This window comes from Xanthomonas bonasiae (assembly GCF_014836395.1).
Lineage (GTDB): Bacteria > Pseudomonadota > Gammaproteobacteria > Xanthomonadales > Xanthomonadaceae > Xanthomonas_A > Xanthomonas_A bonasiae.
On sequence record NZ_JACSQX010000004.1, the window covers coordinates 398,204 to 443,108 of the forward strand.

Genomic DNA, 44,905 nt, shown 5'->3' on the forward strand with positions numbered 1-44,905 from the left:
CGGTTGCCCAGCACGCGCTGTGCTTCGCCGCATTGGTCGCCAGCGCGCAGGTTGCGCTGGCGGCCGGCATCGCCGTGATCGGACTGCTGCTGGGCGCGGTGGACTACCGCGAGAGCCATTGCCTGCTGTTGCGCTGGGCGATGGCCGCCGGTCCGCTGGCCTGCGGCGCGCTGTGCCTGCTGTTGGCGCTGCTGTCGGGGCGCCGCCCGCTCAGGCGAAGAAGGCTCGCTGCAATGGCATGAGCGCCGCGCCCAGGGTCACCGCGTCGCCAGCGGTACGCGCGATGCGCAGTTCCGGCAGCGGCGGCGCCAGCCCATGCCGGTTGGGCGCACGAGGAATACGGATGCGTTCGATGAGGCGCTCGCCGATCGGCGCCGGCAGGCGCCCGCCGATGACGATCGCCTGCGGATCCAGGGTGTAGGCCAGATACGCGCACAGCTGCGAGAACGGCGCTTCGGCCAGCGCCAGCCAGGCGTCCACGCCCGGGCTGTGCGGGCCGATGTCGCCCAGCATCTGCTCCACGCCGGCGTAGTCCTGCCCGGCCGCGCGCGCCAGCGCCAGCAATGCATCCAGGTTCGGGTAGGCCATGCCGCCGACGGTCCAGATGCCGCCGAACTCGCCGGCGTTGCCGCGATGGCCGCGGAACAGACGGCCGTCGGCGATAATGCCGCCGCCGAAGCCGTTGGTCAGGTGCAGGTAGGCGAAGTCGCGACAGTCGCGGCCGACCCCGTACAGGCTCTCGGCCACCGCCGCCGCCGCGCCGTCGTTCTCCACCGTGACCGCGCAGCCCAGCGCGTCTTCCAGGATCGGCCCCAGCTCGACCTGGGTCCAGTCCTCCAGCGCCGGCGGCCCGGCCATCTGCTGGCCCTGTCCGGTGAAGAAGGCCGAGACCGCCATGCCCGTGCCGACCACCCGCGCCGGATCCACACCGGTTTCGGCGAACAGTTCCTCGCGGAACCGCAGCAGCTGCGCCAGCACCGGGGCGCGCCGCATGTCGGCCAGGCCGATGCGACGCTGGCCGCGCACCGCGCCGGCGAAATCGACCAGGGCCAGCGCCACTACGTCGCCCATCAGGCCGATGCCGAACGCGTAGGCGTAGTCCGGGGCCAGACGCACATCGACGCTGGGGTTGCCACGGCCTTCGGCGGCGCGCGCGCCGAGCTGCACCATCCTGTCCTGGACGAAGCCCTGCAGCAGGCGTGCAACCGTGGGCTGCGACAGGCCCAGGTCGCGACTCAGCGCCGCCTGGGTCTGCACCCCTGCCTTGAACACACGGTCGAGCAACTGGCGGCCGCCGGCGCTGACGCGCGGCGGAAAATCGGCATGGAGCATGGGACGACGCGGACCCCGCAGTGGATGTGCGGCAACGCTAGCATGTGGACACGAAAGTTTCATACATGGTAAATACTATTACCCCCACATACTTTTAATGGGGGAGTTCCACATGCGCACCAACCATCCACACCTGAGCCTGCTCGCGCTGGCGCTGGCTTCCGTTTTCGCCGCCGGCGCCCATGCCGAGGAGCCGCCGCAGGCGCCCGCCGCCGACGCCACCACCACCCTGGATCAGATCGTCGTCACCGGCACCCCGCAGGGCCAGTCGCAGAAGGACGCGCCGTTCGCGATCAGCGTGGTGTCGAAGCAACGCCTGGATCGCGCGGCGCCGAGCAGCAGCGTCGACATGCTGCGCGCCGTGCCCGGCTTCTCGGCCGAACCCTCCGGCGGCCAGGGCGGCGGCCAGAACCTGTACGTGCGCGGCCTGCCCGCCGGCGGCTGGTACTACGTGCAGTATCAGGAAGACGGCATGACCCTGTTCGACGAACCGCAGGAAAGCTTCTTCAACGTCGATACGCTGTTTTCGCTGGACATGATGACCGAGCGCCTGGAAGTGGTGCGCGGCGGCACCTCGCCGCTGTTCGCGACCAACGCGCCGGGCGGCACGGTCAACGCCATCACCCGCCACGGCACCGCCACGCCCGAGGGCGCGGTGCGCATGACCGTCGGCAGCGACGGCCTGCGCCGCGAGGACGCCTACAGCTCCGGCCCGCTGAGCGAGAACGTGCTGTACAGCATCGGCGGCTACCACCGCCGCGACGACGGCCTGCGCGAGACCGGCTACACCGCCGACAAGGGCGGCCAGTTGCGCGGCAACCTGACCTTCCTGATGGGCGATGCGATCCTCGACGTGGACGCCAAGTACCTCGACGACCGCACCGCGTTCTACAACCCGATCCCGCTGGACGATCCGCGCACGCCCTCGCAGTCGCTGTCGGCGCTGCTCGACCCGCTGGACGGCACCCTGCTGTCCAACGACCTGCGCCACACCACGGTGCCGACCTTCGACGGCAACCGCCTCGTGTCCCGCAACCTGGACCTGGCCGACGGCATCCACAACAAGGTCAAGCAACTCGGCACCCACCTGGAGTGGAACCTGGACGACGGCCTGACCCTGAACAATCGCATGCGCTTCGTCGATGCCGAGGTGGACTACACCGCGCTGTTCTCCGGCGCCGCGCCATCCGACGCCGCCGCCTATCTGTCCACCCAGCTCGGCCGCGCGCGCACCGGCTTCGGCAACCGCGTGGCCCGCGTCGGCTACGTCAGCAGCGGCGACGGCGCCGTCTACGACCCGGCCGGCGCCGACGGCCTGGTGCTGGAAAGCGGCCTGTGGAACGCACGCACCCACCTGCGCACGCTGTCCGACGATCTGCGCCTGAGCAAGGCATTCGGCGAATCGGCGCTCGGCCAGCACACGCTCACCGCCGGCGTGAACGTGCAGCACTTCGAATACGCCCAGGACCGCCTGCAGAACACCGTGCTGACCACGCTGCAGAACAATGCGCAGCGCCTGGACGTGCTGGCCTACGACGCGGCCGGCAACGTGGTCGGCGCGGTCACCCAGAACGGCTTCGTGCGCTACGGCAACGGCGTCACCCGCGGTTTCGCCAACGGCACCTACCTGTCGCCGTACCTGTGGGACTCGGTGCGCTTCGGCCGCTTCGGCGTGGATGCCGGCGTGCGCTACACCCGCTACAGCGCCGACGGCGGCGTGTACGCCAACACCACGCGCAACCTCGGCGATTCCACCACCCTGGCCGACGACAACGCCGGCGGCCTCAGCGGCGCGTTCAGCGCGCGCGAGGATCGTCGCCATGCCACGCAGTGGACGCTAGGCGCCGAGTTCGCGCTGACCCCGCAGTTGCAGACCTTCGCCCGCTACACCACCTCGCAGCGCCTGCCGCGGCTGCAGAACGTCTACCAGACGCAGAACGCGGCAGTCACCGACATCGACCAGGCCGAGGCCGGCCTGCGCGGCGCCTTCGGCGATACCTTCTCGTTCTCCACCGTCGGTTTCTGGAGCCGCTTCAACGATCTGTCGATCAGCGCGATCGTGCTCGACGCGACCGGTGCGGTGCAGACCCTGGCCCTGGTCGGCCAGACCCAGACCTTCGGCCTGGAGTCGGAGTTCACCTGGCGCCCGTCGGCCTATTTCGGTGTGACCGGCTCGGCGACGCTGCAGGATCCGCAAACCCGCAGCCTGAGCAACGCCACCACCGGCGCCAGCTACGGCGACCTGGACGGCAAGCAGATCTCGCGCATCCCCAAGTTCATCGCCTCGCTCAGCCCGACCCTGTACTTCGACATCGCCGGGCGTCCGCTCGAACTCTCGGCCACCGCCTACCGCATGGGCCAGCGCTACGTCGACTACACCAACGCCACCGCCCTGCCCGCCTACACCACCTACGACCTGGGCCTGTTCGCCCACCTCAGCGACAACCTGGAACTGCAGCTGCATGCGGCCAACGTCGACAACAGCATCGGCCTGACCGAAGGCAACGCGCGGGTGGATACGCTGTCCGGGCAAGGCACCGCAGAGGCGATCTACGCGCGTCCGATCTTCGGCCGCAACTACAACGCATCGCTGACCTGGCGGTGGTGAGCATGCGCTGCCGCAAACTGCTGATGGGCGCGGCGATCTGGCTGCCGCTGATGACGGCGACGGCGACGGACTTGCCGGAGCGCCTGCGCGATCCGCACGGCGATGCGCTGGTGGTGTCGCACCGCGCATGCTGGAAGTTCGCCTCGGAGAACACCCTCGACGGCATCGCCGCGTGCATCGCGCACGGCGTGGACATGGTCGAAGTGGATGTGCGCACCACGCGCGACGGGACGCTGGTGTTGATGCACGACGAGACCGTGGACCGCACCACCGACGGACATGGCGCGGTAGCCGACCTGGACGCGGCGCAGATCGCCGCGTTGCGCGTGCGCAGCCGCGGCGGCGGCCGCACCAGCACCCTGACCGAGCGCCCCCCCCCGACGCTGGCGCAGGCGCTGGCAACGGCGCGCGGCAAGGTGCTGGTGAACCTGGACGTCAAGGCCGCCGCGCTCGACCAGATCATGGACGTGGTCGAGGCGGCCGGTGCGCAACGCGACGTGCTGTTGAACATCCCGCTGGACGTGCCGCAGGCGGCGCTGCAGCGCGCGCACGCGGCCGGCATCGCGTTGCAGGTGCTGTACCTGCAACGCGACACCGCGCTTTCGCCGCAACAGGCGCTGCGCCGCGCCGCCGCGTTGCGTCCGGCGGTGGTGCAGGTGATGTTCGACGACCCGGCGGTGCTGGATATCGCCCAACGCGAACTGGCGCCACGCACGCGCCTGTTCGTCAACACGATGACCAACGACATCGCCAGCGGCCGGCCGATGCGGCTGTCGGCGGACTACACCGACCAGCGCGCGCTGCGCGATCCGGCCAGCGTCTGGGGCGCGCTGCGCGCGCATGGGGTGAGCATGATCCAGACCGACGAACCAGCGGCATTGCAACGCTATTTGCGCGCATCGGACATGCGCCGGTAGCCGTCGTCGATCTCAATCCTCGCGACGCGGCGACAGTCGCGACGCGTCGCGGGGAGCCAAGCCCCAGACGGTCGGCATGGAGCCAGATCGCGCCCATGGATGGCGCAGCCGTCGTTCCGAGCGATTCGCCGCGACGGTCGCGCCAACACGGTCGGCCGCCATCGGCGTCATTGCGCCTGTGTCACGTCCATCCATCCACTCCCAACAGGAGAGCACATGAAATCGTCCAAGAAACGCTTCAAACGCCTATCGCTGGTACTGGCCTGCGCCTCGCTGACCGTGTTGTCCGGCCTCGCCTCGGCGGCCAACAACTGGAATCCGCAGCACATCCTCAACGCCATGAAAAGCCCCTACCAGGGCAGCCGCGCCAGCGTCGCGGTGATCGCGCATCGCGGCCTGGTCGGCAACGGCTGCCCGGAAAATTCCACCTGCTCCATCCTCAACACCTACAACAACAACATCGAAGCGATCGAACTGGACGTCAAGCAGTCCTCCGACGGGCAGCCGTGGCTGTTCCACGACCAGAACGCCGGCCGCGTGATCGCCCATTCGCCGAGCTTCAACATCTTCGAGCCGGGCAACGGCTGGAATCCGGACATCCGCACCATGACCAGCCACGAGCTGGTCAATTCGTTCCTGCGCGACAAGAACTTCGCCAAGACCAACTACCGCCCGGTGCCGCTGGCCAACGCGTTGGATGCCGTGCACCGCAACGCCAATCACATGGTCGTGGTGCTGGACCTGAAGACCCTGGATGCGGTGTCGCGCGCCGCCGACCTGGCCCTCTACCTGGGCATGCAGAACCAGGTGGTACTGAAGTTCAGCGCCTCGCTGCTGCCGCGCACGCCAAGCGACATCACCCGTTACACCAAGGGCGTCGCGTTCGCACCGACCGTCTACGCTGGCGACATGGACAGGCTCGCCGACGGCGGCTACACCGGCCTGTGCGGAACGATCAGCCCCAACACGCCGTTCTGCCGCGTCAATGCGTGGATCGAACAGGCGCGCGGCGAGAAAGGCTTCGCCTGGCTGGAAATCGGCAACAAACAACCGCGCCGCAGCGATCCGACCGGCGAACTGCTGGCCGGCGAGCAGGCCAATCACCGCGCGCTCGGTGCGTTCTCGCCGGTGCCCGAGTACCGCCTCGGCAGCCACGACGGCCAGCACTTCGTGCGCAGCAACGGCACCTGCTGCGCGGCGCTGAGCGACTACCTGACGCGCACCAAGTACTTCGGCAACGAAGTCGCCGACGACCGCTCCGACTTCGGCGTGCAGGCGTTGGCCGGCTTCACCAGCATCATCAGCGACGACCCGCTCAGCATTACCCGTTCGCGCATTTTCCGGAATACCTCGCGCTACGAGTGATCGCGGCATGATCCGGCCGGGGAGTTCGCTCCCCGGCTTCCCGCTGCACTCTCCACCCAGGAAGCATCCGCTATGCGTCCCGTTCCCCGTCCACGTCCCCGTCACCTGCTTGTCCTGCTTCTCGTCGCCGGCGTGAGCTGGCTCCTGTTGCAACGCGCAGCGACTGCGCAAGGCGCACGCGCCGCCACGGCGCCAGTCGCCGCGCCGGCATCCGCGCATCGCGCTGTCGCCGCGACCGACATGCCGTCCGCATCACCGTCTTCCACCGACACCGTGCCCGGCCCATCGGCGCGCGAGGTCATCGCCGCGGCGCAGGCGCTACCGGCCGATTTCCAGGCCGACGCGCTGCTGCGCATCGCCGACGCCAAAGACCTGCCGTCGCCGGCCGGCAGCGATCGCCGCGACGCCGCGCTGCGCCTGGCGCAACAGGCGTCGGTCCTGGCGGAACGCGCGATGCGGCGCATGCCCGGCCTGGCCAGCGCCGGCTATGTCAGCGAAGAGCACGGCGACGAATTGCGCGATACCCGCACCGCCGGCCTGGACCGGCTGTCGCTGCAAACGCGCGCTGCGCGCATCCTGGCGACGTCTCCCGCACAGGCGGCCGCACTGTTCGCAGCGCTGCCGACGCCGCAGGCCGCCGGCTGCGATGCCGAGCTGATCGACGATCCCAGCCCGACCTACGCGTTGGCGACCGCACTGCAGCCGGCCCAGGCCGCGCCGCAGGCGGCGGCGCTCGCCGAGCGCGTGGACAAGGCGCAACAGGAAACCGACGTGGCGCCGGCGCTGAAGATGGTGCTCGCCAGCACGGCGCTGGAGCGCAACGGCCAGGCCCAGGTCGCCGACAGCCTGGTGCGCATGTTCGCGCGCATCCGCGGCAACGATCCGAGCTTCACCGCCACCGAGCTGAGCGTCGCCGCGGACATGCCGCTGCTGCTGCAATGGCTGCAGGACGCGGCACTGCGCGAGCGGCTGCATGCGGCGTACCGCACCTATGTCGCGGCGCATCTGGCGCAGGCGCGTTGCCCGGCGAGCCTGCTCGGCAACCACTGGCTGCTCGAGCAGCGTTTCGTCGCCGAACTGCCGAACGAACGCATCCCGCCGGCACCGCCGGTGGCGCAGGAATCGATCGACGACGAGGCGGTTTCGCTGATCCGCGAAGCCGGCTACAACGTGCGCACGCAACTGCTGCTGCCCGACGCCTCCGCCGCCGACCCGGCGCTGGAAAAAGCCTCCGCCGAATTCCTCGACCAGCTCGACCATGGCGTTCTGCAGCAGACCGCGGCAGGCGATGGCAGCGGCCGCGTGCAGCGTGCACGGCTGCGCGAACTGCTGCGCTATCTGGAATATGCGCCGAGCGGCGCGTCGCGCGATCGCGGCGTCGCGCTGATGGCGTCGTTGCTGTCCGGCCCCTACTACGCGCAGGACCACGACACCTGGTTCGGCGATCTGCGCGTAGTCGCCGGGCAGATGCAGCGCTGGCCCGACCACGCGCAACGGCTCGCGCAGTTGGCCGAGCATCGCGATCCGGTGGTGAAGGTCTACGCGATGCTGATGCAACGCGGTCAGTTTCCCTGACCCTGGTTGCAGCGGATACACCACGCTTCGATACCTCCGCGCGCGGGGTCACGCGCCGCGCGCACCACACGGATAGTGAACCCTGTCAACAACCGGGGTTCAGTTGCGATTGGGGAAGCGGCGCCTATTGTGCGCGCCACTTCCGATCCGCCCATCTTGGTGGATCCGCCGGCCTCCAGATTGCGCCGGCACCCGGGCGACCCGTGACAGGCCGCCTCCCCATGACGCCAAGCCGCATCGCCTTGCCGCGCCACCCGGTGCAGCCCCGATGACGGCCCATACGGAGCAAGGAGTTATATGAAACTGGCCTGGATACTCTGGCTGTCGCAACTGTTGCCGCAACCCGCCGCCGATTCGCTGTGTCTGAGCACCACCGTCTATCTGGAAGCGCGCGACCAGACGCTGCGCGGCCAGCAGGCGGTCGCCGAGGTGGCGCTGCGGCGCCTGGACAGCGGGCTGTGGGGCAACTCGATGTGCCAGGTGGTCACCGCGCGCAAACAGTTCGCGCCGGGCCTGGTGAAACCCGGCACCGAACTGAAGAACGACGACGCCTGGGCCGATGCGGTCAACGTCGCCTTCGCCGCCGAGCGCAACTGGGCGCTGCCGCAGGGCCAGCGCAAGGAGATCGTGCCCGGCGCCAGCCACTTCGCCGCGCATGCGATCGCCAGCCCGAGCTGGCGCAACGCCTACCAGGTGGCGACGATCGGCGACCACACGTTCTACCGCGTGCAGAAGCTGCGGCCGCGCAACGCGTCCTGACCGGCCAGCGCGGCGCTATCGCCAACCGCACGCAGGGCCGGGTACGCTTCCCGGCCCTTTGTTCGTGCGGAGTCTGCAATGAAACTGTATGCCAAGCCCGGCGCCTGCTCGCTGGCCGACCACATCGCGCTGCGCTGGGCGGGATTGCCGTTCGAACTGGAAGTGCTCGACGCCGCGTCGATGAAGGCACCGGCCTATCTCGCGCTCAATCCCGCCGGCGCGGTGCCCGCGCTGCAGGTGGACGAGTGGGTGCTGACCCAGAACTCGGCGATCCTCAACTACATCGCCGATAGCGCACCCGCGGCACAGCTGACGGGCGACGGCAGCGCGCGCAGTCGCGCCGAAGTGCAGCGCTGGCTCGCCTTCCTCAACGCCGACCTGCATCCGGCCTTCCATCCGTTGTTCGGCAGCACGCGCTACCTCGAGGACGCGGCGGTGATCGCGCGCACCCAGGAACATGCGCGCGAACGCCTGCGTACGCTGTACGCGCGCGTGGACGCGCAGCTGGCGACGCAGCAATGGCTCGCCGGCACGCAGCGTTCGATCGCCGATGCGTATCTGTTCGTCACCCTGCGGTGGGCGCAGGCGCTGAAGATCGAACTCGGCGCCAACCTGCAGGACTTCTTCGCGCGCATGGCAGCCGATCCGCAGGTGCAGGCGGCGCTGCAGGCCGAAGGCTTGAATTGAGCAAGCGCAGTCAGAGCGCATCCTGATCTGTCTGCAGACAGACGAAACCTGCAGGAGCGGCTTCAGCCGCGACAGGCGGCACCGGGACATCCTGTCGCGGCTGAAGCCGCTCCTACAACAGCGGACCTTGCTTCCTCGCCATCACATGCCGGCGTTTGCGTGCGCACGCCATCGGCGCTCGATCGCAGCTAACGCCGCTCGTCGTCAAGCGTGTCCTGCAGCCAACGCGCAGCCAGCGCTGGCGACTTGGCCTTGCCGAGCGCGGCGGTGAACTCCGGCAGCAGCGCTTCGAGCGCGGCGGCGTCGCTGCAGCGCTCGATCCGCAACTGCATGAAATAACCCTTCAGCCCCAGATACTTGCGCACCGCTTCGCTCATCGCGTCGTAAAGGCGCGAATAGCGTTGCGCCGCTTCGTGCGATACCGGCGCATCGCCCGGACTGGCCAGCGGATCGATGGCGCCGGCCGACGTCGCCGCTGCCGGCGGCGTGCCCGATGGCGATATCGATGACGATGCTGCAGGCGCAGGCGAGGCCGACGCATCGCCGCCGCGGGCGATCAGGCCCATCTGCTGCAGCTGCGCCAAGGCGTCTTCCGGCGCATGCAGGCCGGCGACGATCTGCTGCAGCGCGCTGTCGTCCTTGTGCCCATCCACCACCAGCAGGATCGAGCGCAACTGCGCCGGCAACCGGCGTGCGCGGTCCGCGATCTCCTGCCGTCCGGCGTCGGTCTTGGCATAGCGCTCGCTCATTCGCCACCCTCCCCTGTGATTGCGCGTCAGCGGCAGCCGGCGCGCTTGTTGCGCGATGCAGTGGCGCCTCAGCGCGCCAACGCGCGGCGAATCTCGTCGAGCGCGCCCGGATCGTCCAGCGTCGACAGGTCGCCGGGATCGCGCTGCTCGGCCAGCGCCTGCAGCGATCGCCGCAGCAGTTTGCCCGATCGCGTCTTCGGCAATGCCTGCACCAGATACACCTGCGCCGGCCGCGCCACCGCACCGAGCCGCTCCACCACGCATTGCCGCAGTTGTTCGGCAATGGCGGCGGCGGCATCGGGCGATGCCTGTTGTTTCAGCGTCGCGAAGACCACCGGCACCTGCCCCTTCAGTTCGTCGTGCATGCCGATCACCGCCACCTCGGCCACGTCCGCATGGCCGGCGATGGCTTCTTCGATCTCGCGCGTGCCGAGGCGATGGCCGGCGACGTTGATCACGTCGTCGGTGCGGCCGAGGATGAAGGTATAGCCGTCGTCGTCGCGAATCGCCCAGTCCAGCGAGCTGTACAGCAGCTCGTCGAAATGGCTGAAATAGCTGCGCAGGAAGCGCGCGTCGTCGTTCCACACCGTGGTCATGCAGCCCGGCGGCAGCGGCGGCTCGATCACCAGCACGCCCTTGCGCCCGGCCGGCACCTCGATGCCCTGCGGGTCGACGATCTTCATCTTGTAGCCGAGATTGGGAAAGCCCGGCGAACCCGGCTTGACCGGCCGCATTTCCAGTCCTGGCAGCAAGGTCAGCGCCGGCCAGCCGGTCTCGGTCTGCCAGTAGTTGTCGATGATCGGCTTGCCCAGCGCCTCGCCGATCCACAGCGCGGTCGGCTCGTCCAGCGGCTCACCGGCAAGGAACAGGTACTGCAACGCGCTCAGGTCGTGGTCGCGGATGTGGCGCACCGGGTGCTTCTTCAGCACGCGGATCGCGGTCGGCGAGGAGAACATGGTGCGCACCCGGTATTTCTCGCACAGCGCCCACCACACGCCGGGATCCGGATTGACCGGCAAGCCCTCGTACAGCAGCGAGGTGCAGCCGGCGATCAGCGGACCGTACACGTTGTACGAATGGCCGACCGCCCAGCCGACATCGGACGTGGAGAACATCACCTGGCCCGGCGCGCAATCGAACACCGTGCGCATCGACAGCGCCAGCGCCACCGCGTATCCGCCGACGTCGCGCTGTACGCCCTTGGGCTTGCCGGTGGTGCCGGAGGTGTACAGCAGATAGCTGGGTTCGTTGGATTCCAGCCAGGTCACCGGCACCTGCGCGTCGCCGACCTGCGCGCGCAACTCGGCGTAGTCCACGTCGCGCCCGTCGCTGCGCGGCTGCGCCGGATCCAGCCCGCGCGAGACGATCAGCACCTTCGGCGGCGGCGCGCTGGCTTCCGCGCAGGCGGCATCGACCAGCGGCTTGTAGGGGATGATCTTGCCGCCGCGGCTGCCGGCATCGGCGGCGATCAGCAGCTTCGGCGCCGCATCGTCGATGCGCAGCGCCAGGTTGTGCGCGGCGAAACCGCCGAACACCACCGAGTGCACCGCGCCGATGCGCGCGCAGGCCAGCATCGCGAACACCGCCTCGGCCATGTTCGGCATGTAGATGACCACGCGGTCGCCGCGCTGCACGTCCAGACGCAGCAGCACCGCGGCGAAGGCATTGACCTCGGCGTGCAGCTGCGCATAGGTGAATTCGCGGGTCTGCCCGGTCTCGCTGGACACCGCGACCAGCGCCAGCTGCGCGGCGCGCTCGGGCAGGTGCCGGTCGACCGCGTTGTGGCACAGGTTGGTCAGGCCGCCGCCGAACCAGCGCCGGAACGGCGGGTGGTCGTACTCCAGGATGGTCTGCGGCGGCCGCTGCCAGTCGATGGTCCTGGCCTGCTCGGCCCAGAACTCCTGCGGCTGCTCGATCGAGCGCCGGTACAGCGTCGCGTAGTCCATACCGCCCCTCCCAAGGCCGGTGCACCGGCTCCGAGCATAGTCCTTCGGCGGCGCGGGCGTCGTTCAGACCTTGGTCGAACGCGCCTGGATGGACGACACGGATCGGGCCGCAGTGCAGCACGCGCCATCGCCACCGTTAAACGAAGCTGCCGCTACGGCGTGTCAGTTCGTGGTGTCCTTGGCGAGCCAAGCCTGCACCGGCGCCACCGTCTCAGCGAAGCTCTGGAAAAGTTCTTCGCGAATGAAGTCGTCGTCGGGATACCCGAACCAGTATTCCACTGCCACTTGCTGCCCACGACGCCGCACGTCCACCGAGTGCGCCTTCTTTTCGCCGAGAGCGAACAAGAACGGCACAGCGCCGTCCCACCTGCAATATGCGAAGTACCCTTCTGCGACCAACACGTTCACAAGTCGCTCGATCTCAACCGCGTCATCAGCGCGATGCATGCAGAGCTCCTTCGCGATTATCCATCAACGCTGCGAAACGTCATCGGCTCGGACGAGCTTCGTCAGGCGTGCGCATCGACCGCACGCAGCAGTACCAGGTTCAAGCAGTCTTCCGACTCGAGCACCCAACCAGCGGTCGGTGTGTCGATCATGATGCCTTCGCCGAACTCCGACCGAAACCACTCTCTTGATGCTACGTCTTCTTCGGGTGGAAAGTCGCCAGTGCTGATGACAAAGAGCACCTGCGATGGGCGTTCGTCGTTGTGCCACTTGACCAGGTCCCCACGACGAACGGGAGTCGTTGTCCCGGAGTAGCAGGGCTTGGCCATGGCTCTTCTCGCGCCTGAATCAAGCCGCGCCGCAACGCGGCGTCGGCTGGACGAATCGACGGATGCGGGACTACTTCCCCGGCACCGTAAACGTCACCACCACGTTCCCCGGCGCCTGCTGGAAGCGCATGGCCACCGAGACCTTGCTGAGTTGCACGATCTGCTCCAGCGGCTTGCGCGGCACGCCCTGGAAGTTGACCGTGACCTGGACCAGCGAGCCGTTGGCCCAGTTGAAGCCGACCATCGGCTTGTTGCCCACCGACTTCTCCAGCTCGGCGGCCACTTCCTGCGAATGCGCATACGCATTCTTCATCGTGTCGACCGCACCGCAGGACGTGAGCGCCAGCAGCAGCGTTGCACACAGGAAGGTCATCCGCATCGTTGTCTCCCGCCCAGTCAGCTAGTGCTTCTTCGCCGCCGCGTTCGCCGCCGCCGCACGCGGCGGCGCATTCTTCACGTAGCGGTCGAACCACTCCAGCATCTCGGCCACCACGTCCTCGTTGGACTCGCGCGCGGTGTACCAGTGCGGTTCGAACGGCAGCAGCACCAGCCGCGCGGTGCCGCCGTTGCCGCGGATCGCCTGGAACAACCGCGGCGCCTGGGTGGTTTCGGTGCCGGGATTGGCGTCGTCCATGCCGTGCACGATCAGCAGCGGCTCGTTGATCTTGTCGGCGTGGAAGAATGCCGAGGCCTGCGCGTAGACCTCCGGCGCGGCCCAGAACGAGCGCCGCTCGTTCTGGAAGCCGAACGGGGTCAGGGTCTTGTTGTAGCTGCCGCTGGTCGCCACGCCGGCGCGGAACAGGTCGGTATGCGCCAGCAGGTTGGCCGCCATCAGCGCGCCGTGGCTGTGGCCGGTGACGCCGATCCGCTGCCGGTCGACCACGCCCAGTTCCACCGCCTTGTCCACCGCGGCGGTGGCGTTGTCCACCAGTTGCTGCAGATAGGTGTCGTAGGCGGTCTTGGGATCGCCGACGATCGGGAAGGCGGTGTCGTCGATGATCGCGTAGCCTGCCAGCAACAGCAGCTGGTAGGAACTCAGCCGGGTGAAATCGCGCTCGTTGGCGCCGCTGACCTGGCCGGCCTTGGACGGGTCGGCATAGTCCAGCGGATAGGCGTACAGGATCGCCGGCACCCGCGTGCCTTCCTTGTAGCCGGGCGGCGTGTACAGGGTGAACGACAGTTCCACCCCGTCCTTGCGCTTGTAGGTCACCAGCCGCTTCTTGATCTGCCGCACCAGCGGCGTCGGATCGGGGAAGCGGGTGACCGGCGCGATGCTCGAGGCGTAGACCGCTTCGCCCGCCGCCGCATCCGTCTGCGCCTGGCCCAGCGCGCGCAGGTACACGTTCGGCGGATCGGTCGGCGACTGGCGCCAGGTCAGCAGCTTGGTCGTATCGTCGCCGGCGAACCCGGCGAACACCTCGTCGACGCTGGCATCGCTGCGGAACAGGCGCTCGGTCTTGCCGCTGGCCAGTTCGTAGCGGTCCAGGAACGCGCGGTCGCCGGCCGGCGTGGCGCCCTGCCCGCTCAGGAACAGCGCGCCGCGGTCCTCGTGCAGCACCGCTTCGCCGTTGGCCAGCACGCGCAGTTCCGGGGTGCCGGGATCGGCGTACAGATCGTCGGTGGACAGGTCGAACAGCACGCGCCCCGGCGTGCCGGGACGATCGGCGTCCAGCAGCGTGGTGCGCCGCCAGTGACGGTTCTCGTCGTATTCGTCCAGCAGCGCCTGCCCGCCCTGGGCGAACCAGGACAGTCCGGCGTAGCGCTGGGTCACCCGCGCCAGTTCGCGCGGCTTGGCGGTGAACGGCGCCGCCAGGGTCAGCAGCTTGTCGCGTGCGGGCACGGTGGCCTTCCAGTCGCCGCCGTCCAGCGCCTCGGCCCAGACCAGCGTGGCCGGCTGGTTGGCCCGCCAGGAATACGCACGCGGGCCGGTCGGCACGCCCTGCACCGGCACCCGGTCGGCGACCGGCAGATCGGCCAGCACGCGCTCGCCGCCAGTGGACAGATCGAGCACCGCCACATCGTGGGCGAAACGCGCATAGGTGGTGACGTAGGAATACGGCCGCTTGAGCCGCTCCGCGCGCACATGGCGGCCGTCGGGCGCGCCGTCCACCGCGGTATAGACCGCCGGCGCGCCGACCTTGGCCTGCTTGCCGCTGGCGGCATCGACGGTGAGCAGTTGCGAGGTGGCGTAGTAGGTGAACAGCGCCTCGTCCTCGGGGCTGGACAGCGTGTCGCGCGCCTCGTAGGTGCTGCTCTCGCCCTTGCCCTGGATGGTTTCCTTGACCTCCGGCCCCGGCGGCACCGCCGCCTTGCGCGGCGCCGCACCCAGGTCCTGCGGCACGGTCTTCAGCAGCAGCGTGTCGCTGCCGCCCAGCCACTGGATCTCGCCGCCCAGCACCGGGTTGAGCTGCACGCCGTCGATGCGGCGCACATTGCCGGTGGCGACGTCGCCCAACCACAGCTCGACGCGGTCGGCGGCGGTGTTGTTGAAGGCGAAACGGCGCCCGTCCGGCGACCACACCGGCAGCGCCGGACAGGCGCCGGCCGGCAGGGTCACCGCGGTCTGCTTGCCGCTGGCCACATCGACCAGGCTGAAACCTTCCAGGCAGGCGCGGATGCCGTAACCGTTGGACATGTCGTGGCGGCTGTGGCTGCGCGGCTCCACACGCACCCCGGCCAGCTTCAGGTACGGCTCGGCCACGCGCGCGATCGGCGGATACTGGGTGCGCTGCACCAGCAGCAGGGTCTTGCCGGTGGGATCCAGCCGCGGCGACGGATTCAGCGGCGCGCGCATCACCCCCAGCAGCGGCTCCGGCGGTTGCCGATAGCCGCTGTCCGCGGCGTTGGCGGCGAGCGGCAACAGGCTGGCCAGCGCCAGCCCTCCGATCCAGCGGTACGGAGCGCGCGTCATGCTATGTCCCCAAATGAATGGCCGAGGAAACCTAGCACACCCGCAAACCGGCGCGCGCGGGCGCAACGTCATGGCCGGCCGAACGGCGAAGGCATACCGCAGAGGCTGGCTGTCGCGCGCAGTCGTGGCATGGCGATGCAGCGGCGACCATCGCCGCCGCGCGAGCGTGGCGCCCCCGACCTAGCTGGGGGCGCGCCAGCCGCTTGTCCGGCGCGGGCCAGCCCGAACGCTAGGAAGCGGCCTTGCTGGTCTCGGCCACGATCTCGCACTTGGCCTTCTTGCCCTGCTCGCCAGAGCAGTACTTTTTTGCCGCACGCCGCGCCTGCCAGGCGCTATTGCCCTCGGCTGCGTACAGCTTGCCGTCGTCGCCCAGCGCCATCGCCGCATGCGGCTGCTGATGCACGTAGGCGAAGCATGCCGCCTCGCCACCGCAGGCCTGCAACACGGCCTGGCGGGCCTCGCCGCGACGCACGCCGCCGCTGACCGCATAGGCTTTCTGCTGGGTACCGTTGTAGCCCAGTGCATTGAATTGCCAATACACGGCGCGGCCGCCGCTGCCGGCCGAGACGACCACGTCGCAGTGGACGCCCGGCTTGGCGAGCTCGCATTGCCGCAGCGCCGCTTCCGCCGTCGAGGCGTAACCGATGACATCTTCGTCCGAGGCAGCAAAATAGAAGTAGTCGTCGTAGAAGCTCACCACCAGGCATGACGGACCGCAGTCGCGCGCGGCGGCCGCCTTGGCTTGGTCGGCATCGCTGTAATTCCATACCGAGCCCATCGCGCGGGTCGCCGGATCCAGCGCGACCGCGCCGGCCAGCCAGGCGCACTGGCTCTGCATCACCGGCTGGTTGTTGTACATGCCGACAACCACGTCCTGGCAGGACTGCCAGGCCTTGGCCGAGCCGGACCACGCCACTCCAGCCGCCAACAACAGCAGCAAGCCCCATATCCGTTGATGCATCGTGCGCTCCATGCTCGTTCCAGGCCGCGCAGTCTAGCGCTGTTGTCGCGCGCATACCCGCAAAAGAAAAACGCCGGGCGAGCCCGGCGTCTTCCGTACCTCGATCGCAGCGATCAGCCAAGCAGGTGCGCCACGCCGCTGCGCTCTTCTTCCAGCTCGGCCAGGGTCTTGTCGATGTACTTCTGGCTGAAGTCGTCGATCGGCAGATCCTTGACCAGGGTGTACTCGCCGTTTTCGGTGGTCACCGCGAAGCCGAACATCACGCCTTCCGGAATGCCGTAGGAACCGTCGGACGGCACGCCCATGGTCACCCACTTGCCGTTGCTGCCCAGCACCCAGTCGCGCACGTGGTCGATGGCGGCGTTGGCGGCCGAGGCGGCCGAGGACGAACCGCGCGCCTCGATGATCGCCGCGCCGCGCTTGCCCACGGTCGGGATGAAGGTGCCGGCGTTCCACTCCTGGTCGTTGATCGCCTCGGCGATGGACGCGCCCTCGACGGTGGCGAAGCGGTAGTCCGGATACATGGTCGGGCTGTGGTTGCCCCACACCACCAGCTTCTCGATGCCGCCGACCGGCTTGCCGAGCTTGCCGGCCAGCTGGCTCAGCGCGCGGTTGTGGTCCAGGCGCAGCATGGCGGTGAAGTTCTTCGGGTTCAGGTCCGGCGCCGACTTCATCGCGATGTAGGCGTTGGTGTTGGCCGGGTTGCCGACCACCAGCACCTTGACGTTGCGGCTGGCGACCTTGTTCAGCGCCGCGCCCTGCGCGGTGAAGATCTTGGCGTTCTCCAGCAGCAGGTCCTTGCGCTCCATGCCCGGGCCGCGCGGACGCGCGCCGACCAGCAGGGCCACGTCGGCGTCCTTGAACGCCACTTCGGCGTCGTCGGTGCCGACCATGCCGGCCAGCAGCGGGAACGCGCAGTCTTCCAGTTCCATCATCACGCCCTTCAGCGCGGCCTGGGCCTTCTCCATCGGCAGCTCGAGCAGCTGCAGGATCACCGGCTGGTCCTTGCCCAGCATTTCGCCGGAGGCGATACGGAACAGCAGGGCATAGCCGATCTGGCCGGCAGCGCCGGTCACAGCAACACGTACGGGTGTCTTCATGGGGGGTTCCTCTGCTAAAAAAGGGATTAAGGGGGTCAGTAGACGCGGTAGCCGAGCGGCTGCAGATGCGCGTCCAGGGCGGCGGTGTCGTAGCCGTCGATCACGTGCTGGCCGATCACCGTGATCGGCACGCCTTCGCGGCCCAGCGCGGCGGCGGCCAGGCGGCCTTCCTCCTGCTCCACGTCGAGCACGCGGTAGCGGACCTGGGCGCGTTCGAAATCGGCCTGTTGCCGGCGGCAGTAGCCGCACCAGTCGGCGGCCAGCATGACGATGCCGTCTTCGCCGGTGAGCCGCCGCGGATCGCCGGCCGCCAGCGTTGCCGGCGCCGATGCGGCCCCCGAACTGCGCCACCACGCGTGCACGCCGCCGCCGATTCCGAGCAGCACCATGCACAGCAAAAGGAGACGCATCGTCATCGAGGGTCGGGCGCGGCAATCAACCGGGAAATGTTAGCACGCAGGCCATCGGCGACCGGCCGCCAGGGCCGGTCGCGGCGGCACTCAGGCGTCGAGCAGGCGGTTCCACTCGGCGACGCGGTCGGCCTTGGCCGCCAGCACCGCATCGGTATCGCCTTCGATGGTGATCTTGTTGATCGCATCGCCCTGGGCGACGCTGTCGACCACGTCCAGGCCCTGGGTCACCTTGCCGAACACAGTGTGCTTGCCGTCCAGCCACGGGGTGGCGGTGTGGGTGATGAAGAACTGGCTGCCGTTGGTGCTGGGACCGGCGTTGGCCATCGACAGCACGCCGCGCTCGTGGCGCACGCCGTTGTTGGTCTCGTCCTCGAAACGGTAGCCCGGGCCGCCGCGGCCGGAGCCTTCCGGGCAGCCGCCCTGGATCATGAAGTCGGCGATCACGCGGTGGAAGCTCAGCCCGTCGTAGAAGCCGCGCTTGGCCAGGTTCACGAAGTTGGCCACGGTCAGCGGCGCCTTGTCGGGATACAGCTCGATGGTGATCGGGCCGCGGGCGGTGTCGAAATGGGCGATCAGGGACATGGGATTCCTTGGAAACGGGGGCGTCATTTGGGGCGCATAGGATACACGCCGGCCTGTTTGGCCCGCCTCCGGTGCCGCCGGCAGCGCCACCGCCGCCGCCTGAATCCTGAACCGGCAGGCGCGCCGGGATACAGGTATAATAGGGGGCTTACTCTCCTTCCTTTCTGGCGCCGGTTGGCCCCCTTTCGCATGTCCATCGAAAATCTTCGCAATATCGCCATCGTCGCCCACGTCGATCATGGCAAGACCACCCTCGTCGACTGCCTGCTGAAGCAGTCCGGCACCCTCTCCGAGCGCACGGTGCTGGCCGAGCGCGTGATGGACAGCAACGATCAGGAAAAGGAACGTGGCATCACGATCCTGGCCAAGAACACGGCCATCACCTGGCAGGGCAACCGCATCAACATCGTCGACACCCCCGGACACGCCGACTTCGGCGGCGAAGTGGAGCGCGTGCTGTCGATGGTGGACTCGGTGCTGATCCTGGTCGACGCGATGGACGGGCCGATGCCGCAGACCCGCTTCGTGACCCAGAAGGCCTTCGCGATGGGCTTCAAGCCGATCGTGGTGGTCAACAAGATCGACCGCCCGGGCGCGCGTCCGGACTGGGTGATCGACCAGGTGTTCGACCTGTTCGACAAGCTCGGCGCGACCAACGAACAGCTCGACTTCCCGATCGTCTACGCCTCGGCGCTGCACGGCTATGCGAGCCTGGACGACAGCGCCCGCGAAGGCGACATGACCCCGCTGTACGAAGCGATCATGAAGCACGTGGCGCCGCCGCAGGTGGATCCGGACGGCCCGTTCCAGATGCGCATCAGCCAGCTGGACTACAACAACTTCGTCGGCCTGATCGGCATCGGCCGCATCCAGCGCGGCAAGGTCAAGAAGAACATGCCGGTCAGCATCGTCGACCGCGAAGGCAAGAAGCGCCAGGGCAAGATCCTGCAGGTGCTGGGCTTCATGGGCCTGGAGCGGGTGGAAGTGGAAGAGGCCGAGGCCGGCGACATCGTCGCCATCTCCGGCGTCGCCGACATGAGCATCTCCGACACCATCTGCGCGCTCGACACCCCGGAAGCGCTGCCGGCGCTGACCGTGGACGAGCCGACCATCTCGATGACCTTCCAAGTCAACAACTCGCCGTTCGCCGGCAGCAAGGAACACAGCGGCGGCAAGTTCATCACCAGCCGCCAGATCCGCGAGCGCCTGGAGCGCGAGACGCTGCACAACGTCGCGCTGAAGGTCGAGGAAGGGTCCGACCCGGACAAGTTCCTGGTCTCCGGCCGCGGCGAGCTGCACCTGTCGGTGCTGATCGAGAACATGCGCCGCGAAGGCTTCGAGCTGGCGGTGTCGCGCCCGGAAGTCATCGTCAAGGAGATCGACGGCAAGCTGATGGAGCCGGTCGAGCAGCTGGTGGTGGACATCGAAGAGCAGCACCAGGGCGGCGTGATGGAGAAGCTGGGCATCCGCAAGGGCCAGCTGAAGAACATGGAGCCGGACGGCAAGGGCCGCGTGCGCCTTGACTACATGATCCCGGCGCGTGGCCTGATCGGCTTCCAGAACGAGTTCCGCACCCTGACCCAGGGCTCGGGCCTGCTGTTCCACGTGTTCGACCATTACGGCCCGAAGGAACAGGGCGCCATCGCCAAGCGCCAGAACGGCGTGATGATCGCCAACGCCGCCGGTGCCACCCCCGCCTACTCGCTGGGGCCGCTGGAAGAGCGTGGCCGCCTGTTCGCCGCCGAAGGCGACAACGTGTACGAAGGCCAGCTGATCGGTATCCACTCCAAGGACAACGATCTGACCGTCAACGCGATCAAGACCAAGCCGCTGACCAACATGCGCGCTTCGGGCAAGGACGATGCGATCAAGCTGACCCCGGCGATCAAGTACACGCTGGAACAGGCACTGGACTTCATCGAGGACGACGAGCTGGTCGAAGTCACCCCGAAGGAAATCCGCCTGCGCAAGAAGTTCCTGACCGAAAGCGATCGCAAGCGCGCCGGTCGCGGCGGCTGATCGCCGAGTTCCCGTGGCCAGCAAGAAGGCGTACAACCCGGATCCGCACGCGCATCCGGGCCTGCACCTGATCGCACTGCTGGAGGCCGGCAAAGGCCTGCTCGCGGTGCTCGCGGCCACGGGTCTGGAACTGATGGGCCCGCTGCCGCTGCGCGCGGCGGTGGGCCGGCTGATCGTGCGTTTCAGCCTGGACCCGGAGCACGGCGCGCTGCCGTCGCTGCTCACCATGATCAATCCCGGCGCGGTGCATCTTGCCGCCGCCGGCATGCTCGCCTACGGCGTGCTGCACATCGTCGAAGCCTGGGGCCTATGGCGCGCCAAGGCCTGGGCGTCGATGCTGGGCTGCATTTCCGCGGCCATCTACCTGCCGTTCGACATCTACGCGATCGTGCGCCATCCCGGCTGGGCCGCGTGGGCGGTGCTGGCGATCAACCTGGCCGTGGTCGGCATCCTGGCCCGCGACCTGATCCGGCGCCGGCGGCGTCCCGCGCACTGAACGCATGCGGGCAGGCGCCCGCACCGGTTTGCCAATCCCCATAGCGCTGCGTAGCCTCCTGGAGAACGACTTCCCGGGAACCTGCCGATGCGCCTGCTGCCCGCCCTGTTGCTGTGCGGCGCCCTCGCCGGCTGCCGGCATCCCGTCGCGCCCGACACCGCCGTCGCCGCGCCGCCACCAGCCCCAGACGCGTTCGGCCATGCCGAAACCGACATCGCCGCGCTGCAGGCGCGGATGGCGCGCGGCACGCTCGACAGCGCCGGTCTGACCGCGGCGTACCTGCAACGGATCGACGCGCTGGACCGGCAAGGGCCGGCGCTGCACGCGATCATCGAACGCAATCCGCGCGCCCTGGACGAAGCGCGGCAGCGGGACGCCGAACGCCGCGCCGGGCATCTGCGTGGCCCGCTGCACGGCATCCCGCTGGTGTTGAAGGACAACATCGATGCGCGGCCGATGGCCACCTCGGCCGGCTCGCTGGCGCTGGCCGACTTCCACCCGCCGCACGATGCCTTCCTGGTGCAGCGCCTGCGCCAGGCCGGCGCGGTGATCCTGGGCAAGAGCAACCTCAGCGAGTGGGCCAACTTCCGCTCCAGCACATCCAGTTCCGGCTGGAGCGCGCGCGGCGGGCAGACCCGCAATCCGTACGTGCTCGATCGCAATCCCTGCGGCTCCAGCGCCGGCACCGGCGTAGCCGTGTCGGCCAATCTGGCGGTGGCCGGCATCGGCACCGAGACCGACGGCAGCATCGTCTGCCCGGCCGCGGTGAACGGCCTGGTCGGGCTGAAGCCGACCGTCGGCCTGGTCAGCCGCGACGGCATCCTCCCGATCTCCGCCAGCCAGGACACGGCCGGACCGATGACCCGCAGCGTCGCCGACGCGGCGACGCTGCTGAGCGTGCTGGCCGCGCCCGATCCTGCCGACCCGGCCACCGCCGCGGCACCGCGTCCGCCCGGCTACGACTACGCCGCGCACCTGCGCCGCGACGCGCTGCGCGGCGCGCGCATCGGCCTGCTGCCCTCGCCGCTGACCCAGACCCCGGACATCGCCGCGGCGCAGGCGCGCGCGGTCGCCGCGTTGCGTGCGGCCGGCGCCACCGTGGTCGCTGCGCGGATCCCCACCGCCGGGCAATGGGACGACGCCGAACTGACCGTCTTGCTGACCGAGTTCAAGGCCGGGCTGGAACGCTACCTCGACACGCGCCAGGCGCCGCTGCGCACCTTGGCGCAACTGATCGCGTTCAACCGCGCGCATGCCGAGCGCGAGCTGGCGCACTTCGACCAGGCGCTGTTCGAACAGGCGCAGGCCACCCGCGGCCTGGACGACCCGGCCTACCTGGAAGCGCGGGCGAAAGCCAGGCGCCTGGCCGGTCCGGACGGCATCGACGCGGCCCTGCGCGCGCAGCGGCTGGATGCGCTGATCGCGCCGACCACCGGCCGCGCCTGGAAGACCGACCCGCTCCACGGCGACGACTTTCCCGGCGCCAGCTACGGCGCGGCGGCGGTGGCCGGCTATCCCAGCCTGACCGTGCCGATGGGCGCCAGCGACGGCCTGCCGCTGGGCTTGGTGTTCATCGGGGGCGCCTGGAGCGAACCGCGCCTGATCGAACTGGGCTACGCCTACGAACAGCGCAGCCGCGCACGCACGCCGCCAGCGTTCTTGCCGACGCTGCCGCAGGCCACGGAGCATCCGTAAAGCGAATAGCGCCGCAACGGCGCCAAGGCGCAACCCATCGACAGACGGTTGGCGAAGAAGGCCTTTGGAGGAGCGGCTTCAGCCGCGACCGGGCGTTACCAGTAAAGCCCCGGTCGCGGCTGAAGCCGCTCCTACAGGTTTCAATGAGAATCCATGCGTCACCAACAACGCGTGGACGCGGCCGGCGCCTGCCGCCACGCCGACACGACACGGCACAACGCGACGCTACGCCGTATCCGGCCTCGGCGCGCCCGGATCCTGCACCGCTGTCGCCGCCGGCGCGCCATCCTCGGCGCCGGGCGAGCGCATCGCCGCCGAGTCGCTGGCCGTCGATGGCGGCCGCGGTGCCGCGCGCGCGGTGTCCGAGGAGATCTCCGCGCGCAGCTTCGGCAAGGCATACGGATGTTCGCGGGTCAGGAAATCGATCATCCGTTCGCGCACGATGCAGCGCAGGTCGAACGCATCGCCGGAATTGCGCGCGCTGACCAGCAGGCGCACCTGGATCGTGCTCTCGCTGGTCTCGGTCACCTGGGTCACGCAGACGCGTCCATCCCACAGCGGCTCGCTCTTGCAGATCCGCTCCAGCTCGGCGCGCAGCTGCGGCATCGGCGTGCGGTAATCCAGCCACAGGAACGCGGTACCGAGCAGGTCGGCGCTGCTGCGCGTCCAGTTCTGGAACGGATTTTCGATGAACCAGGTCAACGGCACCACCATGCGCCGCTCGTCCCAGATCCGCACCACCACGTAGGAACTGCCGATCTCCTCGATGCGGCCCCACTCGCCTTCGACGATGACCACGTCGTCGAGCCGGATCGGCTGGGTCAGGGCGATCTGCAGGCCCGCGATCAGGTTGCCGAACACCGGCTTGGCGGCGATACCGGCGACCAGGCCGATGATGCCGGCCGAGGCCAATAGCGTAGTGCCGATCTGCCGCACAGCCGGGAAGGTCAGCAGCACCACCGAGGTGCCGAGCAGGATGATCGTGCCCATCGCCACGCGTGCCAGCACCCGGGTCTGGGTCTGGATGCGCCGCGCGGTCAGATTGTCGGCCACTTCGATCGGATAGCTGCGCAGGATGGCCTTTTCCAGCGCGGCGGCGCCGCGCACCAGCAGCCAGGTCACGCAACCGATCATGCCGATATGCAGCAGGTGCTGCAGGTCGGTCAACGCGCGCTCGTCCAGCGGCGTGGATTCCAGTGCGAAGCTGAGCATCAGCATCGGCAGCAGGAAGGCCATCGGCACGCTGACCACGCGGATGATGCGCGCGCGCCGGTAGTCGCGCCCGCGCATGCGCTGCGCGATGCGCAACAACAGCCACCAGGCGAGGAAGCCGAGCACTACCGCGGCGCCGATCGGCAGCGTGTAAGCGCGCCACGGGATCCAGTCGAGATCCAGGTTCAAGATGCGCTCCTTGAAGGGGGGAGGAGTCGCGACAGTGTGGCAAAGCAGGCATGAGCGCAGTGTCGAGCGCTGTGCCGCGGCACGAATCGCAGCGCCATCGCCAGGCGTGCGCACGGCGCACATCCGCGACAGGCGCATCGCGGGCGAGTGGCGCCCCGTTGCTGGCGCAGTCCACGACCGGTGTGCGCGATCGCAGCGTGCGTGCTTCCTGAGCGGCGACAAGCAACTCGCCAACGGTCCGCAGCCGCCGCTGCAGATGATGCGTCTTCAGTTACGTCCGAAGCTGGATGCGGCAGACGCGGCGCCTGCCAAGACCCGAGGCGCCGACATCGCCAACCAGCCCCCCATCGCAGGCCGCGACACGCGCGCTGCAGCTGCATTCGCGGTGTCGGATATCGACGACTTCAAGCGCGCCGACGAGCGCCATCGCCACGCCATCGGCACCTGGGGCACGCAGCGCACCAGCAAGCGCGCTGCGGTGACCGAGGGAACGCGCCGTCAGTCCGTGCTCAGCGGCACGCTGCGCCCGTTCTGCTTGCGCACGATCGCCAGCGCGATCTCCAGCGACTGCTCGTAGTTCAGACGCGGATCCACGCTGGAGCGATATGCCCGCTCCAGGTCGCGCTCGGTCAGCTCGCGCGCGCCGCCAGTGCATTCGGTGACGTCTTCGCCGGTCAGCTCCAGGTGCACACCGCCCAACCGCGTGCCGGCCGCAGCATGGATGTCGAACGACTGCTCCACCTCGCCCAGCACGTTGTCGTAGCGCCGCGTCTTGTAGCCGTTGCTGGTGCTCTCGGTATTGCCGTGCATCGCATCGCACACCCACAGCACGCGGCGGCCGTCGCGCTTCACCGCATCCAGCAGCGGCGGCAGTTTCTGCGCGATCTGCGCCGCGCCCATGCGGTGGATGAAGGTCAACCGGCCCGGTTCGTCCTCGGGATTGAGCACGTCGATCAGGCGCAGCAACTGGTCCGGCTGCGCCGACGGCCCGACCTTGATCGCGATCGGGTTGCGGATGCCGCGGAAATATTCCACATGCGCGCCGTCCAGCGCGGCGGTACGCATGCCGATCCACGGGTAATGCGTGCTCAGGTTGAACCAGCCCCACTGCCGCGGCACCTCGCGGGTCAGCGCTTCCTCGTACGGCAGCAGCAGCGCTTCGTGCGAGGTGTAGAAATCGACCCGGTTGAGGTTGTACAGCTGCGCACCGGACAGCGTCTCCATGAAGCGCACCGCGTCGCCGATCGAGGCCACCATCTTCTGGTAGTCCTCGGCCAGCGGCGAGTAGCCGACCCAGCTCAGGTTCCAGTACTCGGGATGGTGCAGGTCGGCGAAGCCGCCATCGATCAGCGCGCGCACGAAGTTCATCGTCATCGCCGAACGCGAGTGCGCGGTGATCATCCGCCGCGGATCGGGCACGCGCGCCTGCGCGGTGAACTCCGGGCCGTTGACCACGTCGCCGCGGTAGCTGGGCAGGGTCACGCCGTCGCGGGTCTCGGTATCGGCCGAGCGCGGCTTGGCGTACTGGCCGGCATAGCGGCCGACCCGCACCACCGGCAGGCGCAAGCCGTGCACCAGCACCAGGCTCATCTGCAGCAGCACCTTGAGCCGGTTGGAGATCGTGCCCGACTCGCAATCGCTGAAGTTCTCCGCGCAATCGCCGCCCTGCAGCAGGAACCGCTTGCCTTCCTGCGCCTCGGCCAGCTGCTTCTTCAGCGCGAAGATCTCCCACGAAGTGACCAGCGGCGGCAGATGGCGCAATTCGCCCAGCGTCGCCTCCAGCGCCTGCGCGTCCGGATACACCGGCATCTGCAGCGCGGGTTTGCCGCGCCAGCTTGCGGGCGCCCAGGACGGCGAAGCGGATTCGGGCGGGGCGGCGGGGACGGACAGGTTCATGAAAGGACTCCTTGGCAACCTGCGATGTTCGCAGAGCCAGGCCGCGACGCAAAGCACTGCGTGACGCGGTTGCGCAGCCGTGGCCGCAGCAGCGTGAAGCACATGAACGGCAGGCAAAGCGCACATGCCATGCATGACTTCCGGCCTACGCCAACGCCACTGCGAAAGCAGAATGTTATTACATAACAAATCTTTTCCCTTCCTCCCCAGGTCTCGCCTACGCCATGACGCCCCGCCCCCTCTCCGCCGCCATCGCCCTCGTCCTGCTGGCCGCGCCCGGCCTCGCCTTCGCCGCCGATGCGGCTAGCGCCGACACCGGTCCCGAACGCACCACCGACCTGGATGCGGTCACCGTCACCGCCAAGCTGGAAGCGGCGCGCAACGCGCTGTCGCCGGACATCGGCAGCAGCCAGTACGCGATCACCGCCGAGGACATCGAGCGGCTGCCGCTGGGCGCCTCCACCCCGCTCAACCAGGTGCTGCTGCAGGCGCCGGGCGTGGTCCAGGACTCCTATGGCGGCATCCACGTGCGCGGCGACCACGCCAACCTGCAGTACCGCATCAATGGCGTGCTGATCCCCGAGTCCATCTCCGGCTTCGGCCAGAGCCTGGACCCGCGCACGATCAAGAGCATCAAGCTGCTCGATGGCGCGCTGCCGGCGCAGTTCGGCGACCGCACCGCGGCAGTGGTGGACATCACCACCAAGAGCGGCGTGGAACTGGGCAACGGCGGCAGCGTCGGCATCACCGGCGGCTCCTACGGCACGCTCAATCCGAACGCCTCCTGGTGGGGCAGCAGCGGCCGCTGGAGCTGGTTCGTCACCGGCGACTACGAGCAGAACAAGCTCGGCCTGGAGAATCCGGTCAACAGCCGCGACCCCGAGCACGACAAGACCCATCAGGGCAAAGGCTTCGCCGACCTCAGCTACCTGATCGACGAGAACACCCGGCTCAGCCTGCTGGTCGGCTACGCCAACAACCGCTTCCAGATCCCGAACAATCCAGGGCAGACCCCTGCCTACGACTACCTGGGCACCACCGACTTCGACTCGTCCAAGCTCGACGAGAACCAGCGCGAGAACACCCGCTTCGGCACCCTGGTGCTGCAGGGTTCGCTCGGCGCCACCAGCTACCAGCTGTCGGCCGGACAGCGCTACAGCAGCGTCGCGTTCTCGCCCGACGTCGCCGGCGACCTGATCTTCAACGGCGTCGCCTCGCAGGTGGACCGCAGCAACCGCGCCAACACCGTGCAGGCCGACTTCTCCACCCCGCTCGGCGAATCACACACGCTGCGCTACGGCGTGTACGGCAATTTCGAGCACGCCATCGCCAGCAACAATTCCTATGTGTTCCCGGCCGACGCCGACGGCAACCAGACCAACAACACGCCGGTCTTCATCCCCGACGCCAGCCGCTTCCACGCCAGCACCTACGCGCTGTACCTGCAGGACGAATGGAAGATCGGCGACGACTGGACCGTGAACTACGGCGTGCGCGGCGACCGCTACAAGGCGTTCGGCACCACCGAAGGCCAGCTCAGCCCGCGCCTGGGCGTGGTCTGGCAGGCCAGCGCCGACACCACCGTGCACGCCGGCTATGCGCGCTACTTCACCCCGCCGGCCAGCGAACTGATCTCCACCAGCGACATCGCCCTGTACGACGGCACCACCAACCAGCAGTCCACCGCCGGCGGCGCGACCACGCCGCTGAGCGAGCGCAGCGACTATTACGACCTGGGCATCTCGCAGGTGGTCAACGAACACCTGACCCTGGGCCTGGACACCTACTACCGCAAGGCCGACCGCCTGCAGGACGAAGGCCAGTTCGGCGCCGCCTACGTGTATTCCACGTTCAACTACCGCTACGGCCGCATCCGCGGCGCGGAGTTCAGCGCCGACTACAGCAACGGGCCGGTCACCGCCTACTTCAACGTCGCCTACAGCAAGGCGATGGGCAAGCGGGTCATGACCAGCCTGTACAACTTCGATCCGGACGCGCTGGCCTACGTCTACGACAACTGGATCCACCTGGACCACGACCAGAAGTTCACCTCGTCCGGCGGCATCAGCTACGCGCTCGACGACGCCAGCCGGATCGGCGCCAACTATCTGTTCGGCAGCGGCCTGCGCACCGATACCGACACCGTGCCCAACGGCGGCGAGCTGCCGTCGTACTTCCAGCTGAACCTCAGCGCCGGCCACGACTTCGCGCTCAGCGCGCATCCGCTGCACGCGCAAGTGGCGGTGCTCAACGTGCTCGATCGCGCCTACCAGCTGCGCGACGGCGGCGGCATCGGCGTGTTCGCCCCGCAATGGGCGCCGCGTCGCGGCGTCTACCTGAGCCTGCAGCAGGATTTCTGAGGCAGATGCGTAGCCAGGCCGAGCCCGCAGGACGGGCCGGCCTGGATGCATGGATGGGTGCGGCGCCGCGATCGTTCGCAGCGGCCGCCGCTGCTGCCCGCGGATTCATGCCATCCGTTTACCGCCTGCAGCACCGTGTAGGAGCGGCTTCAGCCGCGACAGAGGCTTACCGATAGTACCTGTCGCGACTGAAGTCGCTCCTACAGGTGCGCTGCCTCTCAGCCCACGACAAGACGCAGCACGCGGAAACCTCAGTGCAGCGAGCGCCGCCGGGCCTTGAACCCGGCATACAGCGCGAACAGCGCCAACGCCACGAAACAGATCAGGCACCACATCGGCATCGACAGGCCGAGAAAACGCCAGTCGATATTGCCGCAGTCGCCGGTCCCGGTCAGCACCCGGCGCAGCACTTCGAACGGCCCCATCGTCTCGCGCAGGAAGCTCAGCGGCGGACCGCAGGAGGCCATCGGATCGGGAAACAGCTGCACCGACACGTGCTTGGTGGAAATGCCGGCACCAACGGCCGCGGCCAGGAACGCCAGCACGCCATAGACCTTGCGTCCGCCGCTGCGGGCCGGCCCGTGCAAGGCGCCGAGCAGGAACAGCAGGCCGAGCGCGGCGAACGCGATGCGCTGGAAGATGCACAGCGGACAGGGCTCGATGCCGAGCTGCACCTGCACGTAGATCGCATAGCCCAGCAACCCGGCACAGATCAGAAAGCCGAACAGGAACTGCGCGCGGAAACTCCAGCGTAACGGGTTCATCGGGTCGGGCTCACATGAACGGTCAGCGCATTATCCGCCATCGCCCGCCTCGCCACCATGTGCCGTGCGTCCCTGGGCGCGGCGAACGCGACAGCGCCTGCGCGGCGCAAACCGTCGCCGTCCAGACGCAAAAAAGCCCGGACGTGCCGGGCTTCTTGCTGACGCGGTGCGGGCCGGATTTACTCGGCCACTTCCTCGGCGATCGCGGTCGGGCGATCGACCAGCTCGACGTACGCCATCGGCGCGTTGTCGCCGGCGCGGAAGCCACACTTCAGGATGCGCAGGTAGCCGCCCGGGCGCGACTGGTAACGCGGGCCCAGCTCGACGAACAGCTTGCCCACCGCTTCCTTGTCGCGCAGGCGCGAGAAGGCCAGACGGCGATTGGCGACGCCATCGACCTTGGCGATGGTGATCAGCGGCTCGGCGACGCGACGCAGCTCCTTGGCCTTCGGCAGGGTGGTCTTGATCAGCTCGTGCTTGAACAGCGAGGCCGCCATGTTGGAGAACATCGCCTGGCGATGGGCGCTGGTGCGGTTGAACTTGCGGCCGGATTTCTGGTGACGCATGGTCTTGGTTCCTATGGAAAGTTGAAACTGCTGGAGATCGCTGTCGCCGTCCTGGCGTTGAACAATGGACTGCGGATGGTCCGAGCCGGCCGTCCCTGACCAGACAACGCCGCGGGCTTGAAGACCCGTCGGCGTAGTTGTGCAACTGATGCGGCGCGAGGCGCCGCGAAGGCGCCCCTGCTTCCATCCCTGGCGGTCTTACCCGGGCTCCGTGGAGCCCTTGCCCGGCCATCCATGACCGGACTGCAGCGTCCGTGGCCGATGCCGGTGCGGCATCGGCCAGGTGCCGCTGCTTAGCCGAGCATGCCGTGCTGGGCGACGCCGGCCGGCGGCCAGTTCTCCAGCTTCATGCCGAGCGACAGGCCACGCTGGGCCAGCACTTCCTTGATCTCGGTCAGCGACTTCTTGCCGAGGTTCGGGGTCTTGAGCAGTTCCACTTCGGTCTTCTGGATCAGATCGCCGATGTAGTAGATGCTCTCGGCCTTCAGGCAGTTGGCCGAACGCACGGTCAGTTCCAGATCGTCGATCGGACGCAGCAGCACCGGATCCACGCCATTGCTGGCCGGCTTGGCCGCGCCACGGTCGCGATGGGTGAAGTCGCCGAACACCGACAGCTGATCGCTGAGGATGTCGGCGGCGGTGCGCACGGCTTCCTCGGCATCGATCGTGCCGTTGGTCTCGATGTCCAGGACCAGCTTGTCCAGGTCGGTACGCTGCTCGACGCGCGCGGATTCGACCGCGTAGGCGACGCGGCGCACCGGCGAGAACGACGCATCCAGGATCAGGCGACCGATGGTGCGGGTTTCCTCGTCCGGACGGCGACGCGCGGCGGCCGGCTGGTAGCCGAAGCCACGCTCGATCTTCAGACGCATGTTGATCGCCATATCCTTGGTCAGGTGGCAGATCACGTGGTCGTTGTTGAGGATCTCGACGTTGTGGTCGGTCTTGATGTCGGCGGCAGTGACCGTGCCCGGACCCTGCTTGGACAGCGACAGCGTGGCGCTGTCGCCGGTGTGTATGCGGATGGCCACGTCCTTGAGGTTGAGCAGGACATCCAGCACGTCCTCCTGCAGCCCTTCGACCGTGGTGTACTCGTGCAGCACGCCGTCGATCTCGACTTCGGTGATCGCGAAGCCGGGGATCGAGGACAACAGCACGCGACGCAGGGCATTGCCCAGCGTGTGCCCATACCCGCGCTCCAAGGGCTCGATTACGACCTTGGCGCGGTTGTCGGTAAGGCGTTCGATCTGCGGCCCACGGGGGCGCAGAACCTGGTTGGCGGTAACCGTCATGTTGCGGGTTCTCCTGACGAGCCTCCGTTGCCGGAGGCTCTCCAATGTGATTACTTCGAATACAACTCGACGATCAGCGCTTCGTTGATGTCAGCAGGCAGGTCCGCACGATCCGGCACGGCCTTGAAGATGCCGCTGAACTTCTTCGAATCGACCTCGACCCAGGACGGGTTCAGGTCGTGCGTTTCGGCAACGGTCAGCGCTTCCTGCACGCGGAGCTGCTTCTGCGCCTTTTCCGACAGGGCGATCGCGTCGCCGGCCTTGACCTGGTACGAGGCCAGGTTCACCGACTTGCCGTTGACCAGCACGCCACGGTGCGACACCAGCTGGCGCGCGGCCGGGCGGGTGACGGCGAAGCCCATGCGGTAGACGACGTTGTCCAGGCGGGTTTCCAGCAGCTGCAGCAGGTTCTCGCCGGTGTTGCCCTTCTTGGTCGAGGCCTTCTTGTAGTAGTTGCGGAACTGACGCTCCAGCAGACCGTAGATACGCTTGACCTTCTGCTTTTCGCGCAGCTGGGTGGCGTAGTCGGACAGCTTGCCCTTGCGGGCGGTCGCGCCGTGCTGGCCGGGCTTCTGCTCCAGCTTGCACTTGGAGTCCAGCGCACGCGCCGGGCTCTTGAGGGAAAGATCGGCGCCTTCACGGCGCGCGAGCTTACAGGTAGGACCGATATAACGAGCCATTTCTTATCGCTCCTTTAGACGCGACGCTTCTTCGGCGGACGGCACCCGTTGTGCGGGATAGGCGTCACGTCGATGATGTTGGTGATCTTGTATCCGACGTTGTTCAACGAACGGACGGCGGACTCGCGACCCGGACCCGGGCCCTTGATGCGCACTTCCAGCGACTTCACGCCGTAGTCGAGCGCAGCGCGCCCGGCCTTCTCGGCGGCAACCTGCGCCGCGAACGGCGTGGACTTGCGCGAACCGCGGAAACCAGCGCCACCGGAGGTCGCCCAGGACAATGCATTGCCCTGACGGTCGGTGATGGTCACGATGGTGTTGTTGAACGAAGCGTGGACGTGGGCGACGCCGTCGGTGACGACGCGCTTGATCTTCTTCTTGGTTTTTGATGCTGCGGGCTTAGCCATGTCTGTCCCTTACTTCCTGATCGCCTTGCGCGGGCCCTTGCGGGTGCGGGCGTTGGTGCGGGTGCGCTGACCACGCAGCGGCAGGCCACGACGATGACGCAGGCCGCGGTAGCAGCCCAGGTCCATCAGACGCTTGATGGCGATGCCCACTTCGCGACGCAGGTCGCCTTCGACGATGTACTTGCCGACTTCGAGGCGCAGGCGCTCGATTTCCGGCTCGGACAGGTCACGGATCTTGGTGGTCGAGGTCACGCCTGCGGCTTCGCAGACCTTCTTCGAACGGGTACGGCCGATGCCGAAAATGCTTTGCAACCCGACCCAGACGTGCTTCTGGGCTGGCAGGTTGACGCCTGCAATACGCGCCATGACGCGGTTCTCCAACTGAGTGATGGCCCGACGGCGCACTGTGGCGCCATCCGGCAGGATGGATCAAAAAGTGAACTTGTAAGTCTAGCAAGGTCTCGGGTTACATGGAAGCCCGTGGAACCTTTCGGTTCCGCAAGCCCGGCATGGGGAGTGTGCCCATGCTCCGGCGCCGGACGTCGTTGGCCAGGGTGAGGATCCACCTCGGCCGCCCGCGCTACTCCAGCGCAGGACCACCACGTCTCACCCACGCACGAGACCGCTGCATGGGCCGCCCTTCAAGTGGGAAGACTGCGCCCGGGAACCGGGGCGTCTTCACCGAAGGAAGTCAAATTATAGCAATCAACCGCGGGCGAAACCGCCGCCGCGCGAGCCACCCTTGAGGTTGGCCTTCTTCAACAGGCTTTCGTACTGATGCGACATCAGATGCGCCTGGATCTGCGCGATGAAGTCCATCACCACCACGACCGCGATCAGCAGCGAGGTGCCGCCGAAGTGGAACGAGGTGCCGAGCTGCGCGCGCATGATTTCCGGCAGCAGGCACACGATCACCAGGTACAGCGAACCGGCGGCGGTCAAGCGGGTCAGCACGCCGTCGACGTAGTCGGCGGTGGCCTTGCCCGGACGGATACCCGGGATCAGCGCGCCGGACTTCTTCAGGTTGTCCGCGGTTTCCTGCGAGTTGAACACCAGCGCGGTATAGAAGAACGCGAACCCGATGATCAGCGCGGCGAACACGATCATGTGCACCGGCTCGCCCGGGCCCAGCGCATTGGCGATGCGCTGCAGCCAGCTGCCGAAGGTGCTGTTGGACGCGGCCTGGCCCGACCACATCGACAGCGTCGCCGGGAAGGCGAGGATGCTCGAGGCGAAGATCGGCGGAATCACGCCGGCCATGTTCAGCTTCAGCGGCAGGAACGAGGTCTGGTTCATGTACGCGTTGCGGCCGCCCTGGCGGCGCGCGTAGTTCACCGTGATCCGCCGCTGCCCGCGCTCGACGAACACCACGAACAGGGTGAAGGCGAGGATGGTCAGCACGATCAGCAACAGCGAGATGAAGCTCATGTTGCCGTCGCGGTAGGCTTCCACGGTCTGGATCGACGCCGCCGGCAGGCCGGCGACGATGCCGGCGAAGATGATCAGCGACACGCCGTTGCCGATGCCGCGCTCGGTGACCTGCTCGCCGACCCACATCAGGAAGATGGTGCCGGCAGTCAACGCGATCACCGCGGTGAGCACGAAGCCCATGCCCGGCGCGTACACCACCGGTGCACCGCCCGGTGCGGTCTGGTTCTGCAGCGCCAGCGCGATACTGCCGCCCTGCACCACCGCCAGAAGCACCGCGCCGATGCGCGAATACTGGGTGATCTTGCGTCGGCCAGATTCGCCTTCCTTCTGCATCGCCTTCAGCGACGGAAAGATGTGCGTGGCCAACTGGATCACGATCGATGCCGAGATGTACGGCATCACGTTCAGCGCGAAAATGCTGAAACGGTGCAGGGCGCCGCCCGAGAACATGTTGAACATGTCCACGATGCCGCCGCCCTGCGCCTGCATCAGCGCAAGCATGGCTTCGGGATTGACGCCCGGCACCGGCACATAGCAGCCGATGCGGTAGACGATCAATGCGCCGAGAACGAACAACAGGCGCTGGCGAAGTTCCGTGAACTTGCCAAGCCCGCCGCCGAGGTTACCCATGCCAGCCTGCGCCATCTGCGTGTTACTCCTGCACGCTGCCGCCGGCAGCTTCGATTGCCGCCTTGGCACCGGCGGTCGCGGCGATGCCCTTGAGCACGAACTTCTTGCTCAGCTCGCCCTTGAGGACGACCTTGGCCTTCTTCGCAGTGCTCGGGACCAGCTTCGCAGCGCGCAGCGCGGCGAAATCGATCTCGCCTTCCGGCAGGTTGTCGAGCTGGTAGGACAGCACTTCGGCGGTGTCCTTGGCCATCTTGGAACGGAAGCCGATCTTCGGCAGACGGCGCTGCATGGGGGTCTGGCCGCCTTCGAAGCCGGCCTTGATCTTGCCGCCGCCCTTACGCGCGAACGAACCCTTGTGGCCGCGGCCGCAGGTCTTGCCCAGGCCCGAACCGATACCGCGACCGACGCGGGTGCGCTCGGTGCGCGCGCCTTCGGCGGGCTTCAGATCATTCAGATGCAAAGTCATGGTCGCTTACTCCTCAACCTGGACGAGGTACTGAACCTTGTTGATCAGGCCGCGTACCTGCGGGCTGTCCTTCAGTTCACGCACATCGTTGAGCTTGTTCAGGCCCAGCGCACGCACCGACAGGCGGTGACGCGACTGGGTACCACGAAGGCCGCGCACCAGGCGCACCTTCACCGTCTTGTTGGACTCATTAGCCATGGTTGAGTTCCTCCACCTTCTTGCCGCGCTTGGCCGCAATGCGCGACGGCGACTGCATGTCTTCCAGGCCACGCAGCGTGGCGCGCACCAGGTTGATCGGGTTGCGCGAACCGACCGCCTTGGCCAGCACGTTCTTGACGCCGACCGCTTCCAGCACGGCGCGCATCGCGCCGCCGGCGATGACGCCGGTACCTTCCGAGGCGGGCATCATGAACACGCGGGCCGCACCGTGGCCGGACTTCACCGGGTGCCACAGGGTGCCGTTGTTCAGATCGATGTTGAGCATGCCCTTGCGCGCATATTCCATCGACTTCTGGATCGCGACCGGCACTTCGCGCGCCTTGCCGTAACCGAAACCGATCTTGCCGTTGCCGTCGCCGACCACGGTCAGCGCGGTGAAGGTGAACTGGCGACCGCCCTTGACCGTCTTGCTGACGCGGTTGACCGCGACCAGCTTTTCGATCATGCCGTCGTCGACTTTCTCTTCGCGGTTGCGGTCGCGATCACGACCCCGCGGTGCACGCTGTTCTTCAGCCATTGTGTATTCCTTGGTAGTTGAAAGATTTACGGCTTGCATGCCGCTTGTAGTTGTTGACTGGAACCGAGTTCCCCGGACGCGCACACAAGGCGCGCCAAGGTCCGATGCAGCCCGCATCGGCAGGTCGGGCGCGGCGTGGACGCCGCGCCCGCAAGGATCAGAACTGCAGGCCGCCTTCGCGCGCGGCGTCGGCCAGGGCCTTGATGCGACCGTGGTAGCGGTAGCCCGAGCGGTCGAAAGCGACCTTCTCGATGCCCGCGGCCTTGGCGCGCTCGGCGATCAGCTTGCCGACCTTGACGGCCGCTTCGCTGTTCTTGCCGCTCTTCAGGCCGTCCTTGACGTCGGCCTGCAGGGTGTTCGCCGCAGCGATCACCTTGGAGCCGTCGGCAGTGAAGACCTGCGCGTACAGGTGCTGGCCGGTGCGCAGCACCGACAGGCGCGCGACGCCGAGTTCGCGGATGTGCGCACGGGTCGACTTGGCGCGACGCAGGCGGGCGATGTTCTTGTTGATGGTCATGTCTGTGTCCTACGGAAGCTGAAGGAATCCGGGCGTTTCGTCCGGGAGGTCCGGCCATGGATGGCCGGGCTCCCAGCAAAGCGGCCTGGATTACGCCTTCTTGGCTTCCTTGCGAATGATGGCTTCACCGGCGTACTTCACACCCTTGCCCTTGTAGGGCTCCGGCGGACGGAAACCGCGGATCTTGGCGGCGACTTCGCCGACGCGCTGCTTGTCGGCGCCCTGCACCACGATCTCGGTCTGAGTCGGGGCGGTCAGGGTGATGCCTTCCGGCGCCTTGAACACGACCGGGTGCGAGAAACCGAGCGCCAGGCTCAGGTCCTTGCCCTGCATCGTGGCGCGGTAGCCGACGCCGACCAGCTCGAGCTTGCGCTCGAAGCCTTCGGACACGCCGTGCACCATGTTCGCCAGGATCGCGCGGACGGTACCGGTGATGGCGATCTGCGACGGGTCGTTGGCCGACAGCGTGGCGACACCGTTTTCCTGCTTGATTTCGACGCCAGCCGGCTTCGGCAGCGACAGGGTGCCCTTCGGGCCCTTGACGCTCACCAGCTCGGACTGGACATTCAGTTCGACGCCCTTCGGGAGGGAAATCGGCTTCTTGGCTACGCGGGACATTTACTTACTCCTTCCCTTAGGCCACGAAGCACAGGACTTCGCCACCGACGCCGGCCTGACGGGCCTGCGCATCGGTCATGATGCCCTTGGACGTGGAAATGATGGCAACGCCCAGGCCGCCGAGAACCTTCGGCAGTTCGGCCTTACCGCGATACTGACGCAGACCCGAACGGGACACGCGCTTGAGCGTATCGATGACCGGACGGCCCTCGAAGTACTTCAGCACGATTTCCAGCTCGGACTTGTTGTTCTCGATCGGGTTGACGCGCAGGTCGCCGATATAGCCTTCGGCCTTCAGCACTTCTGCGATCGCTACCTTGATCTTGGAGGACGGCATTTTCACCGTCGGCTTGCCAACCGCGGCCGCATTCTTGATGCGGACCAGCAGGTCGGCGATGGGATCAGTCATGCTCATGGTGTCTACCTTTGAGTGCACCGATATCCGCTTTCGCGAAAATCTTGTGATGTGAAGCTGTGGAATGAAGCAGTGATATGCAGCGTGGAACGTTCTGGAGAAGGCCAGGGCCTACCGCAACCCGCCCTGCCAGGCGCAGGCAAGGAGCGGGATTATACGACAAAAAGTCCGACTTGCGTCGGACTCGTTGACGGAACAGCAGGCGGGCGGGCGACCGCCCTGCCCCGGGCTCCGCGAACGGAGCCGGGACCGCCGGTTGTTACCAGCTGGCCTTGCGCAGGCCCGGCACGTCGCCGTTCATCGTCGCCTTGCGCAGCATGTTGCGGCCGAGGCCGAACTTGCGGTACACGGCGCGCGGACGACCGGACAGTTCGCAACGGGTGCGCTGGCGGCTCGGCGACGAATCGCGCGGCAGCTTCTGCAGCTTGACCACCGCGTCGGCCTTCTCGTCGTAGGACGAGCTGTCGGCGGCGATGATCTTCTTCAGCGCGTCGCGCTTGTCGGCGAACTTCTTCGCCAGCTTCTTCCGCTTGATGTCGCGGTTGACCATGGAGGTCTTTGCCATCTGTAAATCCTCGGGATTCGAGATTGGGGATTGGAGATTTGCGGAACCCGGGATGTGGCGGGCGCAGCGCCCTTCCCATCCCGGATCCGAATCACGAATCCCGGCTGTCAATCAGTTACGGAACGGGAACTTGAACGCTTCGAGCAGCGCCTTCGCTTCGGCGTCGGTCTTGGCGGTGGTGGTGATGGCGATATCCATGCCGCGGATCGCATCGACGGCGTCGAAGTCGATTTCCGGGAAGATGATCTGTTCCTTCACGCCCATGTTGAAGTTGCCGCGACCGTCGAACGAACGACCCGAAACACCGCGGAAGTCGCGCACGCGCGGCAGCGAGATGTTGATCAGGCGATCCAGGAACTCGTACATCTTGGCGCGACGCAGCGTGGTCTTGCAGCCAATCGGCCAGCCATCGCGGATCTTGAACGACGCCACCGAGATACGCGACTTGGTGACGACCGGCTTCTGGCCGGAGACCTTGGCCATGTCGGCCACGGCGTTTTCCAGGATCTTCTTGTTCGTCGCCGCCTCGCCCACGCCCATGTTCAGGGTGACCTTGACCAGCTTCGGCACTTGCATCGGATTGGTGTAACCGAACTTCTTCATCAGAGCCGGTACCACTTCTTCCTTGTAGATCTTTTCGAGACGGGAATTCATTGTGTCATTCCTCAGGCGTCGAGCGCCTCACCGCTGGAGCGGAACACACGCAGTTTGCGTCCATCCTCCAGCACCTTGAAGCCAACGCGCTCGCCCTTGCCCGTTGCCGGGTTGACGATCGCCACGTTGGAGATATGGATCGACGCTTCACGCTCGACCACGCCGCCGGCAACGCCTGCCTGCGGGTTCGGCTTGGTGTGGCGCTTGACGATGTTCGCGTTGGAGACGATCACCCGATCGCCGTCGACGCGGACGATTTCGCCCTGCTTGCCCTTGTCCTTGCCGGTAGTGACGACAACCTGGTCGCCCTTCTTGATACGGTTAGCCATGTGTATGTCCTCCGCTCACAGCACTTCAGGAGCGAGCGAGACGATCTTCATGAACTTCTCGGAACGCAGCTCGCGGGTAACAGGCCCGAAGATGCGCGTGCCGATCGGCTCCTGCTTGTTGTTGAGCAACACCGCAGCGTTGCCGTCGAAGCGGATCAGCGAACCGTCGGGACGACGCACACCCTTGCGGGTACGCACCACGACGGCGTCGTAGACTTCGCCCTTCTTGACCTTGCCGCGCGGGATCGCGTCCTTGACGGTGACCTTGATGATGTCGCCAATGTGCGCGTAGCGGCGCTTGGAGCCGCCGAGCACCTTGATGCACATCACTTCCTTGGCACCGGAGTTGTCGGCGACGTCGAGGTAGCTCTGCATCTGGATCATGATTCAGATCTCCCTTATTCGGCCGAACGGGTGACGATTTCCACCACCCGCCAGTTCTTGGTCTTGGACATCGGCGCAATCTCGGTCACGCGCACGACATCGCCTTCGTTGCAGGCGTTGTCGGCGTCGTGTGCGTGGAGCTTGGTCGAGCGCTTGATGTACTTGCCGTACAACGCATGCTTGACCTGACGCTCCACCAGCACGGTGACGGTCTTGTCCATCTTGTTGCTGACGACGCGGCCTTCGACCGTGCGCAGCGTCTTGCTTTCGTTAGTGTCGCTCATGGCGGCCATCCTTACTTCGTGCTGCCGATCAGGTACTTCACGCGAGCAATCTCGCGGCGCACCCGGCGGGTTTCGTGGGTCTTCGGCAGCTGCCCGGTGACCTGCTGCATGCGCAGGGCGAACTGCTCCTTGCGCAGATCGGTCAGGTGGGCCTTCAGATCGTCAGCCGACTTCTCGCGGAGTTGTTTGATGTCCATCAGCGTACCGTCCGGGTGACGAAGGTGGTGGTCACCGAAAGCTTGGCAGCGGCCAGGCGGAACGCCTCGCGCGCGACATCTTCGCCGACGCCTTCGATTTCATAGATCATGCGACCGGGCTGGATCTGGGCGACCCAGTACTCGACGTTACCCTTACCGGAGCCCATTCGCACTTCGATCGGCTTCTTGGTGATCGGCTTGTCCGGGAACACGCGGATCCACATCTTGCCGCCGCGCTTGACGTAGCGGCTGATCGAGCGGCGCGCCGCTTCGATCTGGCGCGCGGTCAGCTGACCGTGCGCAGTGGCCTTCAGCCCGTACTCGCCGAAGCTGACGGCGTTGCCGCTCCATGCCAGGCCGTCGTTACGGCCCTTGTGCATCTTGCGGTATTTGGTTCGCTTGGGTTGCAACATTGCCGTTACCTCGCTTCACGAGCCGGACGCGACGGACGGTCACCACGGTCGCCGCGATCGTTACGATCGTTGCGCGGGGAATCGTCCTGCTTTTCCTGGCCAACCTGGGAGAAATCGAAGATCTCGCCCTTGTAGATCCACACCTTGATGCCGATGATGCCGTAGGTCGTCTTGGCTTCGGCGAAGCCATAGTCGATGTCGGCACGCAGCGTATGCAGCGGCACGCGGCCCTCGCGGTACCACTCGGAACGGGCGATTTCCGCACCGTTCAAGCGGCCGGCGACGTTGACCTTGATGCCCAGGGCACCCAGGCGCATCGCGTTGCCGACCGAGCGCTTCATCGCGCGGCGGAACATGATGCGACGCTCCAGCTGCTGCGCGATCGACTCGGCGACCAGCTGCGCATCCAGCTCCGGCTTGCGCACTTCGGTGACGTTGATGTGGGCGGGGACGCCCATCATCTCGCTCACTTCCTTGCGCAGCTTCTCGATGTCCTCACCGCGCTTGCCGATCACCACGCCCGGACGGGCGGTGTGGATCGTCACGCGCGCGGTCTTGGCCGGACGCTCGATCAGGATCTTGCTGATGCCCGCCTGCGCCAACTTCTTGCGCAGCATTTCGCGAACCTTGAGGTCGGCTGCCAGGTAACCGGCGAACTCGCCCTTGTTGGCGTACCACTTGGAATTCCAGTCCTTGGAGACACCCAGGCGGATTCCAATCGGATGAACTTTATGACCCATCGTCTTTTCCTTTCCGCTTACTTGGCGGCGCCCACAACCACAGTGATGTGGCTGGTGCGCTTGAGGATGCGGGTACCGCGGCCTTTCGCCCGCGCCATGAAACGCTTCAGGGTCGGACCTTCATCAACCATGATGGTCTTGACCTTCAGCTCGTCGACATCCGCGCCCTGGTTGTTCTCGGCATTGGCGATCGCCGACTCCACCACCTTCTTGATCAGGTGGGCAGCCTTCTTATCCGAGAACTTCAGCAGGTTGACCGCCCGCTCGGCGGAAAGACCGCGCACCTGGTCGGCGACCAGGCGGGCCTTCTGCGGGGAGATGCGCGCAGTGCGCAGGATTGCTTTCGCTTCCATCGTCATCTCTCCTTACCGGCTCGACTTCTTGTCGCCACCGTGACCCTTGAAGGTCCGGGTGACGGCAAATTCGCCGAGCTTGTGGCCGACCATGTTCTCGTTGACCAGCACCGGAACGTGGTTCTTGCCGTTATGCACGGCGATGGTGAAACCCACCATCTCCGGCAGGATCATCGAGCGACGCGACCAGGTCTTGATCGGACGCTTGCTGCCGGCCGCGGCCTCCACCTTCTTGACGAGGTGGTGATCGACGAACGGGCCTTTCTTGAGTGAACGTGCCATGGTCGATTAGCCCCTACGATCGCGGACGATGAATTGTTCGGTGCGCTTGTTATGGCGCGTCTTGTAACCCTTGGTCGGCACGCCCCACGGGGTGACCGGATGCGGATTACCCTGACCGGCCTTCGCCTCACCACCACCGTGCGGGTGATCGACGGGGTTCATGGCCGCACCGCGAACGGTCGGACGCACGCCGCGCCAGCGCTTGGCGCCCGCCTTGCCCAGCTTCTCGAGGTTGTGCTCGTCGTTGCCGACTTCGCCGATGGTGGCGCGGCACTCGACCGGCACCTTGCGCATTTCGCCGGAGCGAAGACGCAGGGTGGCGTAGATGCCTTCACGCGCGACCAGCTGCACCGCGGCGCCGGCAGCGCGCGCGATCTGCGCGCCCTTGCCCGGCTTCAGCTCGATGCCGTGCACCGTCGTACCGACCGGGATGTTGCGCAGCGGCAGGGTGTTGCCGGTCTTGATCGGCGCATCCGAACCCGCGATCACCTGGTCGCCGGCCTTCAGGCCCTTCGGCGCGATGATGTAGCGGCGCTCGCCGTCGGCGTAGCACAGCAGGGCGATATGGGCGGTGCGGTTCGGATCGTATTCGATCCGCTCCACGCGCGCCGGAATGCCTTCCTTGTTGCGCTTGAAGTCGATCAGGCGGTAATGCTGCTTGTGGCCACCGCCGACGTGACGGGTGGTGATGCGGCCATGGTGGTTACGACCACCGGACTTGCTCTGCGGCTCCAGCAGCGCGGCATGCGGCGCGCCCTTGTGCAGATCGGGCGTGACCACGCGCACGGCCGAACGACGGCCGGGAGAAGTGGGTTTGAATTTCATCAATGGCATGGGATGGACCTCAGGCCTTGGCCGTTACGTCGATGGACTGGCCTTCGGCCAGACGCACGTACGCCTTGCGCCAATCGCCGCGACGACCGCTGCGCGAACGGAAGGACTTGTTCTTGCCCTTGACGTTCAACACGTTGACCGACTCGACCTTGACGTCGAACAGCTGCTCGACCGCGGCCTTGACATCGGCCTTGGTGGCTTCGCTCGAGATCTCGAAGACGTACTGATTGGAGAGTTCCTGCAGGCGCGCGGTCTTTTCGGAGACACGCGGGGCACGCAGCACGCTGAAGATTTTTTCGTTGCTGCTCATGCCAGCCACTCCTCGACCTTCTTGACCGCATCGGCGGTGATCACGACCGTATCGGCCCCGACCAGCGACACCGGATCCAGGCCCTGCACGTCACGCACTTCCACGTAGGGAAGGTTGCGCGCCGACAGGTACAGATGCTCGGACGCCTCTTCGGTCACGATCAGCGGGCGCTTGCCCACTTCCAGACCCTTCAGCTTCTCGATCAGATCCTTGGTCTTGCTGGCCTCGACGTCGAACGCGTCGACGACCATCAGGCGACCCTGGCGGTTGAGCTCCGAAAGGATCGCGCAGATCGCGGCGCGATACATCTTGCGGTTCACCTTCTGCTCGAAGCTGCGCGGCTTGGCCGCGAAGGTCACGCCGCCGCCAACGAAGATCGGAGCGGTCAGCGCGCCGTGGCGTGCGCCACCGCCCTTCTGCTTCTTCGACTTCTTGGTGGTGCCGTTGACTTCCGAACGCGTCTTCTGCGCCTTGGTGCCGGCGCGGCCGGCGTTGCGATAGGCGACGACGACCTGGTGAACCAGATCCTCGCTGAAATCGCGACCGAACACGGCGTCGGAGACCGAGACCTTGTTGTTGCTACCCGTGATAACGAGTTCCATCGTCATCTCTCCTTATGCCTTGCTAGCCGGACGCACGATCACGTCGCCACCGGCAGCGCCAGGCACAGCGCCGCGAATGGCGATGAGGCCACGCTCGACGTCGACCTTGACCACTTCCAGATTCTGCGTGCTCTGCTGCACCGCGCCCATGTGGCCGGACATCTTCTTGCCCGGGAAAACGCGACCCGGGGTCTGGCGCTGACCCAGCGAACCCGGCGCGCGATGCGACAGCGAGTTACCGTGGGTGGCATCGCCCATGCGGAAGTTGTACCGCTTGATGGTGCCCTGGAAACCCTTGCCCTTGGTGACGCCCTGGACGTCGACCTTCTGGCCGACCTCGAAGATGTCCGCCTTGATCTCGCCGCCGATGGCGTAATCGCCCAGCTGCGCGTCTTCAACGCGGAACTCCCACAGGCCGCGACCGGCTTCGACCTTCGCCTTGGCGTAGTGGCCGGAGGCAGGCTTGTTGACCAGCGCGGCGCGACGGGCGCCCACGGTGATCTGCACGGCGCTGTAGCCGTCGCTTTCGACGGTCTTGAGCTGGGTGATGCGGTTCGGGGTCGCTTCGATCAGGGTGACCGGGATGGAGCGGCCGTCTTCGGTGAAGACGCGGCTCATGCCGGCCTTGCGGCCCACGAAGCCCAACGAATATTTCTTCGTCATGGTCGTAGTCCTCAGGTCAACTTGATCTGGACATCGACGCCCGCCGCGAGCTCGAGCTTCATCAGCGCGTCCACGGTCTTGTCGTTAGGGCCGATGATGTCGAGCACGCGCTTGTGCGTGCGGGTCTCGTACTGGTCGCGCGCGTCCTTGTCGACGTGCGGAGAAACGAGAATGGTGTAGCGTTCGATCTTGGTCGGCAGCGGGATCGGGCCGCGCACTTGCGCGCCGGTCCGCTTGGCCGTCTCAACGATCTCGCTGGCCGAACGGTCGATCAGACGATGATCGAACGCCTTCAGCCGAATCCGGATCTTCTGATCCGCTTTCTGACCGGTCTTTTGCTCCGCCATGGCGGTGGGTTCCTTCGTTAAAAGAGCGACGGGCAAGGCCTCTGGGATACCTGCCCCGATTATTTCCTGACGTCGTATACCGCCGAGCATCCAGCTGGCGAGGGCCATTCCTCCGCCCAAAAACTGAGGCAGACCAGTTACCCGGCCTGCCCAGACGGAAAAGTATAATGCGCAGATAAAACAACGTCAACAGCGCAAGGCCGTTGATTGCTTCATGCAGCGCGACCTTCCCGGTCTGGCGAACACGAGGGGCATCCTGCCTCTCTTTTCGCGGTGTATCCGGCACCCTACCCAGGAATGCCGAGCCGCCCATTATAGCGGCTGTTTCACCCGCCCGCAACATGTCGCGGCAAGAATTTCATGGCGCCCTTCCCTCCCACAAAACGACGAAGGGCCGGCTTGCGCCGACCCTTCGTTGAACCGCCAGCCGAAGCCGCGGTCGCCACCGGTCGGTCGGCCCCTGAAAGGGCCGCCGACATGGGCGGGCATTACTTGATGATCTTGGCCACCACGCCGGCGCCGACGGTGCGGCCGCCTTCGCGGATCGCGAAACGCAGGCCTTCGTCCATCGCCACCGGGTTGATCAGCGTGACCACCATCTTCACGTTGTCGCCCGGCATCACCATCTCCACACCTTCCGGCAGCTCGCAGGCGCCGGTGATGTCGGTGGTGCGGAAGTAGAACTGCGGACGGTAGCCCTTGAAGAACGGGGTGTGACGGCCACCCTCGTCCTTCGACAGCACGTAGACCTCGGCCTCGAACTCGGTGTGCGGCTTGATCGAACCCGGCTTGCACAGCACTTGGCCGCGCTCCACGTCGTCACGCTTGGTGCCGCGCAGCAGCAGACCGGCGTTGTCGCCCGCCTGGCCCTGGTCCAG

The 44,905-nt window shown here is 66.9% G+C and carries 54 protein-coding genes (1 of these 54 only partly in view); 12 read left to right on the plus strand and 42 right to left on the minus strand.

The features are described from left to right. A protein-coding gene (locus H9658_RS08705) for an MFS transporter (RefSeq protein WP_191825058.1) crosses the window boundary here: on the plus strand, positions 1 to 242 show its final stretch. The gene continues 1,066 nt to the left of window position 1, outside the view; only the last 242 of its 1,308 coding nucleotides appear in the window; its start codon lies beyond the left edge, outside the window; the stop codon is at positions 240 to 242. On the opposite strand, the gene H9658_RS08710 is transcribed toward H9658_RS08705, so the two are convergent. Then, entirely contained in the window at positions 211 to 1,332 is a 1,122-nt protein-coding gene (locus H9658_RS08710) for an ROK family protein (protein WP_179570593.1), read from the minus strand. The two genes, H9658_RS08705 and H9658_RS08710, sit on opposite strands and share 32 nt — an antisense overlap. A 112-nt stretch (positions 1,333 to 1,444) precedes the next feature. Here H9658_RS08710 and H9658_RS08715 point away from each other — a divergent pair, with 112 nt between their 5' ends. From H9658_RS08715 to H9658_RS08740, 6 genes are all read left to right on the plus strand, one after another. Further along, positions 1,445 to 3,940, plus strand: a complete 2,496-nt coding sequence (locus H9658_RS08715) for a TonB-dependent receptor (protein ID WP_191825059.1) — start codon at positions 1,445 to 1,447, stop codon at positions 3,938 to 3,940. Between the two features lie 2 nt (positions 3,941 to 3,942). Continuing rightward, the gene (locus tag H9658_RS08720; RefSeq protein WP_225209832.1) at positions 3,943 to 4,857 is read left to right on the plus strand and encodes a glycerophosphodiester phosphodiesterase family protein; all 915 of its coding nucleotides are present in this window, start codon (positions 3,943 to 3,945) and stop codon (positions 4,855 to 4,857) included. A 216-nt stretch (positions 4,858 to 5,073) separates the two neighbouring features. Continuing rightward, on the plus strand, positions 5,074 to 6,222 hold the full coding sequence (locus H9658_RS08725; protein WP_191825060.1) for a glycerophosphodiester phosphodiesterase family protein: 1,149 nt from the start codon (positions 5,074 to 5,076) through the stop codon (positions 6,220 to 6,222). A gap of 240 nt (positions 6,223 to 6,462) precedes the next feature. After that, positions 6,463 to 7,797: a hypothetical protein gene (locus H9658_RS08730; protein ID WP_225209833.1), complete on the plus strand. Its 1,335-nt coding sequence runs from the start codon at positions 6,463 to 6,465 to the stop codon at positions 7,795 to 7,797. Positions 7,798 to 8,094: 297 nt separating this feature from the next. Then, entirely contained in the window at positions 8,095 to 8,556 is a 462-nt protein-coding gene (locus H9658_RS08735; RefSeq protein ID WP_145701667.1) for a cell wall hydrolase, read from the plus strand. Between the two features lie 78 nt (positions 8,557 to 8,634). Continuing rightward, complete coding sequence (locus H9658_RS08740) at positions 8,635 to 9,243, plus strand: glutathione binding-like protein (RefSeq protein WP_191825062.1); 609 nt, start codon at positions 8,635 to 8,637, stop codon at positions 9,241 to 9,243. A gap of 188 nt (positions 9,244 to 9,431) precedes the next feature. On the opposite strand, the gene H9658_RS08745 is transcribed toward H9658_RS08740, so the two are convergent. From H9658_RS08745 to H9658_RS08790, 10 genes are all read right to left on the minus strand, one after another. Then, a complete protein-coding gene (locus H9658_RS08745) occupies positions 9,432 to 9,992 on the minus strand; it encodes a hypothetical protein (protein ID WP_191825063.1) in 561 nt (186 codons plus the stop codon). A 68-nt stretch (positions 9,993 to 10,060) separates the two neighbouring features. After that, on the minus strand, positions 10,061 to 11,938 hold the full coding sequence (gene prpE / locus H9658_RS08750; RefSeq protein WP_191825064.1) for a propionate--CoA ligase: 1,878 nt from the start codon (positions 11,936 to 11,938) through the stop codon (positions 10,061 to 10,063). A 162-nt stretch (positions 11,939 to 12,100) separates the two neighbouring features. Next, positions 12,101 to 12,385, minus strand: coding sequence for a hypothetical protein (locus H9658_RS08755; RefSeq protein WP_191825065.1), 285 nt, complete (start codon positions 12,383 to 12,385; stop codon positions 12,101 to 12,103). 62 nt (positions 12,386 to 12,447) lie between these two features. Beyond that, positions 12,448 to 12,714, minus strand: a complete 267-nt coding sequence (locus tag H9658_RS08760) for a hypothetical protein (RefSeq protein WP_191825066.1) — start codon at positions 12,712 to 12,714, stop codon at positions 12,448 to 12,450. A gap of 70 nt (positions 12,715 to 12,784) precedes the next feature. Beyond that, positions 12,785 to 13,093 (minus strand): hypothetical protein, encoded by a 309-nt coding sequence (locus tag H9658_RS08765; protein ID WP_191825067.1) that lies wholly within the window; start codon positions 13,091 to 13,093, stop codon positions 12,785 to 12,787. A gap of 21 nt (positions 13,094 to 13,114) precedes the next feature. Continuing rightward, a complete protein-coding gene (locus H9658_RS08770; RefSeq protein WP_191825068.1) occupies positions 13,115 to 15,625 on the minus strand; it encodes a S9 family peptidase in 2,511 nt (836 codons plus the stop codon). Positions 15,626 to 15,854: 229 nt separating this feature from the next. Beyond that, positions 15,855 to 16,586, minus strand: a complete 732-nt coding sequence (locus H9658_RS08775) for a DUF4189 domain-containing protein (protein ID WP_191825069.1) — start codon at positions 16,584 to 16,586, stop codon at positions 15,855 to 15,857. Positions 16,587 to 16,699: 113 nt separating this feature from the next. After that, positions 16,700 to 17,686 carry a malate dehydrogenase gene (locus tag H9658_RS08780; protein WP_009607498.1) on the minus strand — a complete coding sequence of 329 codons (987 nt, stop codon included), beginning with the start codon at positions 17,684 to 17,686 and terminating at the stop codon, positions 16,700 to 16,702. A 35-nt stretch (positions 17,687 to 17,721) separates the two neighbouring features. Then, positions 17,722 to 18,102, minus strand: coding sequence for a glutaredoxin family protein (locus H9658_RS08785; RefSeq protein WP_191825070.1), 381 nt, complete (start codon positions 18,100 to 18,102; stop codon positions 17,722 to 17,724). An 84-nt stretch (positions 18,103 to 18,186) separates the two neighbouring features. Next, positions 18,187 to 18,681: a peptidylprolyl isomerase gene (locus H9658_RS08790; protein WP_179570582.1), complete on the minus strand. Its 495-nt coding sequence runs from the start codon at positions 18,679 to 18,681 to the stop codon at positions 18,187 to 18,189. A 189-nt stretch (positions 18,682 to 18,870) separates the two neighbouring features. On the opposite strand from H9658_RS08790, the gene typA reads away from it, so the two are divergent. From typA to H9658_RS08805, 3 genes are all read left to right on the plus strand, one after another. After that, positions 18,871 to 20,700 carry a translational GTPase TypA gene (gene typA, locus H9658_RS08795; protein WP_064538334.1) on the plus strand — a complete coding sequence of 610 codons (1,830 nt, stop codon included), beginning with the start codon at positions 18,871 to 18,873 and terminating at the stop codon, positions 20,698 to 20,700. 13 nt (positions 20,701 to 20,713) lie between these two features. After that, entirely contained in the window at positions 20,714 to 21,196 is a 483-nt protein-coding gene (locus tag H9658_RS08800; RefSeq protein ID WP_191825071.1) for a DUF2127 domain-containing protein, read from the plus strand. Positions 21,197 to 21,283: 87 nt separating this feature from the next. Next, positions 21,284 to 22,891, plus strand: coding sequence for an amidase (locus tag H9658_RS08805; RefSeq protein WP_191825072.1), 1,608 nt, complete (start codon positions 21,284 to 21,286; stop codon positions 22,889 to 22,891). A 225-nt stretch (positions 22,892 to 23,116) separates the two neighbouring features. Here H9658_RS08805 and H9658_RS08810 read toward each other — a convergent pair whose 3' ends face one another. Then, complete coding sequence (locus tag H9658_RS08810) at positions 23,117 to 24,286, minus strand: mechanosensitive ion channel family protein (protein WP_191825098.1); 1,170 nt, start codon at positions 24,284 to 24,286, stop codon at positions 23,117 to 23,119. Positions 24,287 to 24,398: 112 nt separating this feature from the next. On the opposite strand from H9658_RS08810, the gene H9658_RS08815 reads away from it, so the two are divergent. Next, the gene (locus H9658_RS08815; protein WP_191825073.1) at positions 24,399 to 24,869 is read left to right on the plus strand and encodes a hypothetical protein; all 471 of its coding nucleotides are present in this window, start codon (positions 24,399 to 24,401) and stop codon (positions 24,867 to 24,869) included. On the opposite strand, the gene H9658_RS08820 is transcribed toward H9658_RS08815, so the two are convergent. Beyond that, entirely contained in the window at positions 24,791 to 26,188 is a 1,398-nt protein-coding gene (locus H9658_RS08820) for a class II 3-deoxy-7-phosphoheptulonate synthase (protein WP_179570579.1), read from the minus strand. The genes H9658_RS08815 and H9658_RS08820 overlap by 79 nt on opposite strands. Before the next feature lie 224 nt (positions 26,189 to 26,412). On the opposite strand from H9658_RS08820, the gene H9658_RS08825 reads away from it, so the two are divergent. Beyond that, positions 26,413 to 28,548 (plus strand): TonB-dependent receptor, encoded by a 2,136-nt coding sequence (locus H9658_RS08825; RefSeq protein ID WP_191825074.1) that lies wholly within the window; start codon positions 26,413 to 26,415, stop codon positions 28,546 to 28,548. A 251-nt stretch (positions 28,549 to 28,799) separates the two neighbouring features. On the opposite strand, the gene H9658_RS08830 is transcribed toward H9658_RS08825, so the two are convergent. From H9658_RS08830 to H9658_RS08970, 29 genes are all read right to left on the minus strand, one after another. Next, complete coding sequence (locus tag H9658_RS08830) at positions 28,800 to 29,312, minus strand: disulfide bond formation protein B (RefSeq protein WP_191825075.1); 513 nt, start codon at positions 29,310 to 29,312, stop codon at positions 28,800 to 28,802. Between the two features lie 179 nt (positions 29,313 to 29,491). After that, complete coding sequence (gene rplQ, locus H9658_RS08835; protein ID WP_003470628.1) at positions 29,492 to 29,878, minus strand: 50S ribosomal protein L17; 387 nt, start codon at positions 29,876 to 29,878, stop codon at positions 29,492 to 29,494. 293 nt (positions 29,879 to 30,171) lie between these two features. Beyond that, positions 30,172 to 31,170, minus strand: a complete 999-nt coding sequence (locus H9658_RS08840) for a DNA-directed RNA polymerase subunit alpha (protein WP_003470629.1) — start codon at positions 31,168 to 31,170, stop codon at positions 30,172 to 30,174. A 50-nt stretch (positions 31,171 to 31,220) separates the two neighbouring features. Beyond that, positions 31,221 to 31,850: a 30S ribosomal protein S4 gene (rpsD, locus tag H9658_RS08845; RefSeq protein ID WP_010340454.1), complete on the minus strand. Its 630-nt coding sequence runs from the start codon at positions 31,848 to 31,850 to the stop codon at positions 31,221 to 31,223. A 14-nt stretch (positions 31,851 to 31,864) separates the two neighbouring features. Continuing rightward, positions 31,865 to 32,257: a 30S ribosomal protein S11 gene (rpsK, locus tag H9658_RS08850; protein ID WP_179570576.1), complete on the minus strand. Its 393-nt coding sequence runs from the start codon at positions 32,255 to 32,257 to the stop codon at positions 31,865 to 31,867. Between the two features lie 9 nt (positions 32,258 to 32,266). Continuing rightward, positions 32,267 to 32,623 (minus strand): 30S ribosomal protein S13, encoded by a 357-nt coding sequence (gene rpsM / locus H9658_RS08855; protein WP_145701687.1) that lies wholly within the window; start codon positions 32,621 to 32,623, stop codon positions 32,267 to 32,269. A gap of 339 nt (positions 32,624 to 32,962) precedes the next feature. Continuing rightward, positions 32,963 to 34,333, minus strand: coding sequence for a preprotein translocase subunit SecY (gene secY, locus H9658_RS08860; RefSeq protein ID WP_179570575.1), 1,371 nt, complete (start codon positions 34,331 to 34,333; stop codon positions 32,963 to 32,965). A 7-nt stretch (positions 34,334 to 34,340) separates the two neighbouring features. Next, complete coding sequence (gene rplO, locus H9658_RS08865) at positions 34,341 to 34,784, minus strand: 50S ribosomal protein L15 (protein WP_003470637.1); 444 nt, start codon at positions 34,782 to 34,784, stop codon at positions 34,341 to 34,343. Between the two features lie 6 nt (positions 34,785 to 34,790). Next, complete coding sequence (gene rpmD / locus H9658_RS08870; protein WP_005408214.1) at positions 34,791 to 34,982, minus strand: 50S ribosomal protein L30; 192 nt, start codon at positions 34,980 to 34,982, stop codon at positions 34,791 to 34,793. Then, positions 34,975 to 35,520, minus strand: a complete 546-nt coding sequence (rpsE, locus tag H9658_RS08875; protein WP_104557639.1) for a 30S ribosomal protein S5 — start codon at positions 35,518 to 35,520, stop codon at positions 34,975 to 34,977. Before rpsE ends, rpmD begins: the two co-directional genes overlap by 8 nt. A 157-nt stretch (positions 35,521 to 35,677) precedes the next feature. Beyond that, on the minus strand, positions 35,678 to 36,037 hold the full coding sequence (gene rplR, locus H9658_RS08880; protein WP_003470642.1) for a 50S ribosomal protein L18: 360 nt from the start codon (positions 36,035 to 36,037) through the stop codon (positions 35,678 to 35,680). Between the two features lie 90 nt (positions 36,038 to 36,127). Next, on the minus strand, positions 36,128 to 36,655 hold the full coding sequence (gene rplF, locus H9658_RS08885) for a 50S ribosomal protein L6 (RefSeq protein ID WP_179570574.1): 528 nt from the start codon (positions 36,653 to 36,655) through the stop codon (positions 36,128 to 36,130). Positions 36,656 to 36,671: 16 nt separating this feature from the next. After that, complete coding sequence (rpsH, locus tag H9658_RS08890) at positions 36,672 to 37,070, minus strand: 30S ribosomal protein S8 (protein ID WP_003470646.1); 399 nt, start codon at positions 37,068 to 37,070, stop codon at positions 36,672 to 36,674. 259 nt (positions 37,071 to 37,329) lie between these two features. Continuing rightward, on the minus strand, positions 37,330 to 37,635 hold the full coding sequence (gene rpsN / locus H9658_RS08895) for a 30S ribosomal protein S14 (protein ID WP_179570573.1): 306 nt from the start codon (positions 37,633 to 37,635) through the stop codon (positions 37,330 to 37,332). Positions 37,636 to 37,746: 111 nt separating this feature from the next. Then, complete coding sequence (rplE, locus tag H9658_RS08900; protein WP_145701692.1) at positions 37,747 to 38,289, minus strand: 50S ribosomal protein L5; 543 nt, start codon at positions 38,287 to 38,289, stop codon at positions 37,747 to 37,749. A gap of 11 nt (positions 38,290 to 38,300) precedes the next feature. Beyond that, entirely contained in the window at positions 38,301 to 38,618 is a 318-nt protein-coding gene (rplX, locus tag H9658_RS08905) for a 50S ribosomal protein L24 (RefSeq protein ID WP_009607346.1), read from the minus strand. 15 nt (positions 38,619 to 38,633) lie between these two features. Then, on the minus strand, positions 38,634 to 39,002 hold the full coding sequence (rplN, locus tag H9658_RS08910; RefSeq protein WP_003486699.1) for a 50S ribosomal protein L14: 369 nt from the start codon (positions 39,000 to 39,002) through the stop codon (positions 38,634 to 38,636). 14 nt (positions 39,003 to 39,016) lie between these two features. Continuing rightward, on the minus strand, positions 39,017 to 39,286 hold the full coding sequence (gene rpsQ, locus H9658_RS08915; RefSeq protein ID WP_179570572.1) for a 30S ribosomal protein S17: 270 nt from the start codon (positions 39,284 to 39,286) through the stop codon (positions 39,017 to 39,019). Positions 39,287 to 39,297: 11 nt separating this feature from the next. Beyond that, positions 39,298 to 39,483, minus strand: coding sequence for a 50S ribosomal protein L29 (rpmC, locus tag H9658_RS08920; protein ID WP_039007513.1), 186 nt, complete (start codon positions 39,481 to 39,483; stop codon positions 39,298 to 39,300). Next, entirely contained in the window at positions 39,483 to 39,896 is a 414-nt protein-coding gene (rplP, locus tag H9658_RS08925; RefSeq protein WP_003470657.1) for a 50S ribosomal protein L16, read from the minus strand. The genes rpmC and rplP overlap by 1 nt, the downstream gene beginning before the upstream one ends. A gap of 5 nt (positions 39,897 to 39,901) precedes the next feature. Next, on the minus strand, positions 39,902 to 40,636 hold the full coding sequence (rpsC, locus tag H9658_RS08930) for a 30S ribosomal protein S3 (RefSeq protein WP_003470660.1): 735 nt from the start codon (positions 40,634 to 40,636) through the stop codon (positions 39,902 to 39,904). A gap of 17 nt (positions 40,637 to 40,653) precedes the next feature. After that, a complete protein-coding gene (gene rplV, locus H9658_RS08935) occupies positions 40,654 to 40,989 on the minus strand; it encodes a 50S ribosomal protein L22 (RefSeq protein WP_003470663.1) in 336 nt (111 codons plus the stop codon). 12 nt (positions 40,990 to 41,001) lie between these two features. Next, positions 41,002 to 41,271, minus strand: a complete 270-nt coding sequence (gene rpsS, locus H9658_RS08940) for a 30S ribosomal protein S19 (protein WP_003470666.1) — start codon at positions 41,269 to 41,271, stop codon at positions 41,002 to 41,004. A 6-nt stretch (positions 41,272 to 41,277) separates the two neighbouring features. After that, entirely contained in the window at positions 41,278 to 42,105 is an 828-nt protein-coding gene (gene rplB, locus H9658_RS08945; RefSeq protein WP_046979791.1) for a 50S ribosomal protein L2, read from the minus strand. Positions 42,106 to 42,115: 10 nt separating this feature from the next. Continuing rightward, entirely contained in the window at positions 42,116 to 42,415 is a 300-nt protein-coding gene (gene rplW / locus H9658_RS08950) for a 50S ribosomal protein L23 (protein WP_003470672.1), read from the minus strand. Next, positions 42,412 to 43,017 carry a 50S ribosomal protein L4 gene (gene rplD / locus H9658_RS08955; protein ID WP_047325541.1) on the minus strand — a complete coding sequence of 202 codons (606 nt, stop codon included), beginning with the start codon at positions 43,015 to 43,017 and terminating at the stop codon, positions 42,412 to 42,414. The genes rplW and rplD overlap by 4 nt, the downstream gene beginning before the upstream one ends. Positions 43,018 to 43,029: 12 nt before the next feature. Then, positions 43,030 to 43,680: a 50S ribosomal protein L3 gene (gene rplC, locus H9658_RS08960; RefSeq protein ID WP_046979794.1), complete on the minus strand. Its 651-nt coding sequence runs from the start codon at positions 43,678 to 43,680 to the stop codon at positions 43,030 to 43,032. Between the two features lie 11 nt (positions 43,681 to 43,691). Next, positions 43,692 to 44,027, minus strand: a complete 336-nt coding sequence (gene rpsJ, locus H9658_RS08965) for a 30S ribosomal protein S10 (RefSeq protein ID WP_003470680.1) — start codon at positions 44,025 to 44,027, stop codon at positions 43,692 to 43,694. 488 nt (positions 44,028 to 44,515) lie between these two features. After that, positions 44,516 to 44,905: EF-Tu C-terminal domain-related protein (locus H9658_RS08970; RefSeq protein ID WP_455275812.1), on the minus strand; the 390-nt coding region annotated here is incomplete at its 5' end.

Bases quoted from the DNA above. Each gene is read 5' to 3' on its own strand.
- rplE (WP_145701692.1), bottom strand. From the start codon at position 38,289: ATGAATTCCCGTCTCGAAAAGATCTACAAGGAAGAAGTGGTACCGGCT.
- rplN (WP_003486699.1), bottom strand. From the start codon at position 39,002: ATGATCCAGATGCAGAGCTACCTCGACGTCGCCGACAACTCCGGTGCC.
- H9658_RS08840 (WP_003470629.1), bottom strand. From the start codon at position 31,170: ATGACGGTTACCGCCAACCAGGTTCTGCGCCCCCGTGGGCCGCAGATC.
- rpsH (WP_003470646.1), bottom strand. From the start codon at position 37,070: ATGAGCATGACTGATCCCATCGCCGACCTGCTGGTCCGCATCAAGAAT.
- rpsD (WP_010340454.1), bottom strand. From the start codon at position 31,850: ATGGCTCGTTATATCGGTCCTACCTGTAAGCTCGCGCGCCGTGAAGGC.
- H9658_RS08825 (WP_191825074.1), top strand. From the start codon at position 26,413: ATGACGCCCCGCCCCCTCTCCGCCGCCATCGCCCTCGTCCTGCTGGCC.
- rpmD (WP_005408214.1), bottom strand. From the start codon at position 34,982: ATGGCTAATGAGTCCAACAAGACGGTGAAGGTGCGCCTGGTGCGCGGC.
- H9658_RS08755 (WP_191825065.1), bottom strand. From the start codon at position 12,385: ATGCATCGCGCTGATGACGCGGTTGAGATCGAGCGACTTGTGAACGTG.
- H9658_RS08830 (WP_191825075.1), bottom strand. From the start codon at position 29,312: ATGAACCCGTTACGCTGGAGTTTCCGCGCGCAGTTCCTGTTCGGCTTT.
- rpsC (WP_003470660.1), bottom strand. From the start codon at position 40,636: ATGGGTCATAAAGTTCATCCGATTGGAATCCGCCTGGGTGTCTCCAAG.
- H9658_RS08790 (WP_179570582.1), bottom strand. From the start codon at position 18,681: ATGTCCCTGATCGCCCATTTCGACACCGCCCGCGGCCCGATCACCATC.
- rplX (WP_009607346.1), bottom strand. From the start codon at position 38,618: ATGGCTAACCGTATCAAGAAGGGCGACCAGGTTGTCGTCACTACCGGC.
- rplB (WP_046979791.1), bottom strand. From the start codon at position 42,105: ATGCCATTGATGAAATTCAAACCCACTTCTCCCGGCCGTCGTTCGGCC.
- H9658_RS08735 (WP_145701667.1), top strand. From the start codon at position 8,095: ATGAAACTGGCCTGGATACTCTGGCTGTCGCAACTGTTGCCGCAACCC.
- H9658_RS08715 (WP_191825059.1), top strand. From the start codon at position 1,445: ATGCGCACCAACCATCCACACCTGAGCCTGCTCGCGCTGGCGCTGGCT.
- H9658_RS08785 (WP_191825070.1), bottom strand. From the start codon at position 18,102: ATGACGATGCGTCTCCTTTTGCTGTGCATGGTGCTGCTCGGAATCGGC.
- rpsS (WP_003470666.1), bottom strand. From the start codon at position 41,271: ATGGCACGTTCACTCAAGAAAGGCCCGTTCGTCGATCACCACCTCGTC.
- H9658_RS08775 (WP_191825069.1), bottom strand. From the start codon at position 16,586: ATGCATCAACGGATATGGGGCTTGCTGCTGTTGTTGGCGGCTGGAGTG.
- rplR (WP_003470642.1), bottom strand. From the start codon at position 36,037: ATGACCATCAACAAGAACATCGCCCGCCTGCGTCGCGCCAAGTCGACC.
- rpmC (WP_039007513.1), bottom strand. From the start codon at position 39,483: ATGGACATCAAACAACTCCGCGAGAAGTCGGCTGACGATCTGAAGGCC.
- typA (WP_064538334.1), top strand. From the start codon at position 18,871: ATGTCCATCGAAAATCTTCGCAATATCGCCATCGTCGCCCACGTCGAT.
- H9658_RS08720 (WP_225209832.1), top strand. From the start codon at position 3,943: ATGCGCTGCCGCAAACTGCTGATGGGCGCGGCGATCTGGCTGCCGCTG.
- H9658_RS08725 (WP_191825060.1), top strand. From the start codon at position 5,074: ATGAAATCGTCCAAGAAACGCTTCAAACGCCTATCGCTGGTACTGGCC.
- H9658_RS08770 (WP_191825068.1), bottom strand. From the start codon at position 15,625: ATGACGCGCGCTCCGTACCGCTGGATCGGAGGGCTGGCGCTGGCCAGC.
- H9658_RS08745 (WP_191825063.1), bottom strand. From the start codon at position 9,992: ATGAGCGAGCGCTATGCCAAGACCGACGCCGGACGGCAGGAGATCGCG.
- H9658_RS08805 (WP_191825072.1), top strand. From the start codon at position 21,284: ATGCGCCTGCTGCCCGCCCTGTTGCTGTGCGGCGCCCTCGCCGGCTGC.
- rplD (WP_047325541.1), bottom strand. From the start codon at position 43,017: ATGGAACTCGTTATCACGGGTAGCAACAACAAGGTCTCGGTCTCCGAC.
- rplP (WP_003470657.1), bottom strand. From the start codon at position 39,896: ATGTTGCAACCCAAGCGAACCAAATACCGCAAGATGCACAAGGGCCGT.
- rpsM (WP_145701687.1), bottom strand. From the start codon at position 32,623: ATGGCGCGTATTGCAGGCGTCAACCTGCCAGCCCAGAAGCACGTCTGG.
- H9658_RS08710 (WP_179570593.1), bottom strand. From the start codon at position 1,332: ATGCTCCATGCCGATTTTCCGCCGCGCGTCAGCGCCGGCGGCCGCCAG.
- H9658_RS08780 (WP_009607498.1), bottom strand. From the start codon at position 17,686: ATGAAGACACCCGTACGTGTTGCTGTGACCGGCGCTGCCGGCCAGATC.
- rpsK (WP_179570576.1), bottom strand. From the start codon at position 32,257: ATGGCTAAGCCCGCAGCATCAAAAACCAAGAAGAAGATCAAGCGCGTC.
- H9658_RS08820 (WP_179570579.1), bottom strand. From the start codon at position 26,188: ATGAACCTGTCCGTCCCCGCCGCCCCGCCCGAATCCGCTTCGCCGTCC.
- rpsE (WP_104557639.1), bottom strand. From the start codon at position 35,520: ATGGCTGAAGAACAGCGTGCACCGCGGGGTCGTGATCGCGACCGCAAC.
- H9658_RS08765 (WP_191825067.1), bottom strand. From the start codon at position 13,093: ATGCGGATGACCTTCCTGTGTGCAACGCTGCTGCTGGCGCTCACGTCC.
- H9658_RS08740 (WP_191825062.1), top strand. From the start codon at position 8,635: ATGAAACTGTATGCCAAGCCCGGCGCCTGCTCGCTGGCCGACCACATC.
- rplF (WP_179570574.1), bottom strand. From the start codon at position 36,655: ATGTCCCGCGTAGCCAAGAAGCCGATTTCCCTCCCGAAGGGCGTCGAA.
- rpsN (WP_179570573.1), bottom strand. From the start codon at position 37,635: ATGGCAAAGACCTCCATGGTCAACCGCGACATCAAGCGGAAGAAGCTG.
- rplC (WP_046979794.1), bottom strand. From the start codon at position 43,680: ATGACGAAGAAATATTCGTTGGGCTTCGTGGGCCGCAAGGCCGGCATG.
- H9658_RS08730 (WP_225209833.1), top strand. From the start codon at position 6,463: ATGCCGTCCGCATCACCGTCTTCCACCGACACCGTGCCCGGCCCATCG.
- rplW (WP_003470672.1), bottom strand. From the start codon at position 42,415: ATGAGCAGCAACGAAAAAATCTTCAGCGTGCTGCGTGCCCCGCGTGTC.
- H9658_RS08760 (WP_191825066.1), bottom strand. From the start codon at position 12,714: ATGGCCAAGCCCTGCTACTCCGGGACAACGACTCCCGTTCGTCGTGGG.
- rplV (WP_003470663.1), bottom strand. From the start codon at position 40,989: ATGGAAGCGAAAGCAATCCTGCGCACTGCGCGCATCTCCCCGCAGAAG.
- prpE (WP_191825064.1), bottom strand. From the start codon at position 11,938: ATGGACTACGCGACGCTGTACCGGCGCTCGATCGAGCAGCCGCAGGAG.
- secY (WP_179570575.1), bottom strand. From the start codon at position 34,333: ATGGCGCAGGCTGGCATGGGTAACCTCGGCGGCGGGCTTGGCAAGTTC.
- rplO (WP_003470637.1), bottom strand. From the start codon at position 34,784: ATGACTTTGCATCTGAATGATCTGAAGCCCGCCGAAGGCGCGCGCACC.
- rplQ (WP_003470628.1), bottom strand. From the start codon at position 29,878: ATGCGTCACCAGAAATCCGGCCGCAAGTTCAACCGCACCAGCGCCCAT.
- rpsJ (WP_003470680.1), bottom strand. From the start codon at position 44,027: ATGGCGGAGCAAAAGACCGGTCAGAAAGCGGATCAGAAGATCCGGATT.
- rpsQ (WP_179570572.1), bottom strand. From the start codon at position 39,286: ATGAGCGACACTAACGAAAGCAAGACGCTGCGCACGGTCGAAGGCCGC.